At 65.3% G+C, this 56,273-nt stretch carries 60 protein-coding genes (1 of these 60 running past the window's edge); 25 read left to right on the plus strand and 35 right to left on the minus strand.

Annotated features, from left to right (window positions below; all coding sequences use genetic code 11):
- The first annotated feature begins 282 nt into the window (after positions 1-282).
- Positions 283-768 carry a GNAT family N-acetyltransferase gene (locus tag JWN03_RS11210; RefSeq protein ID WP_297613582.1) on the plus strand — a complete coding sequence of 162 codons (486 nt, stop codon included), beginning with the start codon at positions 283-285 and terminating at the stop codon, positions 766-768.
- 7 nt (positions 769-775) lie between these two features.
- Here JWN03_RS11210 and JWN03_RS11215 read toward each other — a convergent pair whose 3' ends face one another.
- From JWN03_RS11215 to JWN03_RS11230, 4 genes are all read right to left on the minus strand, one after another.
- Positions 776-1,126: a hypothetical protein gene (locus JWN03_RS11215; protein ID WP_297613584.1), complete on the minus strand. Its 351-nt coding sequence runs from the start codon at positions 1,124-1,126 to the stop codon at positions 776-778.
- Between the two features lie 73 nt (positions 1,127-1,199).
- The gene (locus JWN03_RS11220; RefSeq protein ID WP_297613586.1) at positions 1,200-1,868 is read right to left on the minus strand and encodes a Crp/Fnr family transcriptional regulator; all 669 of its coding nucleotides are present in this window, start codon (positions 1,866-1,868) and stop codon (positions 1,200-1,202) included.
- Positions 1,865-3,499 (minus strand): adenylate/guanylate cyclase domain-containing protein, encoded by a 1,635-nt coding sequence (locus tag JWN03_RS11225; protein WP_297613588.1) that lies wholly within the window; start codon positions 3,497-3,499, stop codon positions 1,865-1,867. The genes JWN03_RS11220 and JWN03_RS11225 overlap by 4 nt, the downstream gene beginning before the upstream one ends.
- A 68-nt stretch (positions 3,500-3,567) precedes the next feature.
- A complete protein-coding gene (locus JWN03_RS11230) occupies positions 3,568-3,858 on the minus strand; it encodes a hypothetical protein (protein ID WP_297613590.1) in 291 nt (96 codons plus the stop codon).
- A gap of 171 nt (positions 3,859-4,029) precedes the next feature.
- On the opposite strand from JWN03_RS11230, the gene JWN03_RS11235 reads away from it, so the two are divergent.
- Positions 4,030-4,656, plus strand: coding sequence for a peptide deformylase (locus JWN03_RS11235; RefSeq protein ID WP_297613591.1), 627 nt, complete (start codon positions 4,030-4,032; stop codon positions 4,654-4,656).
- A gap of 42 nt (positions 4,657-4,698) precedes the next feature.
- Here JWN03_RS11235 and JWN03_RS11240 read toward each other — a convergent pair whose 3' ends face one another.
- From JWN03_RS11240 to JWN03_RS11265, 6 genes are all read right to left on the minus strand, one after another.
- Positions 4,699-5,685: an alpha/beta hydrolase gene (locus JWN03_RS11240; RefSeq protein WP_297613594.1), complete on the minus strand. Its 987-nt coding sequence runs from the start codon at positions 5,683-5,685 to the stop codon at positions 4,699-4,701.
- Complete coding sequence (locus JWN03_RS11245) at positions 5,682-6,827, minus strand: alpha/beta hydrolase (RefSeq protein ID WP_297613596.1); 1,146 nt, start codon at positions 6,825-6,827, stop codon at positions 5,682-5,684. The genes JWN03_RS11240 and JWN03_RS11245 overlap by 4 nt, the downstream gene beginning before the upstream one ends.
- The gene (locus JWN03_RS11250) at positions 6,824-8,671 is read right to left on the minus strand and encodes a GDSL-type esterase/lipase family protein (RefSeq protein ID WP_297613597.1); all 1,848 of its coding nucleotides are present in this window, start codon (positions 8,669-8,671) and stop codon (positions 6,824-6,826) included. The genes JWN03_RS11245 and JWN03_RS11250 overlap by 4 nt, the downstream gene beginning before the upstream one ends.
- A gap of 121 nt (positions 8,672-8,792) precedes the next feature.
- On the minus strand, positions 8,793-9,365 hold the full coding sequence (locus JWN03_RS11255) for a TetR/AcrR family transcriptional regulator (protein ID WP_297613599.1): 573 nt from the start codon (positions 9,363-9,365) through the stop codon (positions 8,793-8,795).
- A gap of 15 nt (positions 9,366-9,380) precedes the next feature.
- Positions 9,381-10,517 carry a family 1 glycosylhydrolase gene (locus JWN03_RS11260; protein ID WP_297613601.1) on the minus strand — a complete coding sequence of 379 codons (1,137 nt, stop codon included), beginning with the start codon at positions 10,515-10,517 and terminating at the stop codon, positions 9,381-9,383.
- Between the two features lie 89 nt (positions 10,518-10,606).
- Entirely contained in the window at positions 10,607-11,221 is a 615-nt protein-coding gene (locus JWN03_RS11265) for a TetR/AcrR family transcriptional regulator (RefSeq protein WP_297613603.1), read from the minus strand.
- A 55-nt stretch (positions 11,222-11,276) separates the two neighbouring features.
- Here JWN03_RS11265 and JWN03_RS11270 point away from each other — a divergent pair, with 55 nt between their 5' ends.
- From JWN03_RS11270 to JWN03_RS11290, 5 genes are all read left to right on the plus strand, one after another.
- A complete protein-coding gene (locus tag JWN03_RS11270) occupies positions 11,277-12,638 on the plus strand; it encodes a flavin monoamine oxidase family protein (protein WP_297613605.1) in 1,362 nt (453 codons plus the stop codon).
- Between the two features lie 11 nt (positions 12,639-12,649).
- Positions 12,650-14,431: a gamma-glutamyltransferase family protein gene (locus JWN03_RS11275; RefSeq protein WP_297613607.1), complete on the plus strand. Its 1,782-nt coding sequence runs from the start codon at positions 12,650-12,652 to the stop codon at positions 14,429-14,431.
- Positions 14,432-14,718: 287 nt separating this feature from the next.
- Positions 14,719-15,903 (plus strand): S1 family peptidase, encoded by a 1,185-nt coding sequence (locus JWN03_RS11280; RefSeq protein ID WP_297613609.1) that lies wholly within the window; start codon positions 14,719-14,721, stop codon positions 15,901-15,903.
- Between the two features lie 272 nt (positions 15,904-16,175).
- Positions 16,176-17,396: a glycosyltransferase 87 family protein gene (locus JWN03_RS11285; RefSeq protein ID WP_297613611.1), complete on the plus strand. Its 1,221-nt coding sequence runs from the start codon at positions 16,176-16,178 to the stop codon at positions 17,394-17,396.
- Positions 17,393-18,538, plus strand: coding sequence for a hypothetical protein (locus JWN03_RS11290; RefSeq protein ID WP_297613612.1), 1,146 nt, complete (start codon positions 17,393-17,395; stop codon positions 18,536-18,538). Before JWN03_RS11285 ends, JWN03_RS11290 begins: the two co-directional genes overlap by 4 nt.
- Positions 18,539-18,636: 98 nt before the next feature.
- Here JWN03_RS11290 and JWN03_RS11295 read toward each other — a convergent pair whose 3' ends face one another.
- Positions 18,637-19,125, minus strand: coding sequence for an SRPBCC family protein (locus JWN03_RS11295; RefSeq protein WP_297613614.1), 489 nt, complete (start codon positions 19,123-19,125; stop codon positions 18,637-18,639).
- 40 nt (positions 19,126-19,165) lie between these two features.
- Complete coding sequence (locus JWN03_RS11300) at positions 19,166-20,098, minus strand: RNA polymerase sigma-70 factor (RefSeq protein ID WP_441342970.1); 933 nt, start codon at positions 20,096-20,098, stop codon at positions 19,166-19,168.
- A 226-nt stretch (positions 20,099-20,324) separates the two neighbouring features.
- Between JWN03_RS11300 and JWN03_RS11305 the strand changes: the two genes are divergently transcribed.
- Complete coding sequence (locus JWN03_RS11305) at positions 20,325-21,128, plus strand: DUF1460 domain-containing protein (protein ID WP_297613615.1); 804 nt, start codon at positions 20,325-20,327, stop codon at positions 21,126-21,128.
- Between the two features lie 9 nt (positions 21,129-21,137).
- Here JWN03_RS11305 and JWN03_RS11310 read toward each other — a convergent pair whose 3' ends face one another.
- On the minus strand, positions 21,138-21,827 hold the full coding sequence (locus JWN03_RS11310) for a respiratory nitrate reductase subunit gamma (protein WP_297613616.1): 690 nt from the start codon (positions 21,825-21,827) through the stop codon (positions 21,138-21,140).
- A 243-nt stretch (positions 21,828-22,070) separates the two neighbouring features.
- On the opposite strand from JWN03_RS11310, the gene JWN03_RS11315 reads away from it, so the two are divergent.
- Positions 22,071-22,547 carry a hypothetical protein gene (locus JWN03_RS11315; RefSeq protein WP_297613617.1) on the plus strand — a complete coding sequence of 159 codons (477 nt, stop codon included), beginning with the start codon at positions 22,071-22,073 and terminating at the stop codon, positions 22,545-22,547.
- Between the two features lie 84 nt (positions 22,548-22,631).
- On the opposite strand, the gene JWN03_RS11320 is transcribed toward JWN03_RS11315, so the two are convergent.
- Positions 22,632-22,961, minus strand: a complete 330-nt coding sequence (locus tag JWN03_RS11320; RefSeq protein WP_297613801.1) for a hypothetical protein — start codon at positions 22,959-22,961, stop codon at positions 22,632-22,634.
- Here JWN03_RS11320 and JWN03_RS11325 point away from each other — a divergent pair.
- Positions 22,909-23,373: an MmyB family transcriptional regulator gene (locus JWN03_RS11325; protein ID WP_297613619.1), complete on the plus strand. Its 465-nt coding sequence runs from the start codon at positions 22,909-22,911 to the stop codon at positions 23,371-23,373. The two genes, JWN03_RS11320 and JWN03_RS11325, sit on opposite strands and share 53 nt — an antisense overlap.
- 145 nt (positions 23,374-23,518) lie before the next feature.
- Complete coding sequence (locus JWN03_RS11330) at positions 23,519-24,139, plus strand: pentapeptide repeat-containing protein (RefSeq protein WP_297613620.1); 621 nt, start codon at positions 23,519-23,521, stop codon at positions 24,137-24,139.
- A 67-nt stretch (positions 24,140-24,206) separates the two neighbouring features.
- Here JWN03_RS11330 and JWN03_RS11335 read toward each other — a convergent pair whose 3' ends face one another.
- The 7 genes from JWN03_RS11335 to JWN03_RS11365 all read right to left on the minus strand — a co-directional run bounded on the left by JWN03_RS11335 (position 24,207) and on the right by JWN03_RS11365 (position 30,057).
- On the minus strand, positions 24,207-25,427 hold the full coding sequence (locus tag JWN03_RS11335; RefSeq protein WP_297613622.1) for a cytochrome P450 family protein: 1,221 nt from the start codon (positions 25,425-25,427) through the stop codon (positions 24,207-24,209).
- A gap of 10 nt (positions 25,428-25,437) precedes the next feature.
- Positions 25,438-26,664: a cytochrome P450 gene (locus JWN03_RS11340; protein ID WP_297613624.1), complete on the minus strand. Its 1,227-nt coding sequence runs from the start codon at positions 26,662-26,664 to the stop codon at positions 25,438-25,440.
- On the minus strand, positions 26,661-27,215 hold the full coding sequence (locus tag JWN03_RS11345; RefSeq protein ID WP_297613626.1) for a GTP-binding protein: 555 nt from the start codon (positions 27,213-27,215) through the stop codon (positions 26,661-26,663). Before JWN03_RS11345 ends, JWN03_RS11340 begins: the two co-directional genes overlap by 4 nt.
- Before the next feature lie 52 nt (positions 27,216-27,267).
- On the minus strand, positions 27,268-27,612 hold the full coding sequence (locus tag JWN03_RS11350; protein WP_297613628.1) for a DUF742 domain-containing protein: 345 nt from the start codon (positions 27,610-27,612) through the stop codon (positions 27,268-27,270).
- The gene (locus JWN03_RS11355) at positions 27,609-27,980 is read right to left on the minus strand and encodes a roadblock/LC7 domain-containing protein (protein ID WP_297613791.1); all 372 of its coding nucleotides are present in this window, start codon (positions 27,978-27,980) and stop codon (positions 27,609-27,611) included. The genes JWN03_RS11350 and JWN03_RS11355 overlap by 4 nt, the downstream gene beginning before the upstream one ends.
- Positions 27,981-28,057: 77 nt before the next feature.
- A complete protein-coding gene (locus JWN03_RS11360) occupies positions 28,058-29,440 on the minus strand; it encodes an ATP-binding protein (protein ID WP_297613630.1) in 1,383 nt (460 codons plus the stop codon).
- A gap of 149 nt (positions 29,441-29,589) precedes the next feature.
- Entirely contained in the window at positions 29,590-30,057 is a 468-nt protein-coding gene (locus JWN03_RS11365) for a MarR family winged helix-turn-helix transcriptional regulator (protein ID WP_297613632.1), read from the minus strand.
- Positions 30,058-30,183: 126 nt separating this feature from the next.
- Here JWN03_RS11365 and JWN03_RS11370 point away from each other — a divergent pair, with 126 nt between their 5' ends.
- The 3 genes from JWN03_RS11370 to JWN03_RS11380 are packed head-to-tail and all read left to right on the plus strand — an operon-like array spanning position 30,184 to position 32,797.
- On the plus strand, positions 30,184-30,828 hold the full coding sequence (locus JWN03_RS11370) for a class I SAM-dependent methyltransferase (protein ID WP_297613634.1): 645 nt from the start codon (positions 30,184-30,186) through the stop codon (positions 30,826-30,828).
- Complete coding sequence (locus JWN03_RS11375) at positions 30,828-31,220, plus strand: hypothetical protein (RefSeq protein WP_297613636.1); 393 nt, start codon at positions 30,828-30,830, stop codon at positions 31,218-31,220. The genes JWN03_RS11370 and JWN03_RS11375 overlap by 1 nt, the downstream gene beginning before the upstream one ends.
- The gene (locus tag JWN03_RS11380; protein ID WP_297613638.1) at positions 31,217-32,797 is read left to right on the plus strand and encodes a multicopper oxidase family protein; all 1,581 of its coding nucleotides are present in this window, start codon (positions 31,217-31,219) and stop codon (positions 32,795-32,797) included. Before JWN03_RS11375 ends, JWN03_RS11380 begins: the two co-directional genes overlap by 4 nt.
- Positions 32,798-33,251: 454 nt before the next feature.
- Here JWN03_RS11380 and JWN03_RS11385 read toward each other — a convergent pair whose 3' ends face one another.
- Both JWN03_RS11385 and JWN03_RS11390 read right to left on the minus strand, forming a co-directional pair.
- Positions 33,252-33,512, minus strand: a complete 261-nt coding sequence (locus JWN03_RS11385; protein ID WP_297613640.1) for a hypothetical protein — start codon at positions 33,510-33,512, stop codon at positions 33,252-33,254.
- A 165-nt stretch (positions 33,513-33,677) separates the two neighbouring features.
- Positions 33,678-34,307, minus strand: coding sequence for a winged helix-turn-helix transcriptional regulator (locus JWN03_RS11390; RefSeq protein WP_297613792.1), 630 nt, complete (start codon positions 34,305-34,307; stop codon positions 33,678-33,680).
- 79 nt (positions 34,308-34,386) lie between these two features.
- On the opposite strand from JWN03_RS11390, the gene JWN03_RS11395 reads away from it, so the two are divergent.
- Both JWN03_RS11395 and JWN03_RS11400 read left to right on the plus strand, forming a co-directional pair.
- Positions 34,387-35,268 (plus strand): alpha/beta fold hydrolase, encoded by an 882-nt coding sequence (locus tag JWN03_RS11395; RefSeq protein WP_297613642.1) that lies wholly within the window; start codon positions 34,387-34,389, stop codon positions 35,266-35,268.
- 298 nt (positions 35,269-35,566) lie between these two features.
- The gene (locus JWN03_RS11400) at positions 35,567-36,433 is read left to right on the plus strand and encodes an SMI1/KNR4 family protein (RefSeq protein WP_297613644.1); all 867 of its coding nucleotides are present in this window, start codon (positions 35,567-35,569) and stop codon (positions 36,431-36,433) included.
- Positions 36,434-36,607: 174 nt separating this feature from the next.
- Here JWN03_RS11400 and JWN03_RS11405 read toward each other — a convergent pair whose 3' ends face one another.
- On the minus strand, positions 36,608-37,213 hold the full coding sequence (locus JWN03_RS11405; protein ID WP_297613646.1) for a dihydrofolate reductase family protein: 606 nt from the start codon (positions 37,211-37,213) through the stop codon (positions 36,608-36,610).
- A 323-nt stretch (positions 37,214-37,536) separates the two neighbouring features.
- Here JWN03_RS11405 and JWN03_RS11410 point away from each other — a divergent pair, with 323 nt between their 5' ends.
- A complete protein-coding gene (locus JWN03_RS11410) occupies positions 37,537-37,935 on the plus strand; it encodes a hypothetical protein (protein ID WP_297613647.1) in 399 nt (132 codons plus the stop codon).
- A 121-nt stretch (positions 37,936-38,056) separates the two neighbouring features.
- Here the strand turns inward: JWN03_RS11410 and JWN03_RS11415 are convergent, their stop codons facing one another.
- On the minus strand, positions 38,057-38,566 hold the full coding sequence (locus JWN03_RS11415) for a hypothetical protein (protein ID WP_297613648.1): 510 nt from the start codon (positions 38,564-38,566) through the stop codon (positions 38,057-38,059).
- A 203-nt stretch (positions 38,567-38,769) separates the two neighbouring features.
- On the minus strand, positions 38,770-39,549 hold the full coding sequence (locus JWN03_RS11420) for a class I SAM-dependent methyltransferase (protein WP_297613649.1): 780 nt from the start codon (positions 39,547-39,549) through the stop codon (positions 38,770-38,772).
- A gap of 226 nt (positions 39,550-39,775) precedes the next feature.
- Between JWN03_RS11420 and JWN03_RS11425 the strand changes: the two genes are divergently transcribed.
- A complete protein-coding gene (locus JWN03_RS11425; RefSeq protein WP_297613650.1) occupies positions 39,776-40,459 on the plus strand; it encodes an HAD family hydrolase in 684 nt (227 codons plus the stop codon).
- A 401-nt stretch (positions 40,460-40,860) separates the two neighbouring features.
- Positions 40,861-41,895 (plus strand): TY-Chap domain-containing protein, encoded by a 1,035-nt coding sequence (locus tag JWN03_RS11430; RefSeq protein ID WP_297613651.1) that lies wholly within the window; start codon positions 40,861-40,863, stop codon positions 41,893-41,895.
- A 285-nt stretch (positions 41,896-42,180) separates the two neighbouring features.
- Here JWN03_RS11430 and JWN03_RS11435 read toward each other — a convergent pair whose 3' ends face one another.
- The 4 genes from JWN03_RS11435 to JWN03_RS11450 all read right to left on the minus strand — a co-directional run bounded on the left by JWN03_RS11435 (position 42,181) and on the right by JWN03_RS11450 (position 46,933).
- Positions 42,181-43,302, minus strand: coding sequence for an epoxide hydrolase family protein (locus JWN03_RS11435; protein ID WP_297613652.1), 1,122 nt, complete (start codon positions 43,300-43,302; stop codon positions 42,181-42,183).
- A gap of 498 nt (positions 43,303-43,800) precedes the next feature.
- The gene (locus tag JWN03_RS11440; protein ID WP_297613654.1) at positions 43,801-44,733 is read right to left on the minus strand and encodes an SDR family NAD(P)-dependent oxidoreductase; all 933 of its coding nucleotides are present in this window, start codon (positions 44,731-44,733) and stop codon (positions 43,801-43,803) included.
- Positions 44,734-44,876: 143 nt separating this feature from the next.
- Positions 44,877-46,007, minus strand: coding sequence for a hypothetical protein (locus tag JWN03_RS11445; RefSeq protein ID WP_297613656.1), 1,131 nt, complete (start codon positions 46,005-46,007; stop codon positions 44,877-44,879).
- Positions 46,007-46,933: a metal-dependent hydrolase gene (locus tag JWN03_RS11450; RefSeq protein WP_297613658.1), complete on the minus strand. Its 927-nt coding sequence runs from the start codon at positions 46,931-46,933 to the stop codon at positions 46,007-46,009. The genes JWN03_RS11445 and JWN03_RS11450 overlap by 1 nt, the downstream gene beginning before the upstream one ends.
- Positions 46,934-47,036: 103 nt before the next feature.
- On the opposite strand from JWN03_RS11450, the gene JWN03_RS11455 reads away from it, so the two are divergent.
- Entirely contained in the window at positions 47,037-47,651 is a 615-nt protein-coding gene (locus JWN03_RS11455; protein WP_297613660.1) for a TetR/AcrR family transcriptional regulator, read from the plus strand.
- A 7-nt stretch (positions 47,652-47,658) separates the two neighbouring features.
- Here JWN03_RS11455 and JWN03_RS11460 read toward each other — a convergent pair whose 3' ends face one another.
- Both JWN03_RS11460 and JWN03_RS11465 read right to left on the minus strand, forming a co-directional pair.
- Positions 47,659-48,999 carry an FtsX-like permease family protein gene (locus tag JWN03_RS11460; protein WP_297613662.1) on the minus strand — a complete coding sequence of 447 codons (1,341 nt, stop codon included), beginning with the start codon at positions 48,997-48,999 and terminating at the stop codon, positions 47,659-47,661.
- Positions 48,996-49,781 (minus strand): ABC transporter ATP-binding protein, encoded by a 786-nt coding sequence (locus tag JWN03_RS11465; RefSeq protein WP_297613664.1) that lies wholly within the window; start codon positions 49,779-49,781, stop codon positions 48,996-48,998. The genes JWN03_RS11460 and JWN03_RS11465 overlap by 4 nt, the downstream gene beginning before the upstream one ends.
- Positions 49,782-49,942: 161 nt before the next feature.
- Here JWN03_RS11465 and JWN03_RS11470 point away from each other — a divergent pair, with 161 nt between their 5' ends.
- The 4 genes from JWN03_RS11470 to JWN03_RS11485 all read left to right on the plus strand — a co-directional run bounded on the left by JWN03_RS11470 (position 49,943) and on the right by JWN03_RS11485 (position 53,118).
- Positions 49,943-50,752: a TetR/AcrR family transcriptional regulator gene (locus tag JWN03_RS11470; protein WP_297613666.1), complete on the plus strand. Its 810-nt coding sequence runs from the start codon at positions 49,943-49,945 to the stop codon at positions 50,750-50,752.
- Between the two features lie 26 nt (positions 50,753-50,778).
- Complete coding sequence (locus JWN03_RS11475) at positions 50,779-51,099, plus strand: hypothetical protein (protein ID WP_297613668.1); 321 nt, start codon at positions 50,779-50,781, stop codon at positions 51,097-51,099.
- Between the two features lie 41 nt (positions 51,100-51,140).
- Entirely contained in the window at positions 51,141-51,617 is a 477-nt protein-coding gene (locus tag JWN03_RS11480) for a MarR family winged helix-turn-helix transcriptional regulator (RefSeq protein ID WP_297613670.1), read from the plus strand.
- 70 nt (positions 51,618-51,687) lie between these two features.
- Entirely contained in the window at positions 51,688-53,118 is a 1,431-nt protein-coding gene (locus tag JWN03_RS11485) for an MFS transporter (protein WP_297613672.1), read from the plus strand.
- A gap of 174 nt (positions 53,119-53,292) precedes the next feature.
- Here JWN03_RS11485 and JWN03_RS11490 read toward each other — a convergent pair whose 3' ends face one another.
- The 3 genes from JWN03_RS11490 to JWN03_RS11500 all read right to left on the minus strand — a co-directional run bounded on the left by JWN03_RS11490 (position 53,293) and on the right by JWN03_RS11500 (position 55,799).
- Entirely contained in the window at positions 53,293-53,859 is a 567-nt protein-coding gene (locus JWN03_RS11490) for a YbhB/YbcL family Raf kinase inhibitor-like protein (RefSeq protein WP_297613674.1), read from the minus strand.
- A gap of 27 nt (positions 53,860-53,886) precedes the next feature.
- Positions 53,887-54,753, minus strand: coding sequence for an alpha/beta hydrolase family esterase (locus JWN03_RS11495; protein ID WP_297613676.1), 867 nt, complete (start codon positions 54,751-54,753; stop codon positions 53,887-53,889).
- 77 nt (positions 54,754-54,830) lie between these two features.
- Positions 54,831-55,799, minus strand: a complete 969-nt coding sequence (locus tag JWN03_RS11500; protein ID WP_297613677.1) for a hypothetical protein — start codon at positions 55,797-55,799, stop codon at positions 54,831-54,833.
- A gap of 250 nt (positions 55,800-56,049) precedes the next feature.
- On the opposite strand from JWN03_RS11500, the gene JWN03_RS11505 reads away from it, so the two are divergent.
- Positions 56,050-56,273, plus strand: the 5' portion of a protein-coding gene (locus JWN03_RS11505; protein WP_297613678.1) for a tetratricopeptide repeat protein. Its footprint extends 3,226 nt past the window's final position; 224 of the gene's 3,450 nt are visible here — the first part of the coding sequence; its start codon is at positions 56,050-56,052; the stop codon falls past the right edge of the window.

Consider the following 56,273-nt stretch of genomic DNA (forward strand, 5'->3'; position numbering starts at 1 on the left):
TCATGCCCGAGCACGCCGACCCCGGCGCCGTCCAACTGCACGTGGCCGCCGCCGCCGCGATCCGTGGCGGCGACGGCGCGGGCGCCGAGGCCGCCATCCGCGAGATAGTTCTCGAATCCGCCACCGCCGTCGCAGATCTCGGTACCACCACTACTCAGCCGGAAGAAGCGCACTGAGCCGCAGCGGGCTCCGACCACTACGGTGCGGGTGTAGAACACGCTCTGCGATAGATGATCTCGGCGACGTTATGTGAAGTCCGGATTCATAGAGCAGGCTGGTGGTATGACCGAGGTGATCATCCGCAAGGCCCGGGCAGAGGACGAGCCCGCCCTGGCCGACCTGAACTGGGGTACGTGGTCGCCGGCGAGCGAGATCACCCCACGCCCGCCTCGCGGAGCGCAGTTCTTCCACGAGGCGAGTCGACCCGAGGACTATCTTGTCGCCGAACTCGAGGACCGTGTTGTCGCCTATCTTCGCCTGGTTCAACCGATTCCGGTGCCGAGTGCCGCGCATGTACGCCAGATTCAGGGCCTTGCCGTGGACGAATCCGCTCGCAATAACGGAATCGGTCGTGCGATGTTGACAGCGGCGATGGCAGAGGCCCGGCGGCAGGGTGCAACCCGCCTGACCCTCCACGTGCTGGCGACCAACGACGAGGCCCGCCGCCTCTACGAAAAGTCCGGCTTTGCCCTCGAAGGCACACTTCACGGCGAATTCTTCGTCGACGGACGATATATCGATGACCTCCTCTTGGCCCGGGCCCTCTAGCGATGTGCTAACCCGGGATCTGTGCGCCGAGAGCTGCGCCGGCGCCGGCGCCGAGGGTGGCGCCGAGGGCGCCGCCCGCAACACCGCCGATACCGATGCCGATGATCGTGGTGGCGGGGCAGACGGGTACCACGACGACGCACCCGATGGCGCCGCCCACGACTGCGCCCACACCGACGCCGATGACCGTCCCGACCACCGTGCCGACCTGCTCGCCGACGAGTGATTGCGTCATTCCAGCGGCGACCGGCTGCACGGCAACGGGTTCGACTGCTGGAGTTTCGGCCTGCGCCATGCCTGCGCCGGCCCCGAGGAGTGAGGTGGTGATGGCCGCTGCCGCTGCGATCTTGCGAATCATGGTGTCCTCCTGGGAGTTTCCTGGAACATCACGATTGTGGTCCGAAAATGGGCTGCGGATAGGGGGATTCGGATTAGTGCTGGGAGTTGGCCGCGGCCAGCAGCCCGGCGCGATCGGTGACGATGATCCGCCCGCGCCGCAGCGCGACGATGCCGCGCTGTTCCAGATCGCGTAGCACCCGGTTGGCGGTGACCCGGGTGGTGCCGGCCATCGACGCCAGATCGTCCTGGGTAAGCCGGATTTCGGCGATCGGCGCGGGTCCGCCGTAGATGCGAGCGAGGTTGGCCAGTCGGCGCACCACTCGCGCCTCGACCGGAAGATAGAGCGCCTCCAGCACATTCGCCGACAGTCGCCGCACCTGTTCGACCAGGGTGGCGGTGAGCATGCGGTCGATGCCGGGATTGGCGGCGCGCAGCACCTCGAGCTGAGCCCGGCTCAGGGTGAGTGTCTCGGCATTCTCCGCCGCCTCCACGGTCGCGGTTCGTTTGGCATCGGGGCTGAGTACCGCCAGTTCGCCGAACGAATCGCCGGGGCCGATCATGGTCAGGGTGGCGGTGTAGCCGAGCGGGGTCGCGACCCGGATCAGTAGCAGCCCGGATTGGATCAGATGCAGGCAGTCGCCGGGATCACCCTCGTGGCACAGGATTTCACGGCGTTTGAAGCGGCGGGGGATGCAGGAGGCGAGGACCTCGCGGCGTTCGGCGGGATCGAGACTGCGCAGCAGTGTGAAGTCGGTGGTCAATGCAGGCCCCGCAGGACGAAGCAGGTTACCGGCTCACGCCGGCCCTTCACCGAGATCGCGTGCAACGGCTGCACGAGCGCCCGGGAACCGAGCTGGGTCCGAGTGAGCGGCCCGATCACCACGTCACCGGGCTGGGCCACGCCCTGCAGCCGCGCCGCGGTATTGGTGGTGTCGCCGATCGCGGTGTAGTTGCGCATCTGTGCCGCACCGATATTGCCGACCAGAGCCGGTCCGGTATTGACCCCGACTCGGAACCGCGGCCAATCCGGCCGGCCCGCCGCGATCTGCGCGACAGCTTGCTGGAGTACCAGCCCGGCCCGGGCGGCGCGCAGCGCGTGATCGGGTTGCGCGATGGGCACATTGAACACCGCCATCACCGCATCGCCGACGAACTGCACCACCACACCACCCTCGCCCAGGATGACCGGCACGATGGCCCCGTAGTACGTGTTCAGCATCTGCACTACCAGCGCGGGATCGGTGTGCTCGGCAAAGGGCGTGAACCCGCTCAGATCCGCCATCAGCACGCTGACCTCGGAGATCCGGCCGCCCAGATCGGCCTCCGCCGGATTGGCGAGCAATGCGGTGGCGACCTGTGGGGACATGTACGAGCGGAACAGCTCATCCAACTGCCGATACAGCCGGGCATTCTGCTCCAGCACGGCGAACTGACGTTCGGTGAGCCCGAACCGTTTCGACAATTCGACACCGACCGAGCCGAGTGGCTGATTCGCCGGCACGCCGCCGACCGCGCGCTGTCGCAATACCTCCGCCATCTCGGTGAGCGCCCGGCTGTAGTCGCGCTCCAGTGCGGCCATGGTCTGGTTCAGCGTGACGCTGTCGAACAGGCCCAGTGCCGAGCCCTCCCGCCGGAATTGCGCGTGACTGCTCAGTGCGATCAGCGCGAAGGCGGCCACCATCAGCACATGCCATTCCCACCAGGACGCCTGCCAGCTGCGCCCGTAGCCGACCGCCAGCAGTGCCTCGATGAGCAGCACGAATGCGGTCAGCACGCTGAGCAAAAGCAATCCGCGCCGGCGATAGAACTGGCGAGCGTAGGCGATCACCGCACCCAGATAGGACAGCGAACCCGCATAGGCGACGATGACCAGGGGCCGCGATGTCTCAGTGGCACTGGGCATTCCGTCGAACGGCGGTAATCCGGTGAGCGAGAACGCCGCCCACACCACCAGCGCCACCACCGGCAATGCCGATAGCAACCACACCAGCCGGTTCAGCCGGGCCGCGGCGACGGGACCGTATTCGATCGCCGAGGCCAGCGCGGCGAATCCACCCAGGGTCAGCCCGACCGGAACCGCGTACACGAATCCGGCATTGGGCATTTTGATAATGACGCCCGGCGTGGTGATCGCGTGCAGGCCCAGAAATCCCGCCGCGAACTGGAACATCAACGACACCAGGATGAGTCGCACATCGCGGCGGGTTCGTGCGGCGCGGAACAGGATGATGCCCAGCGTCATTGCCAGGGTCGCCGCGGCCAGTACCAGCCAGAAGTGCTGCGGATGGTGTTCGTAGTGGGCGTCGAACTTCGGATGCGACAGCAGCAACCACAGCCCGGCCGCGGGAAGGGTGATCGCCGCGGCCCAGGTGAGCACGCTCACTTTCGACACCACTGAACCCTACTCAGCGGACCTCATCTGTCGAAATGCTCGCGGCGCCACCGCAGGACGGAGTTGGTTCAGCGATGCCGGTCGTAGTCGTAGCCGTGGTTGTCGTGGTCGAACCGCTGCCAGTCGTTGAAGTGGCCGCCATGCCAGTAGTGGGTGTCGCAGTAGTGGTAGTAATGCCAGTCGAAGCCCCTGTCCCACTCGCACGACGGCTCGAACCAGGTGCGAGCACCGGTCGTTACCGAAGTCTGTACCGGCCCGGCTGTATCGGGCGTAGCCGCACTGGCGATTCCGGCTCCGGCTCCGCCGATAATGGCGAGTGCGGAGAGCGTGGCGGCGGTCCGGCGGAATGCACTGATCATGTTGTTCTCCAAGTGTTTTCGCTTGCCGTTCGGCTGGCGTTCGGTCTGACACCAATATTGGGCTCATTGGGAGAAGAGTTCTGCCACCGCGACAACACTCACTGTGTATCCGCGCTTACACAACGGGCCGGCCTGCTCCCGACCTGTATCGATACATCGATAATGGCCCGTATGGAGACTGCGGAGTTGGTGGCTGAATTGGTTGCTGCGTATCGAGGTGGGCCGGCGCCGCTGGTGCAGATGGGTGATCCGGTGTTGCGGCGGGTGGCGGAGGCGGTGGACGGGCAGGTGGGGACGGAATTGCTGGGGGAGTTGGTAGAGATTCTGTTCGCCACGATGCGGTCGGCTCCAGGAGTGGGTGTCGCAGCGCCGCAGATCGGTATTCCGCTACGGGTGGCGGTGCTCGGGGATCCGGCGGGTGTGGCGGAGGAGGTGGCGGTGGCGCGTGGGCGGCGGCCCCTGCCGGAGTTCACCATTATCAATCCCGCGTATACCGCCGAGGGCGCCGAGGTCGGATTCTACGAAGGGTGCCTGAGCATGCCCGGATACCAAGCGGTGGTGAGTCGACCCGAATCTGTTTGTGCGACATATGAGGATCTGGACGGCACCCGCCACATGCAGCAGCTGACCGGTTGGCCCGCCCGCATCTTCCAGCACGAGACCGACCATCTCGCGGGCATCGTGTACATCGACAAGGCCCGGACCCGATCGGTGAGCACCAACGAGAACCTGCAGCAGCGGTGGGCGCAGCCCACACCCGCGGAAGCCGCACAGGCGCTGGGGTTTCCGCTGCCCTGACCAGGTTGATATCCGGCGGCCCCGCCGCGTCGGTCACCATCGTCAGTGCGGGGCCGGGTTTCGAATTGTGCTGTGCCGGTGCAGGAAATCGACGGCGGCGTCGAAGAACGTGGTGGCCTGGGGGAGGTTGAAGCGATACTGGTATTCGTGGTCCAGGCCCATGTTCTCGTAGAAGACGGGGGTGGTCGGAACGGACCGCCGGTCGAGGGCGGACACCAATTCGTGGGACTGGCTTGCGAAGTGGTCGCGATCGCCGACTGTGATGAGCGTGGGCGGATAGTCGGCTGTTATGTGCCGCACTGTGGAGAGTTGGTCCAATTGGCGGAATTCCAGCCAATTCCGTTGTCCGACATACGCTGCCATGAACGTGTTCAGTGCGAAGAAACCGGATGTCGCCACGGTGGTCATATCGTAAGGGCCGCAACACAGAATGACGCCGCGGAGAGCTCGAGGGCCGACCGCGGCAGTCAGGTTCATGATGTCGGCGAGGCCGGGATTCGTCTCGACGGCGGCGGTCTGACTGGCAAGTTGAGCTCCGGCGGAATCGCCCCCGACGAAGATCCGGCTCGGGTCGCCGCCGAATTCGGCCGCATGCGCACGCAGGTGATGCAGCGCGGCATTGGCCTGGCGCACCGGCACCGGGTAGTGCAGGCCTGGGGCGAGTGAATACTCCAGGCTCGCGACCACAAACCCCTGGGCGGCCAGCATGGTCGCGTATGGGCCGACCGCGCCACTGCTCCCGGCGATGAATCCGCCGCCGTGAATCCACAGCACAATGGGCTGCCGGTCACCGGCCGAGCCCTTCGGACGATGGATGTCGACCGAGGCGGCCGGTGCATCCGTGACCGGAAAGCTTTGCCCCTCGAGCACATGGACTTTCGCGGCGTATTCGGCCAGGTTGCCGGGCGGCGTGAACGGATCGATCTCGAATGCGCGCTTGACCACTGCCACCCGGGTGGAGAACGGCAACAGGCCGAGCACCAACTCGGCCGCCCGTAGCGCGGCGGCGGTGACGTTCGGGCGAGTCATGACCGGCTCCGGTGGCGCGAAGCGGTCAGATATCGGTGAGTGATCGTCGTCAAGGCATGGAAGCCGAGCGATCCGGCGGCCAAGCCGTCGTAGAAGTGGTTGGCGAACGGCACTCTCACGAGGGTGACGTCGATACCGGCCTGCTCGGCGGAGGTCACGAAGTCGTACACCGATTCGGGTGGCACCAGACTGTCCCGGGTGCCCTGCAGGATGAGTGTCGGCGGCGCCTGCGGTGTGAGATAGGACGAGCAGTCGACGACGGCGTAGCGCTCCGGAAACCGCGCCGGTAGCCCGCCGATGTACTGCTCGATGTCCTTGTCGATATGCAGAATATGATTGACCAGAGCCGCCTGCGGGCTGACCACCGGATAGTTCGCGACAACCGCGAGTGGTATCGGAAGGTGGTCTACCGCAAAATCTTTCCCGGAGGCGAGCCGGTACGCAAGGATCAGCGCGAGGTTCCCACCGGCCGATTCCCCCATGACGATCGTTCGCTCGCTGTCTCCGCCCAGCGCCCCGGCATGTTCGGCGGCCCACGCGTACGCACGAGCCACATCGGCGGACGCCGTGTCCCAGGTCGGCCGATCCGGCTGGGCCAGACGGTATTCCGGGCGGATCACCAGCCAGCCGTGATCGGCGAACCACCGCATGGTGGCCGGCAGGCGCGTATCGCCGGTGAACCCGCCGCCGTGGATGTAGAACAGCACCGGCACGCCATCACCGGAGGGACGATAGATTTCGACGTTCAGATCCTGCCCATCGACGGTCGCGTACGTCTCGGTGTCATCCGCCGCGCCGGTCATGGGACGGATTGCGAAGGACCGCAATGGATTCACCGATCCACCGGCGGTACGCACGGTCCGCAGCAGCGCCGCCGTCACCACCGCCGAACCCACCGCGCCCACGCCGCCGAGTACCAGCAGCACCGCACCGATGGCTGGATGCCGCGTATGCGACCACCACCCGATACCTGCGGCGCATACTCCGACAAGCACGAAATGCGGTGCGAACGTAGGCATTACGAGGACCGCCACCGCGCCGGGGAACCCCGACCGGCTGACGAAGGCCCCCAGGCAGAGCAGCGCAACGACCGCCGCAACGGCCAGCGTGAGTCCGAGGACGATGCCGACCAGCACGCTCATGACCGGAAGCTGTCGACCGCCGGATCATAGATAGCTACGGCCAGCGTGGTATCGCTCTGCCCGTAGTAGGCGAACCACCTGCCCCGGAAGTGAACCAGCCCTTCGACGAAGGTGACATTGGCGACCATTCCATGGGTGTCCTCGAACGATTCCGGGCGCAGCCACGGCTGGGTGGTCTTGGCGATCACCCGGGTCGGATCGCTGGGCGCGATGGCGATCTGCCCGCAGCGGTAGTCGACATCCTGCGGAGAGGTCGCGGCGGCCGAGTTGGTGAGGAACACCATGAGCCCGTCGGCAGTGGTGACCGGCGGTGCGCCGATCTCCACCAGGGTTCCATCCCAATTGCCCGGCGTCGGAGTGTGAATCGGCTCGTCCTGCGGGCACGGCGTCCACTGCAGCAGGTCCTCGGAGGTGGCGTAGTAGATGCAGCCCTCGCCGAAATACATGTAGTACTTGCCGTCGATCGGTTCGGCGTGGATGACACCGGCCTTGTTCCAAGGGATTTCGGGCCCGTAAGGCAGCGTGCCCCAGGTGTTGAAGTCGGGGAACAGTGGACCGTGCTTTGTCCAGGTACGCAGATCGGTCGAGGTCGCCAGGCACAGTAGCGAGCTCGGCCCGGTCGGACCGCCGGTGTAATCGCCGCTGTGGCCCGTGTAGGTGAGGTAGTAGGTGTCGCCGATCCGGGTGATGCGCGGATCCTCACAGCCCTGGCGCTCGTAGTCGAATTCCGGTGAGAGCAGCGGCTCACTTTCGCGCTCGAAATGAATTCCGTCGTCGCTGAAGGCGATTCCGATGTGCGACACCTTGTCCGCCGCGTGCCCGCGGTAGAGCAGCGCTACCCGGTCGTCGATCACAATGGCTGCCGGGTTGTAGAGGTTGCCCGACTGCCAGCCGTCGCCTGTCGGTTCCAGGATCGGATTGCCGGTGTAGGGCGTGAACGGGCCGAGCGGGAAACTCGCCGGTGGATTGGCGCGCGGTCGGGACACCCGCGCATCGATGGTGCCCAGTGCCGCGACGATGGCCCGCAACAGCTGCTGCTGTCCCGCCTCGGACGGATGCACGCCGTCCTCCGACCAGTAACCCGGGCCGACCTCCAGACCGGAGAAGACATCCAGCGCGCCCGGAACCGCGGCCAGCACGGCCCGGCGGCTCGCCACCAGATCCTCCGGGTACCAGAAGTTGCCCTCGGCCCGGTTGGCCTCGACAGCTGCGGGATCGACGACCGGGAAGGACGGGATCACGATCACCTTCGCGCGTGACTGCTCGGCCGCCATGCGTTCCAGCTCGGCCAGATTGCGTGCGGTTTCGCCCGCGGAGGTCATCCGTACGGCGGCCGTAGTCCCTTCCCGCCGTGCGTCATTCGCGCCCAGCATGATGATCACCCAGTCCGGGTCGAGCGCGAGCGTGGCCTTGAAGGCGGGAATGGTCTCGGTACTGGTGCGCCCGCTCACCGCGCGGTTGACCAGACGCACACCACGTTCGGCCAGGATGGTCCCGAGCAGGTTCGCCCAGCTGTACGCGGCAGCGGTCAGCGAGTCGCCGGCGACGACCACGGTCTGACCTGCGGCGAAGGGCAGCCGGTCGAGGGCGGCGGCGAATTCGGGCTCGGCTGTCATCTTCGCCGCGGTGGTCCGCAACCCGTCGCGCAGTACGGTGCGAATAGTTTCGAGCTGCTCCTCGGACAGGCCGAGGGTCTGTGCGATGAGGCCGGACTCGGCGTCCGGGCCGACGCCGAAGCCTTCGAACAACAGACCGGGGGTGAGACCCGCGGCGGCCACGAGTTCGACGACACGGGATGGGATGCCCTGCAGCGGGCCGGTCTGAATTGCCACCGAATTGGTCATAGCGTTCCCTCACTCGAAAGTCGGGACGGGCTGTAGAACCCGTCGGTCCGGAGGTGACGGTTCTGGGCAAGACCTGGTCTGAGTCAAAGCGTACGCTTGAAAACTAAAGAGCACTAGGTTTTCATTGGGCCGAGCGCGCCGTGCGGTCGGGCGCCAAGGCCGCGGCGAGCTGTTCCATATCCGCCACGACGTCGATGTCCGGATCGCGAAGCCACCGCAACTGCAGGCCGTCGACCGCAGCGACCAGTATGCGCGGCAGCCAATCGTCCTCGTCGTCGCCCTGCCCCAGCACGATGCGCAGCAGATCGCGCAGCGCGGCGTCGCGGCGGGCCAGAAATGCGTGCGCGGGGTGATTCGGGTCGGCGGCCGCGACCGACATATCGACGAAAAGCTTGACCTCGCCCGGGGTTTCGTAGGTGCGCTGGATGGCGGCGAAGATCCCGTCCCAGGTCGTCAGGTCGAAGGACTTCCGTGCGACCTCGTCGCGTGCCTCCAGCACGGCCACCAGCATGTGGTCCTTGCTGTCGAAATAGTGCAGGATCCCGGCCTCGGTCATGCCGAGTGAGTCGGCGATCTGCTTGAGCGAGGGCTGCTGGTTGTCCGCCGCGCCGTACGCCGCCAGCGCCGCCTGCAGAATTTCCGCACGCCGAGCGAGCCCCTTGGCGTAGGGACCGCGGCGTGCTCCGGGTGGCATGGATAGAAACCTAACTCACCAGTTGCTCGTCGATATCACCTTGCGGAAGGTTTCCACCGCGTCGGTCGGAACGCGCCGCAGGGTCGAATCGCTCGCGGCATCCACCGAGTACAGCCCGAAACGTGGTCGGTAGCTGCCCCATTCGTAGTTGTCGGTGAGGCTCCAGTAGAGCATGCCGACAATGGGGACGCCGCGGTCGCGCGCCCGGCTGATGGAGTCCACGACATTGAGCAGCTGCCGGCTGCGGGTCAGCCCGTCGGCGCGGGGTGCTCCGTTATCCGTAGGCATGCCCGATTCGATGACGAAGATGGGGATTCCGGGGTGCTTCGCGGCGTAATAGCCTGCGATGGAACCGATTCCGTCCGGCGGCTGGGGGATGTTCCACGGCGTGCCCAGCGCCAGCTGCTGCATGCCCTCGGCATCGATATCCGGGTAGTAGATGTCCAGTCCCAGGAAATCGAGATACCCGTCCGCTACCTGGTCCAAGAAGGCAGCATCGGCCGAAACCCGCAGGGCCTCAGGAAGATTTCCGGTGGCCTCGTTGCTCGATACCGCGGCGTCCGGCTGAGCGAACTTGATCGCCGCGTATGCCCGCTTGTGCGCCGCAACGATATTGGCGGCCATGGCCGTACTCTGCTCCGGCGTCAGCGCGCGCATTCGGGTGTCCATGAGAACGTTCACCGCGGGCTCGTTGAACACCAACCACCAAGGGCACGAGCCGAGCTCGTGCACCGCGGTCTCCACATAGCCGAGGAAATGGTCGACGGTCGAGGCCGCCACCCAGCCGCCGTCGTCGAGAATCCAGGTGGGATAGACGAAGTGATCCAGCGTCGGCATGGGCTCCATCCCGGCCTCGCGGATCGCGGCGACCACATCACGGTAGAAGGCCCAGCCTTCGTCGGACCGCCGTCCGCGTTCGGGCTCCACCCGGGCCCAGTTCACGCCGAACCGGAAGACCTTCGCGCCGAGGTCCTGGGCGAGCGCGATGTCCTCGAGGTAGCGGTGCCGGAAGTCGACGGCCTGGTGATAGGGCTCGAGATCCGCATGTTTGCCGTCGTCCAGGTAGATCTGCCAGTTGCAGGGCGGCATATCGCCCTCGGACTGGAAGGCCGAACCGGCCACGCCCCACCGAAAACCCTTGTCCCATACCATAAGTCGCCGTCCTTTCGTTATATCGATCCGGTATCCGGGTCGATCCTCCAGGCGCTTGCGTCGAAGCTGTGACTCAAAATTGAAGGGTACTAGGTTTTCGAGGTTTCCGGTGTACTCCGGCGCAGGGCGCCGATCATGTCGAGGGCGATCTGTCCCGCATCGCGGCGCGCTTGATCGCCATCGGCGGCCTCGGCGATACCCCAGGCCATTTCGGTGAGAAGCCCGTAGATGGCGCGGACGACGAGGTCGGTCGCGCGGGGCTGGAAGATGCCGGCTTCGGTGAGCTCCTCGACCACATTGCGCACCAGGCCGAGCATGTGGCGCTCGTCGAGTTCGCGCCAGCGGTCCCAGCCCAGGGCGACCGGTCCTTCCTGCAGGACGATGCGCTGGTACGGCACGCTGGTGCATTCGTCGAGGAACGCGTCCAGCGCCTGGAGTGCGTTGTGCCAGGCGTCGTCTTCGGTGAGCTCGCCGGTCAGGCGGCCGGTCAATTCCTCTTCGATCTGCTCGAAGACGGCTTCGAACAATCCCTGCTTGCCCCCGAAGTGGTGGTACAGCGCTCCGCGCGTGAGGCGGGCGGCGCGGGCGATCTCCTCGGCGGACAAGTCGGCGTAGCGCCGTTCGATGAACAATCGGCGACCTGCGTCGAGCAGGGCAGATCGTGTCGCTTCGGCGTATTCCGCGCGTAGTCCCTTGACAGCCACACCGGCAATAGTACTCTCACATACATCGTGTATTTGAAATGCAAGGTGTATATGAATGATTGATCTCAGGGATGTCATCGTGGTCGGAGCCGGCGCGGCCGGGCTGGCGGCCGCACGCGCGCTCACCGCGGCCGGGCGTGATGTGGTGGTGCTCGAGGCCCGGGACCGGGTCGGCGGGCGCACGCTCAATGTCGAGGTGCCGGACAGCGACTCGTATGTCGAAGCCGGAGGCATGTGGGTCGGGCCGGGCCAGGATCGAGTGCTGGCATTGATCGACGAGCTCGGGTTCTCCACCTTCCCGACTCACGACAGCGGCGAGCACATCGGAGAATTCGGTGGCCGGGTCACCCGCTATCAGGGGCGCATTCCCCGGCTGAATCCACTGGCGCTGGCCGATATCGGGCTCGCGCAGCTGCGACTCGATCGCGCCGCGCGCCGAGTACCGCTGGATTCGCCGTGGACCGCGCCCGATGCCGCCGAGCTCGACGGTCAGACCTTCGGCACCTGGCTGCGGAAACATATGCATACCGCCACCGGTCGTGCGTTCTTCCGCCTCGTCACCAATGCGGTGTGGTGCGCGGAGCCGGAGGACATGTCAGCGCTGTGGGCGCAGTTCTACATTCATTCCGGCGGTGGCATCGACTCGCTGATCAATACCACCGGCGGCGCGCAGCAGGATCGGGTGATCGGCGGTACGCAGGGATTGTCGATCGCAGTCGCCGAGGAATTGGGTGATCGCGTCATTCTCGACGCTCCGGTGTCGGAGATCGAGTGGAGCGATACCGAAGTCCGTGTGCGAGTGGGTAATCGGCAGTTTCGCGCGCGGCGCGCGATCATCGCGGTCCCGCCGCCGCTGGTGTCCCGGATTCGATTCGCTCCGGACCTGCCCTCCGAGCGCGCCCAGCTGCTGCAGCGTTTGCCGATGGGCTGGACGATCAAGATCAATGTGGTCTACGACGAGCCCTTCTGGCGCACGCAGGGACTGTCCGGGCAGGCCAATAGCGATCGCCGCCCGCTCGGCACCGTCTTCGACGCCGGCCCGCCGGACGCCGAACCCGCTGTCCTGGTGGGCTTCCTCGAAGCCGGTCACGCGCAGGCCGCCGCGCGTCTGACGCCGAAAGAGCGGCGCGACTTGGTCATTGACGATCTGGCAGCCTACTTCGGACCCAAAGCACGTAATCCGGTGCACTACATCGAGCAGGACTGGGCTGCCGAAACCTACAGTAGAGGCTGTTACGGAGCCTTCGCGACCCCGATGACGTTGACCCGCTTCGGTTCCGAACTGCGCCGCCCGGTCGGCCCGCTGCACTGGGCCGGCACCGAAACCGCGACCCGCTGGGCCGGGTACATCGACGGCGCGATCGAATCCGGACACCGTGCCGCCCAGGAAATCATCGAGCAGAACAGCGTCATCTGAAGGGTCGGAAGATGGGTACATTCACTACACGTCCTACATTGCAGGGCACGTTCGGCATGGTGTCGTCCACCCACTGGCTGGTCTCGGCGACCTCGATGGCGGTGCTGGAGGACGGCGGCAATGCCTTCGATGCCGCCGTGGCCGGGGCGTTCGTGCTGCACGTCGTCGAGCCGCATTTGAACGGGCCGGCCGGTGAGGTGCCGATCATTCTCGCACCGGCCGGACAACCACCAAAAGTGCTGTGCGGGCAGGGACCTGCGCCGGCGGGCGCGACAATCGAGCACTACACCGCCCTGGGGCTGGAGATGGTGCCGGGCACCGGGCCGCTCGCCGCGGCGGTGCCGGGTGCGTTCGATGCCTGGATGCTGCTGCTGCGTGACCACGGTACGAAGCGGCTGGCCGAGGTGCTGGCCTACGCCATCGGATATGCCGAGCAGGGGCACCCCGTGCTGGAGGATGTCGGGTCCACGATATCGGCGATGCAGAACCTGTTCGAGGCCGAGTGGACCACGTCGGTGCCGGTGTACCTGCCCGCTGGAAAGCCGCCTGCGCCAGGTGAATTGCTGAAGAATCCGGTACTGGCGCAGACCTGGCGGCGAGTGATCGCCGAGGCCGAGGCCGTCGGTGCGGACCGCGATGCTCAGATAGCGGCCGCGCGGCGGGTGTGGCGGGAAGGGTTCATTGCCGAGGCGCTGGTCGCCAGCGCCGCACGGCCCGCCATGGATACCTCGGGCACACGGCACGCGGGCACGCTCACCGGTGCCGATCTGGCGAACTACCGTGCGACGTACGAGGATCCGGCCACCTACACCTGGAACGGCTGGACGATTGCGAAGGCCGGGCTGTGGAGCCAGGGCCCGGTATTCCTGCAACAACTCGCCCTGTTGCCCGAAGAGCTGGACTACGGCACGGCCGACTACTTCCATACCCTGATCGAGGGCTCGAAGCTCGCGATGGCGGACCGCGAGGCATGGTACGGCGATAGTGCGGACATTGCGATGGACGCGCTACTTTCTCCGGACTACAACACCGCACGTCGTGCGTTGATCGGCGAGGAGGCGTCCTACCGGCTGCGGCCCGGCACTCCGGACGGTCGGTTGCCCATGTTGGGTGAACATGTGGATTCTGCTGCACTGCAAGATATTCCACTGGGTGCCGGAGAACCCACCGTCGCCAGGACGGGCGCTACCCGCGGCGATACCTGCCACCTCGACGTTGTGGACCGCTGGGGCAATATGGTCGCCGCCACGCCGAGCGGTGGCTGGTTGCAGTCGAATCCCGTTGTCCCCGAGCTGGGATTCCCCCTGGGCACCCGCTTGCAGATGGCCTGGCTGGAGCCCGGCCTGCCGAATTCGCTTGTGCCCGGCCGACGCCCGCGGACCACGCTCAGCCCATCTCTGGCACTGCGGGATGGCGAGCCGGTACTGGCGTTCGGCACCCCGGGTGGCGATCAGCAGGACCAGTGGAGCCTGCATTTCTTCCTCGCTGCCGCCCTCGGCGGAAAGGTCCGCGGCGGTTGGGATCTGCAGGGCGCCATCGATGCGCCGAACTGGCATCAGGACAGTTTCCCGGGCTCGTTCTATCCGCATGCGATGAATCCCGGTGGGGTGACCATGGAATCGCGGGTCGGCGTCGAAATCCTCGCCGATCTGCGCCGTCGCGGCCACCGGATCACCGTGGGCGAACCGTGGTCGGAAGGTCGCATGTGCGCTGTCGCCCGCGACCCCGCGACAGGCGTGCTGTCGGCAGCCGCCAATCCGCGTGGGATGCAAGGCTATGCGGCCGGTCGCTGAGCATCGTCACCGAACACGATCGAAGAGAGTTTTTGCTATGCGCACCATGGTTCTAGCGGCGCTTGTCGCCGTGACCAGGCTCCTGATGATCGTGGCCGGCCTCGACCACGCCCGCCCGGATCTCCACCTCACCGACTTCCTCCCAACCCACTGACGGCTACGCAGCTTCGGCACCGGACCGACTCGGTAAATGACCCCTACTCGAACTGGGTCGCAGTACTTTCGTACTTGTGAAGGTCAAAAACATGATGTGTCACAGTGCGGTCCTAGCTCTGTTCACTCTGCTTTTGTCCACGCCGGCGGTCGGCTCGGCGGGCCGGGAGGCTGTGCCGGATGCGGGTTTGCCCGCAGCGCTGCGTACGGCGGTCGGCCGGGATCTGGGACTGCCGCCACTGGAGTATCTGCGCCGTGCCGACCTGGCTCAACGGCTGGGTTCCTTCGCGGCGGAGCAGAACCGGCAGTCTCCCGGGGCGCTGAGCGGAATCCGGCTCGATGCTGACGGCCAGGGGGTGGTGTCAGTGGCGCCCGGCCATGATGACGTCCGAATCGCGGCGCGGCAGGCCGGTTTCCTGTCGGCCGATGCCGATGTGGCGCAGTGGGATCCGCGTGCGGACCGGATCGACCAGCGGCTTTCCGGGCTTTCGGACGCTGCTGACCTCGGCGAGAGCGCGGGCGGTGACGGCTATATCGCTATCGCGCGACCGGAGGGGGCGCCGCTGGTTTCGAATCAGAAGGGCAGCCTGTGCTCCTGGGCGTTCAATGGCGTGGCTGGTGATGGCAGTTCGGTCGCGCTCACCGCCGGGCACTGTAATTTGCTCGCGCTCGCAGACGAGCCGAACATCAGCGATCAGAAGGCATATCAGCTGTTGTCCGGCCGCAAGCTCGGCGAATTTCTCGGTTCCTTCGAGAGGTCGGTCGTCGACGGAATACGTGATTATTCGATTGTCCGATTGGATGACGCTGCGCGGAACTCGTTCGACAACAATCTGGTTCGGGGGCCGGTCGGCGCCGCCGCGATCGCCGTGACCGGCGTCGGGGTTCCGGTTGTGGGCGCTCCGGTGTGTAAGTCGGGTGTCACCACGGGATTCACCTGCGGCGTGATCACCGCCGTGGATCAGCCCGATCCATTGCGGCCACCGATCCGATTCCAGCACACCGCACTTGCCCTGCCCGGCGACAGTGGCGGCGCGCTCATCTCCGGAACTCTGGCAATGGGCCTCGTGAGCGAGGGCGGCGTGAGCAGCGAACCGGGATTCTCCGATGACAAGCCGGGAGTGCTCGGCACCCCGGGCTCGCCCACACTTCCGATCGATCTCGGCCGCATCCTGCAGCAGATCGGCCCGGAACGTCTCGAGCAGATCGCCCCGTTCATCGCACAGCTACTACCGTTGGTGCCGCAGGTAACCATGACCGCCCAATCGGCCGCCGATATCCTCGCGGAGAATCCGGGCCTGCGGATCCGCACCAGCTGAGGCCGATACAGCTGTATAGGGCGCATGAGTATCGCCGCGGAACACCACGGCCCCGGCCGTCGGCACCATGATGTCCCACGTCACCGTGGGACCCCCTGCACTATCAGAACATTGGGGGTCACTCGCCAAATCTGGCCTCTCGCTGTGATATTCGATACGCGCGAGGGGCGGATTTCCGCGACACCCCGAGTTTCGGGGTCATGACGGGGCGAGTTCTTTACGTAGGGTAAAGACCCGTGTGGAGAGTGGGGTTACGGGAGTTCGAATGTTCGGTGTCAACAGTTTTGGTGCTGTCGGTAAGCGCGGTGGTCGCCCTGGTGCTGGTGTTCGCCACGGTAGATCCGTGGTTGAACGACTCGGGCGGGATTCTTGCCGGAGGGTTGGACGCGCACGTCTACCGGGACGGCGGGGACCGGGTATTGCAGGGCCGGCCGCTGTATACGGAGTCGACCTTCTTCGGGTTGCTGTATACCTACACGCCGTTCTCGGCGCTGGTATTTCTGCCGATTGTCGTGGTGCCCTGGACCTGGCTCACCTATTCCTCGCTGGTGCTGAATGCGGCGGTGCTCTATGGCTGTGTGCTGCTGTGCTGGCGCACTCTCGGTTACCGTATGACCGGCCGACTAGCGGGTATCAGTGCGCTGCTTGCGATTACGTGCCTCTTCCTCGAGCCGGTGCGCACCACCCTGTTCTACGGCCAGATCAACCTGGTGCTCATGCTGCTGGTGCTCTGGGACTTCTCGCGCGCCGACGACAGCCGACTGCGAGGCATCGGCGTCGGTGTGGCCGCGGGGATCAAACTCGTCCCGGCCTATTTCATCGCGCAGTATCTCGCTCTGCGCCAATGGCGTTCAGCCTGCGTGGCCACCGGCGCATTGCTCGGGTCCATCGCGGTGGCCTGGATCTTCCTGCCCGAGGATTCCCGCCAGTACTGGTTCTCGACGTTCTTCCAGTCCGATCGCATTGCGCCCGATACCAATCCGGCGAATCAATCGATTCGCGGTCTGCTCGCACACCTGACCGACGGTGCGGCTCCACTGTGGTTGTGGGTCGTGCTGACCGGCATCGTCGTCATCGCGAGCCTGGCGCTCACCGCCGCGCTGCACCGCCGTGGTGAGCGGCTACTGGCCGTGACCATCGCGGGTATGACCGCCTGCGCGGTATCCCCGTTCTCCTGGGGTCACCACTGGGTGTGGTTCGTGCCGCTGCTGGTGCACCTGGTGCATCGCGCCCAGTCGAACCCGCGCTGGTGGATCGCGGCCGCGCTGCTGTTCGTCTCGACCGGCGCGTGGGCGTACCACTGGGGCGAGAACTATGTGTCCGTCGGCATTTTCCTGCTGCCCAAGCCCTGGCACAGCGAGCCGATCCTGGAGAACTCCCATGTCCTCGTGTACATCGCCGTACTCGTCTACGGCTTCGTGATCGCGCGGAGTCCGCTGGCCGGGACCGATACTTCACGGCTGCCCGCCGGGTGCGTTAAGTCCAGTGGATGAATCCGATCGGACCGCTCGGCCCCGGCGATGAAGGCTTCAATCATCAGATCGCCGATACCGTCGCCACGGTAGCCACCAGTGACCTGGCCTGGACCGAGAAGGTGTGCGCGATGGCGTGCGCGCCGGACGGTTCGCGGCAGCTCGGTTTCGGCCTGGGGCAGTACAAGAATCGCAATGTGCTCGACGCGTACGCGGGCATCTCGCAGGGCGTCGAGCAGATCACCGTACGCGGCAGCCGGACACTGGCGCCCGAACCGGAGCTGACCTCGATCGGGCCGATCCACTACGAGATCGTCGAGCCGCTGAAGAAGATTCGATTCCGTCTCGACGAGAACGACTGCCAGCCCATCGCTTTCGACTGGCTGTTCGAAGCAGCCCTGCCCGCGCAGCTGGAGGACCGCACCCATATGCGGCGCGGCTACCGCGTGATGTCGGATCTGGTGCGCTACCACCAGATCGGCACCGCCTCCGGCTGGGTGAGCATCGACGGCGTACGTACCGATTTCGACGACTGGGTCTCGACCAGAGACCATTCCTGGGGCGTCCGCTACGACGTCGGAGCCCCGCTCACCGATGTCGAATCGATGGACCTGCCGCCGGAGGTCTCCTTCCGAATGATCTGGGCGCCGATCCTGATGACCCGCCCCGACGGCTCCCGCTACGGCTTGCACCTGCACTACCAAATCATCCAAATGGACGGCTATTTCAGCAAAACCGTCATGGGCGGGGTGGAGCACGACACCTGGTTCGAGAAGTGGAAGGACCTGGTTCCCGACCTGACCTTCGACCCGGTGAACCGCCGTCTGCGCGGCGGCGAGATCCTCGCCACGACGGAGGACGGCAAGGAACGCGTCCTCACCCTGGAAACGCTGTCCGACACCGGTTTCCACCTCGGCGCCGGCCTCTACTTCGGCTTCGACGGTCAGCACCACGGATCCTGGCGCGGCCCCCAACTCCACCTGGACGGCGAACGCATCCCCGACTGCTCCACCCACGAGGCCGCCCGCCGACTCCACCAAATCCGCGACACCGTCATCCGCGTGACCGACTCCTCCGGCGCCATCGGCTACGGCAACTGCCAGCCCATCATCACCGGCGGCGACGAATCCCTCGGCCTCACAAAGGAATCCTCGTTCATGTAACCGCAGGGGTGAGCACGGGGATGAAACGACGGGCATACTGACTGCTCGTGCCACACAGCTCCCACTGCGTCCGGCGCGCACCTGCCCGGTGCCGGCGCCTACACGCCGTGGCCCGCCGGCCTCTGCGAAGGGTCCGAGGTGGCCGGGACGGCGAGATCCTTGGCGCAGGCGTGCAGGATTCGGCCGAAGACGTGGGTGATGACCGGCCTGCTGAGCCAGTGGGTGGCGAAGCGGGCGGCGACGGGGATCGTCATTTCGACGGTGGTGGACCAGACGACCTTGGTGCCGGTCGGGACCGGTGTGAAGGTCATGGTTCCGATTTCGTGGCGGGCCGGGGGGAAACTGCGGTCGACGACGTAGTCGAAGGAGCGGGGCGGGTCGTAGCGGGTGACGCGTTCTTCGAAGCGGCCGATCAGCCAGGTGTGCATGCGGATCGCGCCGACGCCGTAGGGAGCGTCCTGACCGGGCCGGGCCAGGGTGCAGCGCAGGACCCAGCGGGTGCGCTCGTAGTTCGTTGTGGTTGCGCACCAGGCGAAGACCTGCTCGATCGGGGCGGGGATGATGCGTTCGACTGTGATGGTTTCCATACCTCTGAGACACCGCCCGATCCGCGACCGTGACATCCGATCAGGTGTGGTCTCCGTCACGCCGCAGCGTGCGCACGACGTCCGTGGTGCGCAGCTTGTCGGGGTTGCGAACCGCGTACAGCCGCGTGATGCGGTTATCCGTCACTTCGATCATGAGGACGGAATCGAGCTGCCCGTCGGCGCCCGAGCGCAACAGGACCGCGGGCAGCGCGTTGAAGTGGCCGAATTCGACACGCATGTCCGCCATGCTGGTCCGGGCCAGGCGGATGAGGAAATTGGCCACCTGCGCGGCGCCGCTGATCGGGCGGCGTGCGGCATGGACTTTTCCACCGCCGTCCGAGATTTGCACGACGTCAGGTGCGAGCACATCCATCAGGGTCCGCACGTCACCGGTATTGGCGGCACGCACGAACTGGGTGATCACCGCCCGGCTGGTATCGCTGTCGGGTTGAAAGCGCTTGCGGCGGGCCTGAACATGCTCGCGCGCCCGGTGCGCGATCTGCCGCACGGTGGTATCGGATTTGTCGATCATGTCGGCGATCTCGACCAGGCTGTGGCCGAACACCTCCGACAGTACGAATACGGCCCGCTCCGTCGGACCGAGTGTCTCCAGCACGAGCAGCATGGCCATCGACACCGATTCGGCAAGCAGCACATCATGACTGGCGTCGTGCTCGGTGCGGATCGGTTCGGGCAGCCAGGCGCCCACATAGTCCTCGCGCCGCCGCCGCAGTGACCGTAATCGGTTGAGCGACTGGCGCGTAACGACCTGCGTCAGATAGCCGCGCGTATTGTCCACGGTGTCCAGGTCGGTCTCGCGCCAGCGAAGATAGCTGTCCTGCAACACATCTTCGGCATCAGCCGCACTACCGAGCATCTCGTACGCGATGGTGAACAGCAGCGGCCGCAACTCGCCGAACGCACCCGTATCGTCCCCCCGGCCAACGTCGCCGGCTATCCGTCGATGTTCCACGGATACCAACGTATCCGCGTCACGTGTTCCAGGCGTTGGCGCACACAGCTCGTGTCCGGACGGAACAGCTCGTGTACGCGCGTTGCGATCCTGACACGGGCTGTGTGGTCGAGGTGCAGGTAGTCGGCGCCGAACGGCTGGGCCGGTTGGGTGGGGGTGAGCAGCGGTTGAGGTGGATGTGGATCGGAGTGTGCAACGATCGAGGGGTTCACTTTGAGGAGGCGTCTTGCGCAGCATTGCTCGGGTACTGCTCGTTATGTTGGCTGTTGTGTGCGGTATGGCGGCGATGCTGCCTGCCGCGCTGGCCACACCGAACGCTACGAATATCGATGACTTCACCTCGCGGAAGATCGACGAGTTGCTGGCGGCGCGTGCCGCCGGCGCGAGCAAGGGGGACCTGGTCGAGCTGCTGTCCCGGCAGTTCCTGGGTACGCCGTACACCGCGGATATGCTGGTCGGCTCGGCGAACGAGCCCGAACAGCTGGTCATCGACTTCCGCGGGGTGGATTGCTTCACCTACCTCGACTACGTGGAAGCGCTCAGCCGATCCACCGACCGGGATCAGTTCGTCACGAACCTCATCCAGACGCGGTACAGGGACGGGCAGGTCGACTTCCTGCATCGCAAGCACTTCTTCAGCGATTGGGCGTACGCCCCGCGAATCGCCGCGGCCGATATCACCGGGTCCTTGACTTCCGCCGCCGTGCCGGTGGCCAAGAATCTCAATGAGAAGGCCGACGGCAGCAACTACCTGCCGGGGCTGCCGGTTGTCGGCCGGAGTATCACCTACATCCCCAGCGCTGCCGTGGATGCGAATGTCATCGGCCAGCTCCGTACCGGTGACTACATCGGCGCGTACGCGGACCTGCCCGGCCTGGATGTCACGCACGTGGGGATCTTCGTCGCGACTGCCTCCGGTCCGGTGTTCCGCAATGCGTCCTCGCTGTCGGCGAACAACAAGGTGGTCGACTCGTCCTTCAGCGACTACGTGCGGACGACTCCCGGAATCGTCGTGTACCGCGCGCAGTGACCATTGCGCTCACACCGAATGCCGTAGCCGCCTCGGCACCGCGAGCTGCCACGACTGCGCCACCCGGCCGATGCGCCGCAGCAGGCGCAGCAGCGGGATGGTGAAGATCCCGGCCAGCCGCGTGTAGGGCCAGATGGCGATGAGCAACATGAGGATCAGGCCGCGCGCCTGGTAGATGACGGGCGCGTGCTCCATGGCTCCGGGGTTGGGGTGCAGTCCCACCAGGGAGCGGCTCCACGTGAAAAGCGTTTCCGCGGTGCGATAGCGGTCGTCGGTGGAGTAGGGGTCGAAGGTTATCAGGACCGCGGAGAGCAGGGCGGCGATGAGCACCGGGATGGTGATGCGGTCGATCGGCGTGACCCGGGGCTTGGCCTCGGCGGCGATCAGCGGCGGGATCAGGATGATTCCGGCGCCGATCACGGCGAGCGGGACAGCGATGATCTGCAGGGCCGAGAGCATTACGTGGGTAGTGCCGCTGGTGCGTGAATGTGGCCCCGCCAGTAGCACTTCGGCGATGCGCGCGGTGAACATCCCGACGGCTCCCAGCCGGAAGGCCACGCTGCCGAACCGCTGTGCCCGATCGGTGTGCGGACCGTACAGGTAGCCCAGGAACCGATCGGTCCGGTAGCGCCAGATATGCCCGGCGATACAGGAGGCGATCGCGGCACCGGGTAGGAAGACCCATAGCACGTACATCATGGTTCGACTTCCCGGTCCTATCCGATCCTGCTGTTGTGCACCACTGTTGCACGGACGCGGGCGCTGGGATAGAGGCGATGAACGGCCAGATTTCTGTCCGATAGCCGGCTCGGATTCGGTGTGAGGGGCGTGGTGAAGGCTTTGCCCCAGGAATCGGGGGCATCGGCGAGAAGTGGAATATGATACGGATTCGATTGTGTAGTAGGGTTTTTCGGTTTTTCGCAAATGTCATAGAGTGCGATCATGACTCGTAAATTTCTATGGGCTGCTCTGGCTGCCGTGGGCTTGACCTTGGCGGGCAATAGCGTGGCCGCCGCCGATTCCGGAGTTATCGAAGCGAACAATGCCGACTTCCTTGTCGGTGACACCCTGTATTTCTCGGACGGGCCGGGTGCCGACAACTGCGCGATCACCGCCGACGGCAATGTCGGCTGCGATCTCGGTGCCGGCAATAAATTGTGGGGCATCCTGCCCATCAGCGATGTCGTCATCGACCAGTCGTTCCTGCCCGCCCATCCGACCTTCGGGCTCGGCGGGCAGCACAGTCGGCCCAGCCGCTGGCTGAGCGACGTGCCCCGTCCCGACGGGAATGTTTATGCCGGAACCCGATTCGACTACGCGGGTGCGTCCTGCCTCGGCGGCCAGCCGCGCGGCGCCGGGCTGACCTGCTCGTCGCACGGGCACACCTTCACCCTGGGCACCTCGACCACCATCAGCTGAGGCCACGACGTTGCTCTGCGCCGGCCGGAAGTCATGGACGCCTGCGTGCTTCGTCCGGCATGCAGGGACTCTCGTTCCGGCGCATCACGAGCAGTGACCGCCGGTGAGCTCGCCGACGTTCTCGGCGAGCACGACCGCCATTTTGGACAGCGCCGCCGCGGCGGCGTCGAATGTGCCCGAATCCGATTGTGCGGCAAGGGCGACCGCGAGAGTCCCGGTGCGGGTGGGAATCAGGCCGAACTGGCGGACGGTATAGGCGCCGGTGGTTTCGTCGGGGCCCCAGCCGCCCTTGAACGAGGCGCCGACGAAGCCGCCCAGGCCCCAGCTCTGATTGTCCGAGCGGGCATTGCTGGATGATCTGATGCCCGCCCCCGCGGCATATTGCAATTGGCGCTGGGACGTCGTGGCGGCCAACGATGCCTATGAGGCGCTGTTCCCCCAGCGCGTCGAACTCGGCAACGCGATGCACTGGCTGTTCGGCCCAGGCCGGAAACTGGTCGTGAACTGGGAAGCGGAGGTGACCTCCGACGTCGCCAGAATGCGCGGCATCTGTGCGCACTTCGGCAACCCGCCCGCCGGCATCTCACTTTTGGCCGAACTACAAAACGACCCCGACTTCGCCCGGCTCTGGCTACGGCGGGAGGTCTCCTACGACCGCCCGGTCGACGAGCCGCAGTACATCTACACCGCCTCGGGCCCGGTCAGCGTGACAATGCAGTTGCAGTCGCTCCCGGCCCAGAAGGATCTGCTGCAACTGTGCGTGGGAGTCGTCCGCCCCTATCGCGTCCCAGCTCTGACTCCCGGAGCCCGAACAGACCCTATTTAGGGTCTGTCGCTCAGCTTGTACCGGTGCTACGCCGTGAGCTTCACTCTCCTTTGCCCGGCGATGCCACGGAGGGGGCGGCATCGCCGGCGCACGGTTGTCGGTGGGTGTGGTTACGGTCGTTGTATGGGTGATGTCCGGAATTGCTGTGGCTGAGCGCAAGTACGGTGAGCCTGCGCCGCCGACTACGAGCACTGTTCGTGGTGAGGACTGGTACGGCCGGACGCTGGCGGGGGAGCAGTATCGGCGGGTCGAGTTTGTCGATGTGGATATGGCTGAGATAACCACGGAGAACGCGGTTTTCGATGAGTGCAGCTTCCGGGGGGTGGCGTTCAATCTGTCTGCGCATACCAATAGCGGGTTCTTGAACTGCACTTTCAGTGCGTGTTCGTTCTTCGATGCCACGTTCACCGGCTGCAAGCTCACCGGCAGCATGTTCGACGGGTGCACCTATTCGCTGCTGAAGGTTTCCGGTGGCGACTGGTCTTTTGTCGGGCTGCCGGGCGCGGATCTGCGGGGCACTTCGTTCCGCGAATTGCGTATGCGTGAAGTGGATCTGACCGGAGCACGTTGTCAGAAGGCGACGTTTCGCGATATCGATCTGTCCGGCGCGTGGCTGACGAAGGCGGACTTCTCCGATTCCGATCTGCGGGGCAGCGATATCTCTGCGCTGGATCCGTTGAATGTGGAGGTCAGTCGCGCGGTGATAGATCCGGACCAGGCGATAACCCTTGCCTTCACCCTCGGGCTGAAAGTCCTACCGGGATAGGGCTGTCGAACCACCGAACCGGCTCGGGCTCCCACATGCGCTGGGCCCGAGCCGGTTTCCGGGCTGACTACTCCGCGGTGAGGTGTACCGGGAGTTCGCGGTGGCCGTTGGAGAGGAAGCCGATGACCGGGGCCACGTCGGCGGGGTTCGCGGCGAGGCGGAGGTCGGGGAAGCGCTCGAAGAGCGCCGGGAGGGCGATGCTCGCCTCCAGGCGCGCCAGGGGTGCGCCGATGCAGTGATGGACGCCGTGGCCGAAGGCTACGTGGTCCTTGTTGACGCGGGTGATGTCGAAGGTGTCGGCGGTCTCGCCGTGGATCTTCGGGTCGCGGCTGGCAGCCGCATAGGAGGCGAGAATGGCCTCGCCCTTGGGGATTCGGATACCGTCGATGTCGATGTCCTCCACCGCATAGCGCAGCGGGAGGTGGACCACGGGGGATTCGTACCGCAGCGTCTCCTCGATGACATCCTCCCAGCTCGCCTTGCCCTCCAGCACGGCGGCCAGCTGCTCCGGATGCGTGAGCAGCGCGAAGATCGCCTGGTCGAGCAGGTTGACGGTGGTCTCGTGACCCGCGTTGATGACCAGCATCAACGTATCGACCATCTCCTTCTCGGTCAGCCGCTCGCCGTCCTCGTCACGGGTATTGATCAGCACGCTGGTCATATCGTCGCCGGGATTGTCCCGCCGGAAGGCCACGAGTTCCTCGATGAGACCGAACATTTCGAGGTAGTTCGCCCCGGCGGCCTCCGGCGAGATCTCGGTATCGAAGAACCGGGCCACGCAGGTGCGCAGGGCGGGCTCCCGGTCATCCGGCACACCCATCAGTTCGGTCAGCACCTGAATCGGCACCGGGTAGGCGAAACCCTCACGCAGGTCCACAATTTCACCGGCCGGGGTCGCGGCCAGCCCGTCCAGCAGGGTGGTCACCAACTCTTCGATACGCGGTCGCAGCGCCATGGTCCGGCGGTTCGTGAACGCGGGCGAGACCAGCTTGCGCAGGCGCCGGTGGTCGGAGCCGTAGGCGGTGAACATATTGGTCGCCGCGACCCACGGGAACAGCGGCCACTCGGGAGTGACCGCACCATTGCCGAAGGCCGCCCAGTGCTGCACAGGATCCTTCGACACCCGCGGATCGGCGAGCAGCCGCTTCAGTACATCGGCATCGGTCACCGACCATGCGGGCACGCCCATGAGCTCGACCAGGGTCACCGGTCCACGCGCACGGATACGGGCATTCTCGCCTTGAATGTCGGCGCCGGTGAGGTCCAGCGCCAGGGGTTCGATCGTCACTGCTGTTCTCCTACTTCACATTCAACGGCGGGCACGCAGGGAAGACCACCGGCAGCGCTGTCAGCGCGCGATGGAAAGGCCCTGGACGCCAAGATAATTCATCAACCGGAATGGCGAGACGCAGCTCGGGCAGCGCGTCGAGGAGTTGATCGATGGCCTCCTGCGCGACCAGCGAGGCCACCGACTTGGCCGGGCAGGCATGCGGCCCGAGGCTCCAGGCCAGATGGGAGCGGTTGCCGATGCGCTCACCGCCGCCGATCGCGGGGTCGTTATTGCAGGCGGCGAGACTGATGAGTACCGGCTGGTGCGCGGGCAGCCAGGTATCGCCGATGAGCATCGGCTGCCGCGGATAGGAGGTGGAGAAGTTCGCCACCGGCGGGTCGTTGAACAGCACCTCGTCCAGAGCATCACGCGTGGAAAGGCTTCCGCCGAGCACATCGCCCGCGAAGCGATCGTCGGTGAGGATCAGCCGCAGCGTATTGATGATGAGATTCTGTACCGGCTCCAGTCCGGCGCCGTAGATGCTGATGATGTTGGAGAGCATCTCGGTGTCGTCGAGCCCGGCATCGTGCTGCAGCAGCCGGGTCACCATATCGTCGCCGGGTTCGCGCTTCTTGAGTTCGATCAACTCCAGCAGTGCGCCACTGAGCATGGCCATACCCTGTTCGGCCTTCTCGTCGACCGAATCGAACAGGGCGGCCATACCCTGGGCCACTCGCTGCCCGATGGCCGGCGGGCAGCCGAGCATGTCGTTGAGACCGGCGAACACCAGCGGGAAGGCGTACTGGCCCAGCAGCTCGACTTCACCACTCTCGCAGAAGGTATTGATCAGCGGAATGGCTTCCCGTCCGACAATGGCGTGCAGACCGTGCAGATCCACCCCATCGATCGCGCTGACATTCGCCTGCCGATACCTCCAGTGCGCCGCGCCCGCATTGCGCAGCACATTCGGATACCACTCCATCATCGGCCGCACCGGGCAGTCCGCGGGGATGGTGTCCTGCCAGATGCGCGGATCGGCCGGGAAATGGTCCGGATCGTTCAGGATCCGCACCGCATCGTGATAGCCGATCACGAGGGTGGCCGCCACACCGGGCGCCAGCTCCACCGGCGCCAAAGAGCCGTAGCGACGGCGCAATTCGCGGTAGCAGCCGTGCGGGTCGGCCGCGAATTCGGCGGAGTACAGCGGGAAGCGCGTCCCCTCGACAAGGGTCGACGGTCCGGTCGAAGTGGTCAAAGCTGTGACTCCTGACGAGATTGAAACAAGAACTCGACGAGTGTGATGAGCGACTGCACGCACGTCCGCCGATCGCGTGCGTCCAGGGCGGTCAGCGGGGTGCCCTCGGCGAGGTCGAGGGCATCGCGGATCTCGGCGAGCGGATACCGCTTCGCGCCCTCGAATTCGTTGACCGCCACCGCATACGGCACCGCACGCTGTTCGAGCACCGACAGCACCTCGTCGGATTGTTCGATCCGGCGGGTATCGACGAGCACCAGCGCTCCGAGCGCTCCGATGGCCAGCTCTTCCCACAGCGGGATGAAGCGCCGCTGGCCGGGCGTGCCGAAAAGGTACAGGGCCAGTTGGGGATTGAGGGTGATGCGACCGAAGTCCATAGCGACCGTGGTGGTCGTCTTCTCCCGCAGTCCGGCCAGATCGTCGACGCCGATGCTGGCCTCGGTGATCGTTTCCTCGGTGCGCAGCGGCTTGATCTCCGAAACGCTGCCGACGAATGTGGTCTTGCCGACGCCGAAACTACCTGCCACCAAGAGTTTTACCGATTTGGTCACGGTGGGCGGCAGATATTCGACACCCGGCGTCTGTGTGTGCGGACGATCCGACTCAGACCGCAAGGGCGCGAAGCCCATTCAGTACCTCTTCCAGCAAGCTGACGTCCGGCATGGTGTGCGCAGGCGTCCGGGTTATCAGGTGACCGCTGTCGAGCAGGTCGGCGACGACGATCTTCACCACCGAGGGCGGCAGATCGAGATGGGCCGCGACCTCGGCGAGCGACAGCGCACTGCGGCACAGCGCGAGGATGCGGCGTCCGTCGGGAGTCCCGCCTTGCAGCGGGACATCGGCGGCGACGATCACGGTGACGAGGTCCAGAAGGCGGGTCGGACGCGAACGTCCGCCGGTGCGCACGTACGCCCGGACCAGATCGGGATCACGTCGCTGCCCGGTCATGGCCGGGCGCCGCCGCGCGGCACAGCGCCGAGCTCGTGCCCGACTCGCGCGGCGAGCTCGTTGAGCCGGTGCGCGATCAGCGCGACGTCGACCTCGGGGGTCGTGGACACACCGATGACCGCACCGTCGCCCGCGGCGGTTATGAAGATCATGCCGTCGTCGTACTCGGTGACGTTCTGGCGCACATTGTCGTGCGGGCCACCGCAGAATTCACCGAGCGCTTTACCGAGCGAGCGCAGTCCGGACGCGGCCGCCGCGAATCGCTCGGCATTGTCTCTGGTGATATTGCCGGAGTGCGCGATTCGCAGGCCGTCCTCGGACAGCAGTACCGCGAACCGCACCCCGGGGATGTCTAGGTCCGAGAGCATCCAGCCGAGCCGGTTGGAGCTGTCGGCCGGGCTCGCGGACGGCGCCGCACTGTGCGGGCCGGTCGCTGTCGGTGAGTTCACGAGGTCATCCCTTCGGTCTGGTCGGCTTCGGCGGCGGCGACGCGGCCGCTGACCGAACCGCTGCGCCACGCCACTGCGATATCGGGTCGAGCGAGTTGGAGAGTCGGTGCGGGGGTGGAGGACTGCTGCACGCCCGGCTGAACCACTGTGCGCCGCCGCCGTTTCGCCAGTCCGCTCGCGGTGAGCGCCGCGGCGATCTCGGCATTGTCGGCAGCGGGTTCTTCCACTGGGAACACTGTTGTCGTTGTTGCCGCCGCGGGCTCCTCCTTGACCTCTTGCGGTGCCATCAGCAGTGATTCGGGGATGTACACCATCGCCCGCACACCGCCGTACATATTGGGACCGTCCACGTAGACGCTGAATCCGTACCGGCGCACCAGCGATGCGATGCTGGGGAAGCCGATCTTCGGCGCGGGGCCGAGTTCGAGAATGTCGATGGCGCGCTCGCCGGCGAGCACCTGGCGGGCATCCTCCAACTGCTCCGGGCTCATGCGCACCCCGGCATCGTCGATGAGGATGGTCACGCCGTGGTGCCCCTCCTGGAAGCTGATGTCCACGAACGACGTCGGCGGCGAATAGCGCAGCGCATTGTCGAGCAGCGTCGCCACGGTGTGCACGAGCGGCTCCACTACGCGGCTGGACACCACTCGATCGGCCTGGGTGGAACGCACCCGCAGGTAGTCGCGCACGCGCCCGGTGGCGCCGCCGACCACATCGGTGACCGACTGCTGCGGCCACCGGCGTCCGGGCAGCCCGCCGCTGACGATCACATACGACTGCGCCTGCCGGATCATCTGCTGCACACTGTGGTCGATGCGGATGAGGGTTTCGTACACCGCGTCATCACGATGCTCGCGCAGGGCGGCGCTGACCACCTTGCCGACGTCCGCACCGAGACTGACCACCGAGGTGCCGAACGAGCGCACGGCCGCGCCGGTCACATCCCGCGAGGCGCCCTGCGCCGCATCGCGCACGGTCTGCATCTCGGCGCGAACGGCTTGCTCCGCGTTGGCGATTGCCAGCCGCGCCTCGGCCTCGATCTCTCGTTTGCCCTGATCCGCCGCTTCCGCCCAGAGCAGTCGCAGATCGTCCACGTGGTATTCCACGCCCTGCCATACCAGCGGGGGCAGGGCCGAATATTCCAGGCTAGGTGGCACTTCCAGGGTGGTCAGCGGCATTCCGGGGCGACGGATCGACTCCGTGACCGAGGGAAGCGTCTTGCGGACAAGCTGTTCGAGCAATTGCTCCCAGCCCCGCACCTGCGCGGTCAGATCATTGACGCGCGCCCGCTCCGCGCGCAAACGCACCGCGGTATAAGCGGTCGCGGCGACGGCGAGCACTAATAGGGGAACAAGTATCCAGAGAAACATCACGGCCATAGGGGTTTCGTCAATCCTGTCGGCTACACCAAGGTCAGGCGCACTTACGCAAACACGACCGACCGTAGCCCACAACATACCTATTCCGTTATCCCAGCGATACTTTCACATGAGATCTCTTCAAACTGGGGGCTCGTACCCGCCCGGGCTCATCGGCTGAGTTCTTCTGCCCAGGCGGTGAGGCCTGCGAGAAAGGCCGCGCGCTCGTCCAGGGTCAGGCGGGTCATGGCTCGCATGAGGGGCTCGGACCTGCGGCCGATGAATTCCCTGACATCCGCGCGGCGTTCCTCCGGAACGGACAGCAGGGTCCGGCGGTGGTCGGCGGGGTCACTGTCGCGGCGCAGCCAGCCTGCGCGGGACAGGTCGCCGGTGAGCTGGCTGGCATTGGTCAGGCCGATGCCCAGTTGGCGCGCCAGATCGCCGACGCCGACCGGGCCGGCGGATAGGGCGTAGGCCAGCGCCGCGCCGTGGCGGGGGCCGAGTCCATTGGCCTCGAAGGCATCTCGGAGCGCGGTGGGCATATCGCCGTGTGCGCGCCGGAGATAGCTGGAGATCATCGGCACGACCGCCTGCATTCGGCTGCGGTCCTCGGCGCTGACCGGTTGTGGCTCCGCCACCCGTCCTCCCTTGTGCTCTGGAAAATCCGTCCTTGACAGGGTCACTCTACAACTTCAAACTTCTGAATAGTTCTCAAAAGTGAACTATCTGATCCCGGCGTGCACCGGGGCATCGGGAGGATGGCCATGACAGGTCCACAGCAGCCGGAAGTCGGGGAGTACTTCGAATCCGTCTACCGCTCGCAACCACCGACCGGAGCCGTCATCACGGCCGCGGGCTGGGATATCGGTAAGCCGCAGCCGCTGGTGGTCGAACTGGCCGAGACCGGCGGGATTCGCGGCCGGGTGCTGGACGCCGGCTGTGGTACCGGCGAGAACGCGCTGTATCTCGCGGGCCGCGGATACGATGTCACCGGACTGGATTTCGCTGCCACCGCAATTGCGAATGCCCGGGCGAAGGCGACACGACTGGGCGCGCGGGCCGAGTTCGACACAGCTGATGCCCGTGAATTGACCGGCTACGAGGACAGTTTCGACACCGTTCTCGACTCCGGCTTGTTCCACACCTTCACCGGACCTGATCGCGATCGCTACATCGCCGCCCTGCGTCGGGTGACGAATTCCGCTGGAGCAGTGCATATCCTGGCGGTCAGCGATGTGGCGCCGGCCGGACCGGGACCACGCCGCATTACCGAAGCCGAACTGCGGGAGGCGTTCGCCACCGGCTGGACCATCGAGGTGCTGCGCCGCGACGAGATGCTGGGATCGCTGCCCGGACACGGCCCAGCCCCGATCCCGTCGTGGCTGCTCACCGCCCGGAAGAGCGCGTGATGAGCCGGACGCTGCACTGGATCCTGCGCGGGCTGACGCTGCTCGCCGGGGTGGACGGACTGACGCAGGCCATGTTCGCGGGGCGATTCATGTCCGGCAGTTACCGTGCGCTGGACGCACATTCGCTCAACGGCCTCATTCTCGGAGTCATCTCACTGCTGCTGACGATTGCTTTCGGTATCGCCTGGCGGAGCGGTGCGCCCTCGTGGACCTTCTGGACGAGTCTGGGTCTCACCCTGGCCTGCGGCATCGAGATCATGCTGGGGCACAAGGCTATTCTCGCGATTCATGTCCCGCTCGGCGTGCTCATCATTGCCGGGTTCCTGGCACTGCTCGTGCAGGCATGGCGGACTCCGGTGCTGGTCGGTGCGAACGCGCTGGGGGACAGATGAATACGATGAGCCGCCGGGATGTCTTCCGGCTGGCCGGGGCGTTCGGTGTGGTGGGCGCGGCGGGGGTGGCCGCCGGGTTCCGCTTCGCCGGTGACCCTGCGACTGTCGGTGCACAGCTCACCTCGGAAGTGTCGCTGCCCGAACCGTTCACCCAGCCGCTCACGGTGCCCGCGGTGCTCGTACCGGATCGCCGGGACGCGGATACGGATTACTACCGCATCACCCAGCGCAAGGCGATGGCGCAGATCGTACCCGGGTATGCCACACCGATTTTGAGCTACAACGGCACTTTTCCCGGTCCGACGCTGGTCTCGGCGCGCGGCAGGCGCACCGTTGTCACCCATCGCAATGAACTGCCCGTCCCGACCGTTGTGCACCTGCACGGTGGTCATGTGCCGCACGATTCCGACGGCTACCCCACCGATCTGCTGTTTCCGGTCGGCTCGGAGGGGATGGCGGGGATGGCCGATATGGTTGATATGCAGCATGATTCGCTGTCGCGGACCATGACCGGCGAACGCGACTACGAGTATCCGACGCAACAGCCCGCCGCCACGCTCTGGTACCACGACCACCGGATGGATTTCACCGGCGCTTCGGTGTGGCACGGCCTGGCCGGATTTCATCTCATCGTCGACGAGGCGGAGGACCGGCTGCGGCTGCCCTCCGGCGACCGGGATCTGCCACTGATGATCACCGATCGGGCCTTCCACGCGGACGGGGCCTTCATGTACCCCGCGCTGGACCCGTCGATGATGGATAAGCCCGGTGTGACAGGGAAATACCTCCAGGGCGTGCTCGGCGATGTCATTCTCGTCAATGGCGTCGCGTGGCCCGTGCATCACATTGCGGGCGCACGCTACCGGCTGCGGCTGCTCAATGCCTCCAATGCCAGGGTCTACCGGCTGCGCATCGATTCGCCCGGAGACCGGGCCGGCGGATTCGTGCAGATCGGGTCTGACGGCGGTCTACTGGAACGCGCACAACACCTTTCGGCGCTGGATATCGCGCCTGGCGAGCGCTTCGACGTGGTCGTCGATTTCTCCGGCTGCGCCCCGGGCGATCAGGTGACGATCCACAACGATCTCGGCTCCGGAAAGACCGCGCAGGTCATGCGTTTCGTGGTGGGGGACCGTGCCGATGATCCCTCGGTGGTCCCGGATGCGCTCGTTCCGATCGACAGGCTGGACCGGGCGACCGCCGTCCGGACCCGCCTGTTCGACTTCCGCCGCGGTGATGTCGGCGGCATGACCGGCTGGACGATCAACGGCCGCGCCTATTCCGTCGACGATGTGATCGCCGAGCCCACACTGGGCGAGGTGGAGATCTGGCGCTTCAGCACCGATCTCAATCATCCGATCCATGTGCACCTCAACCAGTTTCAGGTGCTCTCCCGCAATGGCAAACCACCACATCCGACCGATGCGGGCTGGAAGGACACCCTCAATGTGGCGGCCACCGAAGTAGCCGAAGTAGCCATCCGCTTCACCGACTACGCAGGCCGCTTCGTCCTGCACTGCCACAATCTCGAGCACGAGGACATGGCCATGATGGCGGCCTTCACCACCGTGCAATAGCTGTTGGGCAGGGCAATTCGCTGGCTGACGCAGCTAATCCGTTGTGCCCCAACCGGATCAATGCGCGTTCTGTTGTCCTCCCGCTTTGAACAGACCGATCGACTCGTTTTTCTCGGCGTAGGATGACTTCGAGGATTGCCCAGGCGGGCAACTATTTGGAGCGCCGCCGACTAGGGCATGAACAGAACGAAAGGCTATGGAGCGATATGGATAACTTGATTCAGATGTTTGCCAACAGCTTGGTCGGCGGCCTTGGTTGGGGTCTCGGCAACGGTGTCGCTAACGCGATCCTCGGTGCATTCGGCAGCGCTTAGCAGCCCGTAATATCCTGTTGCGCAGCCGGTAAGCACTCGCTGCGCAGCGGATCGGGCAATAGCCAGATGTAAGGATCGCGTCACCAGCCGCAAGTCAGGGCGAAAGCCGAGCAACCTGCGAATGCCCGTTCACCGATCTGTCAGCAGAACGGAACGCCCACCGATCCATCCAGGCTGGTGTGGAACAGCACGCAGACCAGATGGTTCAAGGTCTGATAGGCAGACCCGCTGCGCGGCCCGAGAATCCCCGACGCCGAATCGGCCGACCCCATGGGAATCCCCGAATCAACAGGCTGCATCCCACTGACCGGCGTCGCCTGCGCAGGCCCGGCCAGCGCCGCTACCGGCGTACACAACGCGGCCGCCACAGCAAAAGCTCCGACTATCTTCTTCGAATTCATAATGACCCCACAATTTCTCGAACCTGGCGCGAGCCAGTATTCAACCTCCACCCCACCTCCGACAGCCCCGACACTCGATGCCCCGATCTTCGGGGGCTCCGGAGTGAATTCGTCGAGGCTACGAATTCGCGCTGCTGCCACCGCGCGCCGGACGGAGCGGCCCCGTCAGGCGGCGAGGACGGTGCGGACGATGGACTCGTCGCCGTCGATTTCGACCAGTCCGAGGGTGCGGGCTTCGCTGAGGGTGAGGGCGCCGGCGGCGAGGCCGAGGATGTAGGCGGGGTCGGCGCGGACGGTGGCGTCGAGGGCGCGGCCGTCATGCGGGCCGACCTCGAACCCGGCGGGCGTCGCGCGGAGTTGGAAGGGCGGGCCGCCGATCTCGAGGCCGATCGTCGCCGAGGGGCGGACTTCGACCCGGGCGTCGAGCAGAGCTGGTACGGCGAGGGCGAGCCATTCGGGGCGGAAGGAGTCGCCCTCGGGGCCGCGGAGCATCAGGGGGGTGGACCAGCGGATCAGGCTCTCGATCGGCCGGCGTAGTTCGGCGCCCCACGGTGTGAGGGCGTACTCGACCACGTTGCCGACCCCCGCTAGTCGTCGCTCGACCACGCCGGAGGTCTCGAGGTCGCGGAGCCGGTCGGCGAGCAGATTGGTCGCGATGCCGGGTAGACCGTCGATCAGGTCTCGGTAGCGGGCAGGGGCGCTGAGGAGCTGGCGGACGATGAGCAGGTTCCATCGGTCGCCGACGACTTCGAGGGACCGGGCGAGCCCGCAGTACTGGCCGTAGCTGCGCATCATTTCCTTCAATCGCTTGAATTTCTCAAGTACACGTGAGATCCTCAAGCTTACCGTGCTGCCGAGCTCAGAGGGGTTCACGATGGCCGATATCACCAAGAGCGTTCGGCCCAGCTGGGTCGACGACGACCTGTTTCCGTTCGAGAGCCGTTTCGTCGATATCGACGGGCACGCCGTGCACTACGTCGACGAGGGGTCGGGTCCGACACTGCTGCTCCTGCACGGCAACCCGACCTGGTCGTTCCTCTGGCGCGATGTGATCGGTGCGTTGCGTGACGAATTCCGTTGCGTCGCACTGGATTATCCGGGCTTCGGGCTGTCGACTGCGAAGCCCGGCTACCGTTACCTGCCTGAGGAGCACGCCGACGTGGTCACCAGGTTCGTCGACACGCTCGATCTCGAGGGTGTCACTATGGTCGGGCAGGACTGGGGTGGCCCGATCGGCATGGCGGTCGCACAGCGGCGGCCGGGTGTCTTCGATCGGTTGGTGCTCGCCAACACCTGGGCGTGGCCGGTCAACGGCGACCTGCATTTCGAGGCCTTCTCGCGCATCGTCGGCGGGCTCCCGATCCGCTTTCTGGTTCGGCGGCTCAACCTGATCGTCAACGCGTTCATCCCCATCGGTCATCGACGGCGGAAGCCGAGCGCGGCTGAGATGACCCACTACCGCCGGGCGCTGGATACGCCCGAGCGTCGCCAGGCCTGTGCAGTGCTCCCCGGCCGGATCGTCGCCAGCCGGGCCTTCTTCGCCGAGGTCGAAGCCGGCCTTACCGACATCGCTCACCTCCCGACATTGATCGTGTGGGGTGACGCCGACTTCGCCTTCCGGCCCCAGGAGCGTGAGCGGCTGGAAGCGACGTTCCCTGACCACAAGACCGTGATCGTCGAGGGTGCGGGCATCTATGTGGAGTCCGACGCGCCCGAAGAGTTCGTCGCCGCGATCCGCGACTGGACAGCGACGTAGCGGACCAACGGACCTGAACCGATACGCCCAGCGTCCATGATCGCAGCGGACGCGGGATCTTCAGCGGCTACCTGCATGGTCATCGGCACGTGCGTGCGTTCGGCCGGCCTCGGATGGCCTCCGCCAGTTGATCTTCCGCCGCACGGCGCTGGCCGGTTCGGCCAGCGCGGTCAGCGGCAGATTAGTGCGTTAGTGGGTACCAGGCCAGCGTGTGTCGGAGCCACACAGGCGTGAGAGCAGAAGCCTTGCGAACAGTTGCCCACCGGGCGGTGTCAGTGCCCGTCGCTATGGTCACCGCATGCCTCACCCCGCTCCGCACACCTTCGACCAGGTATGGACCCATTTCCTCCATCACCTCCGCGTGTACTCGCCCGCCTCCGCCGCGACGCTGCAACCCGGCGCCACCGCCGAGCAGATCGCGCATCTGGAAGCTGTCCAGGGTTTCGCGCTGCACCCCGACGTCCGGGCACTGCTCGAGCATCACAACGGCACCGTGTATGTCGACGGGAATGCCGCCGAAGGGGCCGAATTCCTGCCGCTGGGGTACATGCTCGACCCGATCGACCAGATCCTCGCCGGTCACGAATGGCGAACCACATTCAGCGCCGAGAATCGAGCATTGGGTTTGGGCGAGGATACCCTCTACGGCCATGCCCACCAATGGGTTCCGATCGCTCACTCCATCGACGCCGGTATCTTGTTCGTCGAGCACCGCCCCGGACCGACCTACGGTCACGTCATCGAATTGGGTATCGGCTCGGGCGCTTTCGAAGGCACCCTGTGGGCCGACACGCTGCTCGAATTCTTCGACGCCCTCACTTACTCCCTCGACACCCGCACCCCCTTCGACGACTGGATCCCTGGAGTGCGAGAGTCGGACCTCACTGGGAAGTTCGTTATGCACTGGACGTTTCCACCGGTACCGCCCGTGGACGATAACGCTCGGCAAAGACTGATCAATCTCTATGGCAGTCATCCGATGGATATCCCGAATGGTCTTAGACTCTCGCACATCACTTGTCCCGAATGTCAGCAACAGGTGCATATAGAGACAAATCGCAGCGGCGGCGCTAGATACCTGCAAGTCCACAACCACCCCGGCGACGGGCACGTGTGCCCCGCATCCAACTGCGGAATCACAGACTCGCAAATCGACCGCCACTGACCGGCCTGTAAGTCCTGGTCGAGCACCGAGGCAATTCGCTCGCCACGCAGCCGCAGGATGGCCACACCACCCGCCATCCGTGACCGAACACACTCAATTCGGCCACGGACATCAGAAGGGTCCGAGTTGCCTCGGGCCCGCTGATCTTCCGCAGTGCGGGCGGGCGGGTGAGGGTCAGGCCGGGGCGCCGAGCGGCGGGTGCTCGAGCACCGAAGGCCTGTACTCGACCAACTGGATGCGGCCGTCGAAGGTGCGGTGCTCGATCATCTCGAGGGCAACATCTGGATAGCCGTCGTAGATGCGTTCGGCACCCGTGGCACCGGTGATCACCGGGAACATGACGACCCGGAATCGGTCGACGAGTCCGGCTCGGAGCAGGGACCGGCACAGGCTCACGCTGCCGATCGTGGCCAGAAGCCCGGAGCTACCCGCTTTCATGGCGCGGACCGCTTCGACGGCGTCCTCGCGCACCAGCGTGGAGTTGGCCCACGTCAGCGGACCCTCGAGTGAGGAGGAGAACACCACCTTGGACGCTTTCGTGAGCTCGTCGACGGACGCCTCTTCTTCTGGCCTGAACTCGTCCAGGCCCGCGGGGACCTCGCCGGCGGCGAAGCCCGACATCAGTCGGTAGGTGTTCGCTCCCATCAGATGGGTGGCCTCGGGTTGCTCGCCGAGCCATGCGAGGTACTCCGGGCCCTTGAGGCCCCAGAACCCGGGCCATCCCTCACCCGACGCATACCCGTCGAGAGAGGTGATGAAGTCGACGAGAAGCTCCGACATGGCGATGTCCTTTCCTCGGGTGTCACAAGCTCTGACCGACCAGGAGCCACAAACTCATCGGCCACGCCGTGAGGAAACGAGGTAAACCTATGACACCGCAAGCGATCCTCTCGTCCGAGGGGGGCTGGCCCCAACAGCCGTGTAAGCGGCAGAAGCGTGCGTTCGGCCGACAGGCTGGCTGCCCGAGAAGGTCTCTGCCCGTTGATCTTCGGGTGCGCCGCGCGACCTTTTCGAACGGGCATGAGCGCGCCTTGTTGAACAAGCGCCTCAACCCTCGGACCCGTAACCTCCTGCTTGTGGACACAAGTGGGGCGGGATCGGCTGTGCCGGATGGACGGAAGAAGCGGTATTCGCCGATCAGATCGGTTGCCACGCTGCTCGCCGTCGGCGTATATCTGGCTGCGGCCACCAGACTGATCGTCAGCAGAGATTCCAACGATGCGATCGCGGGCCGTCTATTCGATCTTGCGCTTCTTGCCAGTATCGTGGCGAGCTTCTTCGCGCTTCTCTGGCAAGATCCAGCCGCGCCAGGTAGCTGGCGGAGGGGATGGACAAAGCGTCGGGTACTTTTCGTGTTCGTCACGTCTGGCGTGCTTCTGACCGGCGCTACCTGGTCATTCTTCGGCGGGGGCACGGTAACGGGCCAACTGATGGGCCAAACGACCATGGTTGCTGCCATGCTCATCAACGCGTGGAGCCCGAATTGGGTTCAGCAGCGATAGCTGCGCCCAGTTCGAATGATCTCCACGGCCATAGAGTCACCCGGTCATCGGCATGAGCGCGCACCAGGGAGAGCTGTCGGCCAACCGGTTTGGACGGCCGACCAACGCGCGCAACGCGGCATTACAGGATGCGAGGCTGACCGGGCGCCCGCCACTCGGCGTAGTCCTGCGCAGAGTTCCCATAGATCCACGCCCACTCCCCGCCGGCACGGCAGTGCACCGCCGTCAGAACCATCGACACCACATCGATAAAGGAATCCTGGAACGGTGTTAGCACCACCGGCTCAAATCCACGTCGGTCGAAGAACACGTCGGTATCGCGGCTCTCGGAGATCCGCACGTTCATCCATCGGCCGTCGAAGCTACGAACGAATGTCTCGCCCACATACCGCTGGAACCGATCGACCACTGCAGCGTGCTCCGGCTCGAACAAGGGGTCAACGGCGGAGAACATGGCCATGAAAACTCGCTCCGCATGCGCCAAGCCCACCGCGGTGAACGGATCACCCGGCATGTCAGGCGCATCCACAGCGAAGTACGTCTCGAGCGCGCCGTCCATCTCCGACAACCACGTCAGCCACGCCGGATCATGCTGGTCTTTCTCCCGCTGCCGCAACGCCGCCCGGCTCAACTTTCGGTAGCTACCCATCCCCGATTCCTCGTCTCGATGCAACGCGGGATCAGCCGCGCACCAAGCCCTCACACTAGGTCGTCGACATGAGTACGCACCCGATGGCCGTACAGCGTTCTCCCCGTGGATCTTCCGAGAGCCTGCGGTGGCCGGTTCGAACAGCGCACTATGCGGCAGAAGCGTGCGATGATGTCAGATCCGCGTCAGTGCACGGTTCGGGCGATTGCCAGTAGGTGTGCGCTGGCATTGATCAGCAGTGGGTCCTGCTCAAGCATTCGCGCACAGTGCAATGCTGCTGTCACGAGAGATGGAAAGTTGTGTTGGCCGGCGTGATCGAGTGTGGGCCAGGCCGGACCTTCGATGCCGTAGATATCGACATCCAGGAGACCGGCTGCCTCGATCTCTGTACGGAGTTCGTCTGCGGTATGCCAGTGAGTCCGAACGAATCCGACGTGCCCGTCGTAGTCACTTGTGGCGATCACTTCGCGCACCGCATCTGCCAGCGTGACGTCGAGGCTGCCGTTGGTACCCGTCTCCAGAGCCGACAGATAGCGACTTATCGCGGCCACGATCAGGATGCCTCCGGGACGAAGTACGCGCACGGCCTCATTCAAAGCCGTTGCGCGCTCTTCGGATTCGGTGAGGTGGTACATCGGTCCGAGCAGCAGGACGACATCGACACTGTCGGCGGGAGCGGGCAGCTGCCGGGCATCGCCCAGTTCCGCGATCACCCCGGGCAGCGTCGCAGCCATCTCGACATGTTCGGGTACCGGGTCGATGAGGTGCACAATGTGACCGTTGTTCGCCAACCATTCGGCATGGACCCCAGTCCCGCCCCCGACATCGAGCACTCTTATCGGCGCAGTGAGGACGCGCCGGATCAGTTCTTGTGTGCGAAGGAACTCCAGACGTCCGTGAGGGGATCTGGAGAGGCGATCGTCTTCCGAGGCGTTGGAATACTGCTGTGCGACATCAGAAGTCATATCGAATCCTGAGCCGTGTCTGTACACGACGGCAACGGATTTTGCTTTGGGGGTGCTTCGGGCCATCGCACGCAACTCGGCTACTCGGACATCCCAGTTGCGTAAGTTGTCAAGTGGCGCTAGCGGTTTGGCGGTGGGCCAGGCGGTTTCTTCATTCACCGAGCGGTTATTGCATCATGTTGATCGAAACCCCGAGATCTGATCCGCGGCGGCTGTTGCCCATATCGTGAACAAACCCGGAACAAGCCCGCGACTGGCCCTGTTCGACCTCGACGACACGCTGATCGATCTGAGCGGCGCCTACTCCTGGTGGGCCGCCGAATTCGCCGAGCGGCACCGGCTGAGAGCTGATTCGATCAGCTGGCTGAACACCGCGCCAAAGGTCTTTCCCGGCCCGAAGGATCGACTACTTGCCCAGGCCAAAGCGCAGTTCGGGCTCTCCGAGAGTGTCAGTGAACTCTGGAACCAGTATCGGCGCAGGATCCCGGAGCTGGCACAGGCTCGCCCCGGTGTGCTCGACGGGCTCGCGCGTCTGCGGCGCGACGGCTGGATGGTCGGGATCGTGACCAACGGAGCCCTGGACAACCAACTCGGCAAGATCCGCCGCACAGGGATCGCCGAACATGTTGATGGCTATGTCATCTCGGGTGAGGTCGGTTTGCGCAAGCCGGACCCGCAGATCTTCCGTCTCGCCGCACGGCAGGCGGGAGCCGAGACCGCTGAAGGCGGGTGGATGATCGGAGACGACCCGATCCTGGATATCCGGGGCGGGCGCAGCACGGGAATGTCGACCTGCTGGGTCTCACACGGCCGCGAGTGGACCGGTGGTGTCCTTGGACCTGATGCCAGCGCGCAGGACACATGTGATGCCATCGACACATTGCTGGCGCTGGCCAGCGTACGGGAATGATCTACGACTGCACGGTGACGAGCACACTCAATTCGGCAGTAGCGCGCATTGCGAAGTCCGTTGCCGGGGACGCAGATCCGGCCTTATCGTGCACTGGGCGGCTTCAAATGGTGGTTTCCTGCCTGAATCGCGGCGAAAGTGCACGAATAGGCCGGATGGCCTGCCACGCGATCCTCTGGAGAGCTCTGCAACCGTTTCGAATTCGCGCGGGAAGCGGCAAGACAGGATGTCTGTCGTGGATCAGCGAGCTCTTGTGAGCTCCCTGTCTGACCTTCCAGCGTCGAGCACGCTGACCGGCTGGGTCGGTACGGGTCGGGTAACCGCGAGTGTTTCGCCCCGGGACTCCGCGATGGTTGTCGGTTGGTGTCGGTAGGTTGTCGGCGGTGAAGACAGGAGTGGTTGTGGCCGACGATGATTGGGCGGGTCTGGCGAAGGACATCACGTGGGTCTTGTACCCGGACTGGGACAATGACGAGCGGATGATCTCACCGAAGGATGGCGACAGCGTCCAGCTACGCGACACGCTGACCGGACAGCGGGTGCTGTTCTGGGCTGAGGACAAAGGCATCACTATCAGGGTGACGGTGCCGGACGATCCGACGGACGCTGATCGATTGCGGTCGGTGCTCGATTCGCAGCGGACAACGTCGTTTTCGATGGTCCGTGACTATGAATCGGGTCGGATGGTGCCCAACGATCAACCGCTGTGGCGACCTGTCGAGCTTCGCGGTGGTCGTGAGGAAACCGCGAAGGGCAGCGGGCAACGGATCGAGGAGTACGCACGCGAGTGGTGGACCGGCTGGCGCCATAACGCCGGATATCGGGACGAGGTGGCGACTGCGATCATCGCGGTCCTTCGTGACGGATTGCGCACCACACCTGCACATCTGCGCGTGAGCGCGTACAGCAACTACGGGCCAGATCGAGCCCCTCGCGTCGGTGATGTAGCTCCGGATCGGCCCGCCTCGCGCGGTTTGTCCCCGCACTGTTCGGATTGGGACGAATTCGCCAGCCGTCTCGAGTGGGTGTTGACCACCTTGCCCAACCTGGGCTACCTGAACCTATCGATCCCCGGGCGATCATTGTCCATGCAGCTCAGCAAAGAGCTGGACGACGCGATCCGGGGACTGTGCTCAACCGGCGCTGACGCGAGCGCCCGAGAACCGCAGGATCGAATGAGTGACTTGGGATGGCGCTGGGGCACGCCCTACGGGCTCGAAGGCATGGTCGAGTTCGAACAATGGACCACCCCGCCGGCCGGGACCGGAACAGTGGCCCCGACCTTGGATCGGCTGGTAGCTCTGGTGGTCACGACATTGCGCACCGTCGGCGGCGCTGAGCGGCCAAGCGATCTCGCATTCGAGGCGTTCTCGAACTTGGCAGGGGTCGACGATATGTCTTATGTGTCTGCCGATCTCGGCGTGCCCCATGCCTGATTCGTCGACACCAGAGAATGCGGCGGCGACGTACTCCTCAGAGACGTCCCAGCACGCCGGCCGTCTATCTGCGTGTTGGATCGGTCACTCGTAATCGCAGGGGTGAGCTGATCATTCACCACTGCCGGAACGGGCACGACCCATCCTGTAATCGGTGCGGGTTCAGGTGGTCAACGCAACTCTTCATCGAGTGCTTCTGATTGTGCGGAATCCGAGAGTTTGTCGAATCGGCACGCTTGGTTGATCTTCCGCCGCGCCGGGCTTCCCAGGCGATGGCACGGACAGTCAGCGGAACAGGCGGAAGAACCCGCGCACCTGCTCGACCAGCGACTTCGGCTGCTCGAGCGCGGCGAAGTGGCCACCATGCGGCAACTCCTCGAACCAGCGCAGGTCGGTGAACCGCAGCTCGGCCTCCCGCCTCGACGGGCGGGTGATGTCGCGCGGGTAGACCGACAGCCCGGATGGTGCGGTCACCTTGTCCCGGAAGTTGGCGAAGCTCTCCCAGTACAGGCGCGCCGACGACGCGGCCGACGCGGTGAACCAATAGACCGAGATCTCGTCGAGGATCGTCTGCCGCGACAACGCGTCCTCGGGATGGCCGTCGTTGTCCGTCCACGCCCAGAACTTCTCGGCGATCCAGGCGGCCTGCCCCGCCGGGGAGTCGGTGAGGCCGTAGCCGAGCGTCTGCGGCCGGGTCGCCTGGATCGCCGAGTACCCGCGGCCGGTGCGCTGGAACCCCTTCTCGGCCTCGAGATTCGCCAGCTCCGCGGGCGTCGGGTCGTCGAACATGCCCGCCGCCACGGATCCCAGGTTCAGGTGCACGCCGGCGACCCGCTCGGGCGCCACCTCACCCAGCGCGCCGGACACCGCCGAACCCCAGTCACCGCCCTGTGCGCCGTACCGTTCGTAACCCAGCGAGACCATCAACGTGTCCCAGGCGCGCGCGGTGCGAGTGACACCCCACCCGGTCGTCGACGGCTTGTCACTCCAGCCGTATCCGGGCAACGACGGCGCGACCACGTGGAACGCGTCCGCCGGGTCACCGCCGTGTGCGCGCGGGTCGGTCAGCGGGCCGAGGACCTCCAGGAACTCGAGCACCGAACCCGGCCACCCGTGCGTGAGCACCAGCGGGAACGCGTCCGGCTCCGGCGAGCGGACGTGCAGGAAGTGGATGCCCAGCCCGTCGATCGTGTCGCGGTACTGCGGGAACACGTTCAGCCGCTCGGCGAACCCGAAGTCGTAGTCCTCGGCCCAGCTGCGGCAAAGCTCCTGCGCATACGCCAGCGGCAACCCCTGTGACCAGTCGTCCACCGGCTCGGGCTCGGGCCACCGCGTCCGTCGCAATCGTTCACGCAGGTCCGCGATCTCGGCTTCGGTGATGCTGACCTCGAATGGCTCGGCGGACATGGCAAGGCTCCTTACTGGTCAAGGCGTTATCGGATCAGATGCTCGAATCCGCGCAACAGTAGCCATGGTCGCCACGGGAATATTCCGAGCAGATGTACCCGCGGTCCAGCTCGCCCAGTTCGACACGCGAAACCTACGCCGGGGCAACGACAAAGGCGGCAACGAACACGGCGAAAGATACATGTAATCGGCAGACCAGTGCGTCGTGTGGGACCAGATCCCTGCTGCCGGTTGATCTTCCGCGGTGTCGCGCTGGCCGTTCCGAACAGCGCGGCACGCGGCCTGAGGGGACGTTGGGTCAGCCCGTCCTCAGTGGCCGACTCCTGCCCCCAGCCTCACGGTAGCCGCCGAGTCACCCCACACCCGCGCCGACGTTTCTGGTGATGCATACGAACCATCACATCGGCATTTCAGTGCGTTGCCGATGATCGAGATGACCTCAGCCCGTTGACCTTCGGGGTTACCGCCTGGCCGCTTCGAACAGCGCGCCACGCGGCATTATTGTGCGTTCGTTGCACGGTCGAGAGGGTCGACGCCTGTGCGGGACGAACTGGCGGCCCATAGCTGGGCGGCGGTGTCGGGGTCGGTCATGTGCGGGTGAGGGGTTACTTGGTGTGGTTGGCCGCGGAGGCCGAAAACTCTTGGTCCCCAGAGTTGCCCGCTCGTGATCTCGGTGTCCAGGACGGCTCGGACGATGGGGTGGGCCCCTGCGTGTTTGCCGTGCAGCACCATATTCGCGGGGAGTCCGCGCAGGTGTTGAGCGGTGGTGCGACTGAACAGCGGTGGCCGTGGCGGGGTCAAGATGTCCAGGGCGCCGCCGGGGTGCACGACAATGCTGGCGGTGTCGGCGCCGCGGGCACGCAGGCGGCGATCGAGTTCGAAACCGAACAGCATCTGCGCTAGTTTCGAACGCCCGTAACTACGCTTGGGCCGATAGTCGTGCTCGGACTGCAGATCGGCGAGATCGAGCCGCTCCGACCGGGCCGCGAAACTGCCCACGGTGATCACCCGGCTGCCTGGGGCGGCCGTCAGCATCGGCGCCAGGTGAGCGATCAGTGCGAAATGCCCGAGATGGTTTGTCGCGAACATCAATTCGTGCCCCTGGGCGCTCACGCGGCGTTCCGGACCCGACAGCATGACCCCGGCATTGAGCACGACCGCGTCCAAGCTGTCGATGCCCAGGGCATCGACCGTCGCAGGCAGCGAGGACAGATCCGCCAGATCCAAGCGCACTTGACGCAGCCGAGCACCCTCGACCCGTGTCCGGATCGCTTGCATCGCCAGGTCGCCCTTGACGGTGTCTCGGCAGCCCAGCACCACGGTGGCGCCGCTGGCCGCGAGTTGTTCTGCGGCGAAATACCCGATGCCCGCGTTGGCGCCGGTCACCAGAAATGTCTTCCCATCGGCACGACGGCCGCTCTGCCAGCTCATGCCATCAACCCTCACAGCAAGCTCTTGCACCGCCCTCACATCCCACTGGCATGCCGGCTCACAGGCGGATGCGTGATCGGCTGCGCTGCCCAACTTCGAGCTCGCCACACCGAGCTCGGCGCGGCCACCGATACTCGGTGGCGTCAGACAGTGGCCAGGGCGGCTGTTCGGGTTTCCTTGTGCTGGACAGTGAATGTGGCGATTACGCAGAGGATTGCGACTACGAAACAGGCCAGGGTGTACCAGAGGTTGCCGATGGGGTCGCCCTTGGTGGTCACACCGTTTGTGGCGTTGAGGAAGTCGGGTAGGGCTGTGGCCCAGAGCAATGCGAAGACGGCTAGGTAGGCGACGCTGTAGTAGCGGATGAGATTGTTCGAGTAGCGGGGGATATCGGCGGGGTCCTGGCGCAGGCGCTGCCATTGGCGGAACAGCACTACGGCCGCTACCAGGCTGAGGATGATCAGTTCGGCGGCGTAGAGGAAGCCTCCGGCTGTGGTGCTGAACGAGCCGGCAATCGTTGCGGGGAGCGGCAGGATGAAGGTGCCCAGGGCGGCCAGTAGGCCGATAACTATTGTGCGCCAGACCAATTGGATTCCGGTGAAGCTCCGGCCCCGGTCCACATGGCGGCCGGCGAACCAGTACACGAAGAAGGCCAGCGACATCGGCCACAGGGCGGCGAACACCACCACACTCGGCAGGGGCACCGAATCGAAGAAGGGCTGGTTCAGTGAATTCTTGGTCGACCATTCCCACCAGCGCAGCTGCGGGCCGAGGTGGTCGAAGATCTCATAGAACGCGTGATGCACGAAGCCGACGCAGACCGCGCCGACGAGCGCGCCGTACTGCTTGAAAACGCCCAGCATTCGGACGATCTCGTATGCCACCGTGGCCATGAACGGGTAGATCGCCACGATGTACAGCGGCAACCGGCCCCAGAGGAAATCCACCGTGAACACATTGTGCGCGAACATGGTATCCACATGACCGCTGATGCCGAACGCCGCGGGGAAGTACAGCGGCGGTTCGATGATGAAAAGGTATGCGGTAGCGCCGAACCAGAGCACCAGGTTGGTGGGATCGCCGCGGCGCAGGCGCACGATGGCGAGCACCAGTGCCAGCACCGAGCCGAGAATGACGGTGACCTCGAGCACCGGCAGGGTCCAATTCTCCAGTCCCAGTGGGTTTCGCACCTCGAGGAGTCCACCGGCCTGCTGACAGGAGAAGCCGAGCGCCTTCGCCAGCTGGTCGAAGGTGGATGAGCAATGGTCCGACATCAGTTCACCTTCGCATCCGCGGTGTACCAGCGCGAGACGTCGTAACCGGCTTCGTAGCGCTCGAACCACACAGCGGCGAGATCCGGCAATTTCTCGTGGGCCGGATTGTGTTTCGGCAACTGACTGCGAATGATCCCGGCCATGGCGATGAGTTGCGGACCCAGTCGCAGATCGTCGAACGCGCGTGGCATCGGGCCGTTGTCCTCGAAGTGCAGCCTGGGAATCAGCTTGCGCAGCTTCTGTTTGCCGCGGTGCGAGGCGAACATCGCCAGCGCATCGGACTTGCGATCTTCCAGCGGTACATGCTTGTTGAATCCCGCGCACGCGATCCTGATGACCTTCATGACGTGCCGGAAGATCGACGGGGCCATCCGCATGCGGTACGCATCGCTGCCGACCATGGAGTCGAAGATGATGAGCGCGGAACTGCGGTGCTCGACTTCCTCGACGAAATGCCAGATGAACAGTGAGGCGACCCGGTCGTCGCCGGGCTGGAACAGGGTCGAATCATTGTCGAGCATCAGCTTGAACACCGAGGTGAAGGTCGCTTCCAGGTCTGCGGTGTAGGCCAGCCGGTAGTTCAGCGGGGTCTTCGAGGTGAGCTGATCGAATTCGCCGATCACCTCATCCAGCGTCTCCTGCAGTCCCGGATACGACCTGATCAGGCCCCGGACATGTTGGCGGTGTGCGGTCGAGTGCTGGCCCTCCTGTCGCATGAAGGCATCCGCCTCCTCGGCGACCGCGGCATCGGTGATCAGCGGCTTCGCCTGCGTGATCATCTGCACGATCATCTTCTCGAAGCCGATGGCCAGGAACGAGACGGCATTGGCCATGCTCGAAAAGGCCGGATTTTCCTCGTTCCAGAGGAAGGGGACGTCGTAGTCCTCGAAGGCGAAATTCATCTTCCGCACCACCAGATCTGTCATCAGGTCAACATACAAACATACAGAGCAACGTACAAGTGTATGATTGCCTCGATCGGCGAGGCATTGAGCGGAGATGCGACAACCCCCTGGTAGCGTCGACGCAGTGGCAAGAAGGCGCGGGTGGGGCGGCAGTCCGCCGGAGAGTGATGACGAGGCGTCGCGTCGAATCGTCACTGCCGCAGTCGAATTGATCGGGCGGACCGGCTCGGAAATCAGCATTGCCGATGTCGCCGAATCTCTCGGTGTCATCCGTCAGACGGTGTACCGGTACTTCCCGAGTGCGGATGCGCTCATGCGCGCCTCGGCCATCGCCTCGGTCGACGGCTACCTGGATCGGCTGACACAGCAGGTGAAAGGCATGGAAGATCCGGTCGAAGCCATGACCGAAGCGGTCGTCTACACCCTGACGCAGGTGCCCCGGACCCCGCACCTGGGCATTCTGCTTTCGGCCACCTACTCCAGCGTCCACCCCGAAGGCATCACCTCCGAAGAGGCGCAGGCCTTCGGCATGACCATGATCCGGCGCTTCGACGTCGACTGGGAGCACTACGGCTACGACGACGCATCGCTGCACGAACTCGTCGAATATCTGCTGCGGACCATGCAGTCCTTCTTCATCGCCCCGGGCAATCCGCCGCGCAGCGCCGCCGACCTGCGCCGGTACTTGCGCCGCTGGATGGGGTCGGCCATCATCGCTCAGACCACGAACCGGGTCTGACGCGCGGCTAGGGCGCAGCGAGGACGGCGATCGGGCGGACCCGGGTGGCGCGCACGGTGGTCGAAACCGTTGCGGCGAAGGCGATCAGGACGGTTCCGCCGACAATGCCGAGATACATCAGCACCGAACCGTGCGGGGTCGGCGAACCGGTTTTGACCAGGGAGTACGGAACAACCGTGGTCATGGCGGCGATCGTGCCGAGTCCGACGGCAATGGCGGCCGAGACGGCGCTCTCGGTGGTGACCATGCCCAGTACCTGGCCGCGGGTCGCTGAAGTCAGTTGCAGCACACCGAATTCGCGCCGCCGATGCCAAGTGGCGGCGATCAGTGAGTTGGTCACGGCAATGCCGCAGAAGGCGATGATCATCGCCACCACCAGATAGTTGGCGACGGCGAACTGCGGACCGACATCGTCCGCGGCGGGCCTGGGGACGCTGTCCTCCGTGCTCTGCATGTAGAGCGTGCCGGTCGCGATTCCGACGAGCATTGCGAGCGGCCCGACGACGGTGCTCGACAATGCCGCGCGGGCACCGAGATTGCGCATGGCCAACCGGCCGACACTGCTCGGCACCGCGCCGGAGATGCGTCCGGCTATCGCGACCACGGTGGGGCACAGCAGCGCCAGTCCGATCGAAACCCCCACGCAGGCAGGGCCTGCCGAAGCGGCGAGCACCGGATTGTCCGCCATGAAGAGCGTCCCGATCCCGGCGCCCAGGCCCAGGGCGGTGGACAGCAGACCGAAGCGGAGCCTCGGCCTGGACAGCAGCCTGGATTCCTCTGGTGCGCCGGACGATTCCGCTAGCGCCAGTACCGGCGCGATATTCGACGCTCGCTTGCCTGCGATCACCGCCGCCGCTACTGCCGCGAGCATGGTAATCACGGCACCGGAAATTACTGTCCGCCACGTGGTTACGAGTTCGATCGGAGCGTGGACGACGCCCGCGCCCAGCATTCGGCTCAGCAGGAACGCGCCGAGTCCGATACCGGGCAGCACCCCCACGGCGGTGGCCGGAAGCGCGATGGCGACCGTCTCCACCAGCACCATGCGCCGCACCTGCCCCGGTGTGGTCCCAATGGCCCTGAGCAGAGCCAACTCTCGTCGCCGCTGCTGGACCACGAGGGTGACGGTGGAGGCAATGCCGAACACCACGATGGCCATGGCCCACCCGCCCATGATCGCGGCCAGGATGACCATCGAGTGCCCATTGCCCGCGGGCGCGGCGAGCCCGGTTTCCGTCAGTGTCGCGAACGAGGTGAGAAGCGCGGTCCCCGTGGCGATTACCCCTCCGGAGGCGAGATACGCGGCGGGGCGGGCCCGTATCGTTCCCAGTGCCAGCCGCCCGATCACCGGACACCGCCCGCAGCGCCCAGCGTCGCCATCCGGGCGGCGACCGCATCGGCGGTCGGGCGATGCATCAGATCCACGTTGTGTCCGTCGGCGAAGAAGACGACGGCATCGGCCACGGAGGCTGCCAGCGGATCGTGGGTGACCATGACGACTGTCCGGCCGGCGATATCGACGGCCTCCCGCAGCAGCCTCAGCACCTCGGCTCCCGCATGACTGTCGAGTGCACCGGTCGGCTCGTCGGCGAAGATCACCGCCGGCTCGCTCAGCATGGCCCGCGCGATCGAAACTCGTTGCTGCTGACCGCCGGACAGGGTCGCGGGCCGGTCGTCCAGGTGACCGGCCAGGCCCAGACGGGTCAGCAGGTCGGACAGCATTTGTGCATCGACCCGGCGTCCCGCGAGTTCCACAGGGAGCGTGACGTTTTGCCGGACGGTCAGTGTGGGCACCAGGTTGTAGGACTGGAAGACGAAGCCCAGCCGGTCGCGGCGCAGCCGGGTCAGTTCGACCTCGTCGAGCGTGGTCAGCTCGATCCCATCGATGGTCACCGAACCCGAGTCCGGGCGGTCCAGTCCGCCCGCGCACTGCAGCAGGGTGCTCTTGCCCGAGCCGGACGGGCCCATGACCGCCGTGAACGAGCGCCGGGGGAAGGCCAGTGATACGCCACTGAGCACGGTCGTGGCGGCAGGGCCGGAACCGTAGGTTTTGACGACGTTGCGGAGCACGACCGTGTGCGGGGAGAGGGCCTGCGGTGGGGCGTCTTGCCGATACGATGTACGAGTCATAAATACACCGTATCCAATGTCGTGCAGTGTGGGCGACTGAGATTTTATTTATGCAGCTAAAGATCCTATTCGAGTGTTAATTTCGCCATATTATCGACACGCAGTAGGCATCGGGTAAGCTTTTGTCACGGTATCCTAGTTCGTGACGAAAAGAGTGGGGCATGGCGAATTGCCAAGTGTGCGGACGCGCACTGGAGTCCTCGGAGCGTGGACGGCCGGCGCAATACTGCTCACGCGCCTGCCGGGCGCGGGCCTACCGGGAACGGGTAGCGGAGAAGCAGCGTGCTGATATCGGACAGCCCGCGGATCCGACTACCGCACTCACCACCGAGCACGTTGTGCGGTCCGCCATCGCGCTGGCGGACCGGGAGGGCGGCAGCGGACTCTCCATGCGCCGCACCGCGGCCGAACTCGGTGTCGGCGTGATGTCGCTGTACCGCTACGTGCCGGGCAAGGAGGAGCTGGGCGAACTCATGGTCGACGCGGTCTTCGGTGACCGTCCGCTGCCCGACCCCGGCCCGTCGGGCTGGCGCGCGAAACTCGAGCTGTCCGCTCGCCAGGAATGGCAGATCTACACCGAACACCCTTGGGTACCACAGCTGTTCGCCATTACGACGCGGCCGCCGGTCGCGCCTCGCATGATGGCCTACACCGATTGGCGGCTCCGGGCCGTCGACGGCCTGGGCCTGGATTTCCCGACCATGGTGCGGATCGCCATCACCCTGTCCACCCACACCCAGAGCGCCGCATACCAATTGGCGCGCGAACGGCAATCCGGCACCACCCGCGAGCAATGGATGGACACGCGCGGCGGTAAGGCCCGAGAGGTAATCGCCGCAGGTAATCTGCCGATGATCGAACGCTTCGGCTCCGACGCGTTCGAGGCCTCGGCGCCGCAGAGCATTTTCGATTTCGGACTCCGGTGTCTGCTCGACGGTGTGGCGAACATCGTGCCGGCTGTGTCAGCCTGAAACCGAGGTGGAACGAGGAGGAAGCCGTGGATTACGAGGGGGAACGATCGCTGCGAGTCACCCTCGAGTTCAGCGATACCGCGCACCGATCGCTCGATGTGCAGTGGTCTGCCGCGACCGCGTGCAAGAAGCTGGAGTACGCGCGGATCTTCCTGGTGGTGCTGGGCGACGACCCGCAGCGGGTGTACCTGAATCTCGTGGATACGCGGCCGTGGGCTTCGGTGCGATTGCCCGAGGCGCTGGCCGAGGGTGAGTACGCCATCGAAATCGATGCCTACGGCAGTGCGAGCTGGGGTGACGGGCGGCTGGATGCGCGCGGGCGCAGTGCCTCCTTCACCGTCGTATAGCGGGCAATGCAGATTATCTGCAACGAAACTATGATGGCGGCATGACTGCTTTGGCGCCCGCGCGTACCGAACCGGACCTGTCGTATCTGCTCGATCACACCAGTCATGTGCTGCGCACCCGGATGGCGTCGGCGCTCGCGGAGATCGGGCTGACGGCTCGGATGCACTGCGTGCTGGTGCACGCGCTCGAGGATGAGCGCACGCAGGCACAGCTCGCCGAGCTCGGGGATATGGACAAGACCACGATGGTGGTGACCGTCGACGCACTGGAGAAGGCGGGGCTGGCCGAGCGCCGGCCGTCCAGGACGGACCGGCGCGCGCGGATTATCGCGGTCACCGCGAAGGGGGCCGAGTTGGCCGGGCGCAGCGCGAAAATCGTCGATGGCGTCCATCAGGAGGCACTCGAGGCGCTGCCCGTGCGCGAGCGCGAGATTCTGTTGAAGGCGCTCAATCGCCTGGTGGACGGTCATCTTTCGACTGCGGCGGAGGCGTCGACGGCACGTCGGGCGCGGCAATAGTCCGTTATAGATTGTCTGCAACGGAACTATCTAGTACGGTCTCTCTTGTTGGTTCGAACAGGAGAAGACCATGACAGTGCCAAAACGTCTTGCCCTCGCGGTGCTTTCGGCCGCGACGCTGATGACGATCCTCGACGGCAGCATCGTGACCGTGGCCATGCCCGCGATCCAGAGCGATTTGGGCTTCACGCCCGCCGGATTGAGCTGGACGGTGAATGCCTATCTGATCGCGTTCGGCGGCCTGTTGCTGCTGGCCGGGCGGTTCGGCGACCTCATCGGCCGCAAGCGGATGTTCCTGACCGGGAACGTGGTCTTCACCGCCGCCTCGCTGCTGGCCGGTGCGGCGACAAGTCCCGGAATGCTGATCGCGGCCCGCTTCCTGCAGGGTGTGGGCAGTGCGATCGCCGCATCGGTGGTGCTCGGCATCCTGGTGACGATCTTCACCGAGAATCGCGAACGGGCAAAGGCCATCGGCATTTTCAGCTTCACGGGCGCGGCCGGCGCCTCGATCGGTCAGGTGCTCGGCGGGGTGCTCACCGATATGCTGAACTGGCACTGGATCTTCCTGATCAATGTGCCGATCGGCGTGCTGACCGTCGCGGTGGCGATCAAGGCGCTGCCCGCGGACCGCGGGGTGGGATTGGCCGCGGGCGCCGATGCGCTCGGCGCGCTGCTGGTCACCGCCGGACTGATGCTGGGCATCTACACCGTGGTCAAGGTCGAGGAGTACAGCTGGCTGTCGGTGCATACGCTGGGCTTGGGCGCGGTGTCGCTCGCCCTGCTGGTCGCCTTCGTGGTGCGTCAGGCGACGGCGAAGAACCCGCTGCTGCCGCTGCGAATCTTCCACTCGCGCAATGTCTCCGGCGCCAATGTGGCGCAGATGCTGACGCTGTCGGCCATGTTCGCCTTCCAGATCATCGTCGCGCTGTACATGCAGAAGGTGCTGGGTTACAGCGCCCTGCAGACCGGTCTGGCCATGCTGCCCGCGGCCCTGGCGATCGGTGGAGTATCGCTGTTCGTCTCCGCTCGGCTCATCACCCGGTTCGGTGAGCGCACCGTGCTGATCGCCGGATTGGTGCTGCTGCTGGCCGGAATGCTCTGGCTGACAAGGCTTCCCGTACATGCCGCCTATGTCCCGGATCTGCTGCCGATGATGGTGCTGATCGCCGGCGGCGGTCTGGCGCTGCCCGCGCTGACGGGATTGGGTATGTCCGGCGCGGCGGCCGACGATGCCGGACTCGCCTCCGGATTGTTCAACACCACCCAGCAGGTCGGAATGGCGATCGGGGTCGCGGTGCTGTCCACCCTCGCCGCCTCCCGGACCGGAAACCGTTTGGCCGCAGGCGCTTCCCATGCGGCAGCACTGACCGACGGCTACCGGCTGGCCTTCGCGGTGGCCGCCGGACTCCTGGCCACCGCGCTGGTCGTCGCCGTCACCGTGCTGCGCCGCCCGGGTACCGCAACAGACGCCGCCCCCGCCCGACTCGTCGCGGCTGCCTAGCTGCCGCACGGAGCCGCCTATGCCGCGCGCACGATTCTGTGTCCCGCACACGAATTCGCCAGCAGATTCGTGCGCGGGACGCAGTTTGTGCGCGGGGGCGGTCGGCAGATTCGTGCGCGGGACGCCGGCTTGTGCGCGGGGCGGCGGGGTTAGGGGCGGGTTTGCGGCCCGGTGTCAGGGGCGTTCGTAGAAGGCGTCGATTCGGGCTTGTGCGGTGGCTGTTGCGGTGGCGAGGACATCGCGGGGCTTGGCGGACTCCGGAGACTTGCCGGCGACCTCGGTGATCGGGGTGGTGAGGGCGAAGAGTTGGAAGGTGTAGCGGTGTGGGCCATGTCCTTTGATCGGCGCGGGACCCTGATAGCCACGACCCATTCCGGAGCGAAGCACCTGTACACCGGGTGTCGCGCTGTCGGTCCGCAGGGCGCCCTGCGGCAGCGCGGTGAGCGCCGGATCCAGCAGTGCCACGCAATGCACGAATGGCAGACCGGTCGGGGCATCGGGATCCTCGACCACCAGCAGCAATTGGGCTGCGTCGCTGGGGAGTCCGGACCAACTCAGCGCGGGGGAGAGGTCCTGGCCGCCGATCCGCTTGGAAGCGTGGACCCTGCCGAGCACGCTCTCGTGTTCGAAGTCGGGGCTGGTGAGCTCGAAGGTCTTGCCCCCGGACAGATTCGGCAGATTCCAGGCCAATCCGTCCGCACCCGCGCGCCGGTTCTTGAGCAATTTGCCGATGATGGCCAAGAGAAACTCCCTGGGATAGAGCGGTTTTCACAGTTTCCGTGCGTCCGCGGGTATGAGCAGGGGCCGCGCGAAGCGGTAGATCTCCACGGCGGCGTCGAACTCTCGCGTTGTGTCCGCATCTGGGCTGTTCGCCCACTCCGGCGGCACCGACGTGCTCGGCCAGGTGTGGCCGCCGCCGAATACCGTCCATGCCGCGACCTGTGTTCCGCCGACCCCGCCGGTCACCGTGCGGCGGCTCGACAGCTCGGTGGTTATGGTCGAGTCGTCACCCGAGCATCGATCGACGGTACGCCAGTATTGTGCCGATTCCGTCAAACCCGATGCGTAGCCGCGCAACTCGCCGTTCGGGCCGAGGTGCCGTGAATGGCCGCCCTCGATCGGGAAGATGGTGTCGGCCGTGCCGTTGATGAGCATCGCCGATACCGCATGGGTGGGCTCGCCGGTGCTCAGCGCGGCGGGCAGGCCGCCCGCGACCGCGGCGAAAACCGGAATCCGCTCGCCGGCCTCCCGGGCCAGTCGATGGGACATGAACGCGCCGTTGGAGATTCCGGCGATGATGGTCCGATCCGGGTGGGTGCCGAACTGCTCGGCTGAGCGATCGATGACCGCACGCAGGAACGCGACGTCGTCGACGCCCGCTTTGTCGGCCGTCGTGACGCCGCGCCCGTCGGCCCAGCAGCCGCCGACGCCGTCGGGATACCCGACGGCAATGCCCCACTCATCGGCGTGTGCGGCAAAACTGGTCCACTCGTGCATGATTCGTCCGGAGACCCCCGGCTGATTGCCGTGCAGCACCAGCACCAGCGGTGCGTCCGGATCGCGCGGCGGTCGCATGCTGAAGGTGCGTGTCTGCCCGGCGAGCGTGAGCTCGCAGGCGATCAGCTCGTCGGTCATGGGCGTCCTCCGCTCGAACAGAAGTACAGTCAAACTGTGCAGTTTGACTGTACTTCAGGCGGCGGACTTCTGCCAGATCAGCTGACGGTGAAGGAGAACGTCGGCCCGGTGCTCGCACCCTTCGTGGCGTCGTAGGTCACCACGTAGGTGCCGGGACCCGGAGCGGGGACCACAAAATCGACGAAATCCTTGGCATTGTCGATGGTTTGGCTCCGCTCGAGCAACTCGTTGATCGGTGCGCGATCATTGGCCGTGAGGGACTGGCCGTCCGGTGTTTTGACACTGAAGTATTCGGTGAAGATATTCAGCCCGCCGTCCGAAATACCGGTCCCGCCAATGATTTTGATATGTAGCGCGAGATCCATCTTGCCGTGCTCGTTCTTGGTGTAACTGGGCGAGAGGGTGCCGCCGGTGATTTGGATCGTGGTCTGATCCTGTACCAGCGTGCCATTCATGTCGATGGTCTTCGGCGCAATGCTGTCCACCTTGCCGTCGGCCTTCAGCGGAATGGTGGTCTGATTGTCCGCGGCCTGGCCGTAGACCACCGAAATGGTGTCGAGCAGGTGCTGGGCATCGGCCAATTTCTGTACCGAAGTGGTGATATCGCCTGCGGCCGAACCCTTTCCGGGTACCGTCGGATTATCGAAGCTCGCCCCGGCGTCCACCGTGGTGCCGACCTGCAGGTACGGGTTCTCGCTCAGGGTTTTGTTGTCGGTGGTGTTGTTCTTGTAGGTGAGGTCGATCCGTATCTTGGCCCCGCCGTATTGGTCCGGCACCACGGTCGCCTTGTCGACCGTGATGTCGAAGCCGTCGTACCAGCCGGTCTTGCCGACGGTGCGAACCGTTGCCTGGCCATTGGCGGCGGCAGTGGTATCCCCCGGCTGGCCGGTGCCCATCGGAGCCGCGGCTTCCGAGGTCGCCGGGCCCGCTTTGGTGTCCTTGTCATTGCATGCGGTAAGTAATAGTGCGGATGTGCCGATGAGCACCGCCGCCCCGATGCTGGTGAAAATACGGCGCTTTCGCCCCACCTCAACCGATGTTTTCATGATCGATCGCACGCTGCCTCCCAGAAGATTTACAATCTCAGTGCGCGTCGCCCGGAGCCTCCGGACGAATTATTCGCAATGAAATCTTCCTGGAGCGCGCCGTCGTTAACCGAGTGATTGTCGTCACATGACGATTACGGCTATGGCTACCCTGTGGCAATCAATGAAAACCCCACGGGCACAAGGGATGTGGATCACCGAATCGGTCCAGACCATTCCCGGGACCGGTTGGCGCGGTTAGCCTGTCTGCGTGGCACTATCGGCCCGCGCGGGCGCTCAGGGAAAGTCCGTTCCGGCACGAGAATTGTTCGCACAGCGGTTATCGGAACTGTTCGAGGCAGCGGGAAACCCCACGCTGGACCAGGTGGTGCGGATGACCAAGGTCCGGCTGCGCCGTACGCAGGGGCTGCCGACGATCCAGCGGCTCAGTGATTGGCGGTCCGGGAAGAATGTGCCGGCCAAGTTCTCCTCGCT

Source organism: Nocardia sp. (assembly GCF_025465275.1).
In the GTDB taxonomy this organism is placed as follows: Bacteria; Actinomycetota; Actinomycetes; order Mycobacteriales; family Mycobacteriaceae; genus Nocardia.

Bases quoted from the DNA above. Each gene is read 5' to 3' on its own strand.
- JWN03_RS11325 (WP_297613619.1), top strand. From the start codon at position 22,909: ATGCCCGCCCCCGCGGCATATTGCAATTGGCGCTGGGACGTCGTGGCG.
- JWN03_RS11390 (WP_297613792.1), bottom strand. From the start codon at position 34,307: ATGATGCGCAGCTACGGCCAGTACTGCGGGCTCGCCCGGTCCCTCGAA.
- JWN03_RS11235 (WP_297613591.1), top strand. From the start codon at position 4,030: ATGGAGACTGCGGAGTTGGTGGCTGAATTGGTTGCTGCGTATCGAGGT.
- JWN03_RS11295 (WP_297613614.1), bottom strand. From the start codon at position 19,125: ATGGAAACCATCACAGTCGAACGCATCATCCCCGCCCCGATCGAGCAG.
- JWN03_RS11435 (WP_297613652.1), bottom strand. From the start codon at position 43,302: ATGTCCGCCGAGCCATTCGAGGTCAGCATCACCGAAGCCGAGATCGCG.
- JWN03_RS11380 (WP_297613638.1), top strand. From the start codon at position 31,217: ATGAATACGATGAGCCGCCGGGATGTCTTCCGGCTGGCCGGGGCGTTC.
- JWN03_RS11370 (WP_297613634.1), top strand. From the start codon at position 30,184: ATGACAGGTCCACAGCAGCCGGAAGTCGGGGAGTACTTCGAATCCGTC.
- JWN03_RS11315 (WP_297613617.1), top strand. From the start codon at position 22,071: ATGACTCGTAAATTTCTATGGGCTGCTCTGGCTGCCGTGGGCTTGACC.
- JWN03_RS11290 (WP_297613612.1), top strand. From the start codon at position 17,393: ATGAATCCGATCGGACCGCTCGGCCCCGGCGATGAAGGCTTCAATCAT.
- JWN03_RS11495 (WP_297613676.1), bottom strand. From the start codon at position 54,753: ATGACCGACGAGCTGATCGCCTGCGAGCTCACGCTCGCCGGGCAGACA.
- JWN03_RS11275 (WP_297613607.1), top strand. From the start codon at position 12,650: ATGGGTACATTCACTACACGTCCTACATTGCAGGGCACGTTCGGCATG.
- JWN03_RS11395 (WP_297613642.1), top strand. From the start codon at position 34,387: ATGGCCGATATCACCAAGAGCGTTCGGCCCAGCTGGGTCGACGACGAC.
- JWN03_RS11485 (WP_297613672.1), top strand. From the start codon at position 51,688: ATGACAGTGCCAAAACGTCTTGCCCTCGCGGTGCTTTCGGCCGCGACG.
- JWN03_RS11240 (WP_297613594.1), bottom strand. From the start codon at position 5,685: ATGACTCGCCCGAACGTCACCGCCGCCGCGCTACGGGCGGCCGAGTTG.
- JWN03_RS11465 (WP_297613664.1), bottom strand. From the start codon at position 49,781: ATGACTCGTACATCGTATCGGCAAGACGCCCCACCGCAGGCCCTCTCC.
- JWN03_RS11360 (WP_297613630.1), bottom strand. From the start codon at position 29,440: ATGGCCGTGATGTTTCTCTGGATACTTGTTCCCCTATTAGTGCTCGCC.
- JWN03_RS11405 (WP_297613646.1), bottom strand. From the start codon at position 37,213: ATGTCGGAGCTTCTCGTCGACTTCATCACCTCTCTCGACGGGTATGCG.
- JWN03_RS11400 (WP_297613644.1), top strand. From the start codon at position 35,567: ATGCCTCACCCCGCTCCGCACACCTTCGACCAGGTATGGACCCATTTC.
- JWN03_RS11215 (WP_297613584.1), bottom strand. From the start codon at position 1,126: ATGATTCGCAAGATCGCAGCGGCAGCGGCCATCACCACCTCACTCCTC.
- JWN03_RS11260 (WP_297613601.1), bottom strand. From the start codon at position 10,517: ATGGTATGGGACAAGGGTTTTCGGTGGGGCGTGGCCGGTTCGGCCTTC.
- JWN03_RS11250 (WP_297613597.1), bottom strand. From the start codon at position 8,671: ATGACCAATTCGGTGGCAATTCAGACCGGCCCGCTGCAGGGCATCCCA.
- JWN03_RS11420 (WP_297613649.1), bottom strand. From the start codon at position 39,549: ATGACTTCTGATGTCGCACAGCAGTATTCCAACGCCTCGGAAGACGAT.
- JWN03_RS11440 (WP_297613654.1), bottom strand. From the start codon at position 44,733: ATGAGCTGGCAGAGCGGCCGTCGTGCCGATGGGAAGACATTTCTGGTG.
- JWN03_RS11245 (WP_297613596.1), bottom strand. From the start codon at position 6,827: ATGAGCGTGCTGGTCGGCATCGTCCTCGGACTCACGCTGGCCGTTGCG.
- JWN03_RS11450 (WP_297613658.1), bottom strand. From the start codon at position 46,933: ATGACAGATCTGGTGGTGCGGAAGATGAATTTCGCCTTCGAGGACTAC.
- JWN03_RS11230 (WP_297613590.1), bottom strand. From the start codon at position 3,858: ATGATCAGTGCATTCCGCCGGACCGCCGCCACGCTCTCCGCACTCGCC.
- JWN03_RS11500 (WP_297613677.1), bottom strand. From the start codon at position 55,799: ATGAAAACATCGGTTGAGGTGGGGCGAAAGCGCCGTATTTTCACCAGC.
- JWN03_RS11255 (WP_297613599.1), bottom strand. From the start codon at position 9,365: ATGCCACCCGGAGCACGCCGCGGTCCCTACGCCAAGGGGCTCGCTCGG.
- JWN03_RS11350 (WP_297613628.1), bottom strand. From the start codon at position 27,612: ATGACCGGGCAGCGACGTGATCCCGATCTGGTCCGGGCGTACGTGCGC.
- JWN03_RS11385 (WP_297613640.1), bottom strand. From the start codon at position 33,512: ATGAATTCGAAGAAGATAGTCGGAGCTTTTGCTGTGGCGGCCGCGTTG.
- JWN03_RS11310 (WP_297613616.1), bottom strand. From the start codon at position 21,827: ATGATGTACGTGCTATGGGTCTTCCTACCCGGTGCCGCGATCGCCTCC.
- JWN03_RS11270 (WP_297613605.1), top strand. From the start codon at position 11,277: ATGATTGATCTCAGGGATGTCATCGTGGTCGGAGCCGGCGCGGCCGGG.
- JWN03_RS11210 (WP_297613582.1), top strand. From the start codon at position 283: ATGACCGAGGTGATCATCCGCAAGGCCCGGGCAGAGGACGAGCCCGCC.
- JWN03_RS11445 (WP_297613656.1), bottom strand. From the start codon at position 46,007: ATGTCGGACCATTGCTCATCCACCTTCGACCAGCTGGCGAAGGCGCTC.
- JWN03_RS11480 (WP_297613670.1), top strand. From the start codon at position 51,141: ATGACTGCTTTGGCGCCCGCGCGTACCGAACCGGACCTGTCGTATCTG.
- JWN03_RS11375 (WP_297613636.1), top strand. From the start codon at position 30,828: ATGAGCCGGACGCTGCACTGGATCCTGCGCGGGCTGACGCTGCTCGCC.
- JWN03_RS11470 (WP_297613666.1), top strand. From the start codon at position 49,943: ATGGCGAATTGCCAAGTGTGCGGACGCGCACTGGAGTCCTCGGAGCGT.
- JWN03_RS11355 (WP_297613791.1), bottom strand. From the start codon at position 27,980: ATGCTCTCGGACCTAGACATCCCCGGGGTGCGGTTCGCGGTACTGCTG.